Source organism: Kitasatospora sp. NPDC058444 (genome assembly GCF_042721415.1).
Classification (GTDB): domain Bacteria; phylum Actinomycetota; class Actinomycetes; order Streptomycetales; family Streptomycetaceae; genus Kitasatospora.
Map to the genome: position 1 here is coordinate 1 of NZ_JBHXLL010000038.1, position 57542 is coordinate 57542.

At 73.7% G+C, this 57542-nt stretch carries 47 protein-coding genes, 2 tRNA genes and 1 pseudogene (1 of these 50 running past the window's edge); 38 read left to right on the top strand and 12 right to left on the bottom strand.

Features of this window, described 5'->3' with window-relative positions; translation table 11 throughout:
* The 5 genes and pseudogenes from ACFWP2_RS30075 to ACFWP2_RS30095 form a co-directional block, all read left to right on the top strand.
* Positions 1–738 (top strand): annotated as a pseudogene (locus tag ACFWP2_RS30075) (hypothetical protein); the annotation flags it as partial.
* A complete protein-coding gene (locus tag ACFWP2_RS30080; RefSeq protein ID WP_380457217.1) occupies positions 726–1493 on the top strand; it encodes an ABC transporter ATP-binding protein in 768 nt (255 codons plus the stop codon). The pseudogene ACFWP2_RS30075 and the gene ACFWP2_RS30080, both read left to right, overlap by 13 nt.
* Entirely contained in the window at positions 1480–2346 is an 867-nt protein-coding gene (locus ACFWP2_RS30085) for an ABC transporter permease (RefSeq protein WP_380457219.1), read from the top strand. The genes ACFWP2_RS30080 and ACFWP2_RS30085 overlap by 14 nt, the downstream gene beginning before the upstream one ends.
* 347 nt (positions 2347–2693) lie before the next feature.
* Positions 2694–3887, top strand: coding sequence for a glycosyltransferase 87 family protein (locus tag ACFWP2_RS30090; protein WP_380457221.1), 1194 nt, complete (start codon positions 2694–2696; stop codon positions 3885–3887).
* Between the two features lie 44 nt (positions 3888–3931).
* Positions 3932–5551: a DUF2079 domain-containing protein gene (locus tag ACFWP2_RS30095; protein ID WP_380457223.1), complete on the top strand. Its 1620-nt coding sequence runs from the start codon at positions 3932–3934 to the stop codon at positions 5549–5551.
* A gap of 98 nt (positions 5552–5649) precedes the next feature.
* On the opposite strand, the gene ACFWP2_RS30100 is transcribed toward ACFWP2_RS30095, so the two are convergent.
* Both ACFWP2_RS30100 and ACFWP2_RS30105 read right to left on the bottom strand, forming a co-directional pair.
* A complete protein-coding gene (locus tag ACFWP2_RS30100) occupies positions 5650–6531 on the bottom strand; it encodes a peptidase (RefSeq protein ID WP_380457225.1) in 882 nt (293 codons plus the stop codon).
* A gap of 2 nt (positions 6532–6533) precedes the next feature.
* The gene (locus ACFWP2_RS30105) at positions 6534–7862 is read right to left on the bottom strand and encodes a VWA domain-containing protein (RefSeq protein ID WP_380457227.1); all 1329 of its coding nucleotides are present in this window, start codon (positions 7860–7862) and stop codon (positions 6534–6536) included.
* 163 nt (positions 7863–8025) lie between these two features.
* Between ACFWP2_RS30105 and ACFWP2_RS30110 the strand changes: the two genes are divergently transcribed.
* The 7 genes from ACFWP2_RS30110 (at position 8026) to ACFWP2_RS30140 (ending at position 16506) form a co-directional block, all read left to right on the top strand.
* Positions 8026–8874 carry an ATP-binding cassette domain-containing protein gene (locus ACFWP2_RS30110; protein WP_380457340.1) on the top strand — a complete coding sequence of 283 codons (849 nt, stop codon included), beginning with the start codon at positions 8026–8028 and terminating at the stop codon, positions 8872–8874.
* A complete protein-coding gene (locus tag ACFWP2_RS30115) occupies positions 8871–9557 on the top strand; it encodes an ABC transporter (protein ID WP_380457229.1) in 687 nt (228 codons plus the stop codon). Before ACFWP2_RS30110 ends, ACFWP2_RS30115 begins: the two co-directional genes overlap by 4 nt.
* A 170-nt stretch (positions 9558–9727) precedes the next feature.
* Positions 9728–10231: a DUF1269 domain-containing protein gene (locus tag ACFWP2_RS30120; protein WP_360351369.1), complete on the top strand. Its 504-nt coding sequence runs from the start codon at positions 9728–9730 to the stop codon at positions 10229–10231.
* Between the two features lie 114 nt (positions 10232–10345).
* Entirely contained in the window at positions 10346–11698 is a 1353-nt protein-coding gene (locus tag ACFWP2_RS30125; protein ID WP_380457232.1) for an FtsW/RodA/SpoVE family cell cycle protein, read from the top strand.
* 5 nt (positions 11699–11703) lie between these two features.
* On the top strand, positions 11704–13203 hold the full coding sequence (locus ACFWP2_RS30130; protein WP_380457342.1) for a penicillin-binding transpeptidase domain-containing protein: 1500 nt from the start codon (positions 11704–11706) through the stop codon (positions 13201–13203).
* A gap of 250 nt (positions 13204–13453) precedes the next feature.
* On the top strand, positions 13454–14944 hold the full coding sequence (locus tag ACFWP2_RS30135; RefSeq protein ID WP_380457234.1) for an amino acid permease: 1491 nt from the start codon (positions 13454–13456) through the stop codon (positions 14942–14944).
* A gap of 128 nt (positions 14945–15072) precedes the next feature.
* Complete coding sequence (locus ACFWP2_RS30140; RefSeq protein ID WP_380457236.1) at positions 15073–16506, top strand: glycosyltransferase 87 family protein; 1434 nt, start codon at positions 15073–15075, stop codon at positions 16504–16506.
* A gap of 111 nt (positions 16507–16617) precedes the next feature.
* On the opposite strand, the gene ACFWP2_RS30145 is transcribed toward ACFWP2_RS30140, so the two are convergent.
* Both ACFWP2_RS30145 and ACFWP2_RS30150 read right to left on the bottom strand, forming a co-directional pair.
* Positions 16618–18369: a penicillin-binding transpeptidase domain-containing protein gene (locus tag ACFWP2_RS30145; RefSeq protein ID WP_380457238.1), complete on the bottom strand. Its 1752-nt coding sequence runs from the start codon at positions 18367–18369 to the stop codon at positions 16618–16620.
* Between the two features lie 183 nt (positions 18370–18552).
* On the bottom strand, positions 18553–20358 hold the full coding sequence (locus tag ACFWP2_RS30150; protein ID WP_380457240.1) for a dolichyl-phosphate-mannose--protein mannosyltransferase: 1806 nt from the start codon (positions 20356–20358) through the stop codon (positions 18553–18555).
* A gap of 106 nt (positions 20359–20464) precedes the next feature.
* Here ACFWP2_RS30150 and rsmI point away from each other — a divergent pair, with 106 nt between their 5' ends.
* The 7 genes from rsmI (at position 20465) to ACFWP2_RS30185 (ending at position 28455) form a co-directional block, all read left to right on the top strand.
* A complete protein-coding gene (gene rsmI / locus ACFWP2_RS30155; protein WP_380457243.1) occupies positions 20465–21346 on the top strand; it encodes a 16S rRNA (cytidine(1402)-2'-O)-methyltransferase in 882 nt (293 codons plus the stop codon).
* A gap of 235 nt (positions 21347–21581) precedes the next feature.
* Positions 21582–22007 (top strand): hypothetical protein, encoded by a 426-nt coding sequence (locus tag ACFWP2_RS30160; protein ID WP_380457245.1) that lies wholly within the window; start codon positions 21582–21584, stop codon positions 22005–22007.
* An 85-nt stretch (positions 22008–22092) separates the two neighbouring features.
* Positions 22093–23715, top strand: a complete 1623-nt coding sequence (metG, locus tag ACFWP2_RS30165) for a methionine--tRNA ligase (RefSeq protein ID WP_380457247.1) — start codon at positions 22093–22095, stop codon at positions 23713–23715.
* 1 nt (position 23716) lies between these two features.
* Entirely contained in the window at positions 23717–24595 is an 879-nt protein-coding gene (locus tag ACFWP2_RS30170) for a TatD family hydrolase (protein ID WP_380457249.1), read from the top strand.
* 69 nt (positions 24596–24664) lie between these two features.
* The gene (gene rsmA / locus ACFWP2_RS30175) at positions 24665–25573 is read left to right on the top strand and encodes a 16S rRNA (adenine(1518)-N(6)/adenine(1519)-N(6))-dimethyltransferase RsmA (RefSeq protein ID WP_380457251.1); all 909 of its coding nucleotides are present in this window, start codon (positions 24665–24667) and stop codon (positions 25571–25573) included.
* Positions 25570–26487, top strand: a complete 918-nt coding sequence (locus tag ACFWP2_RS30180) for a 4-(cytidine 5'-diphospho)-2-C-methyl-D-erythritol kinase (protein WP_380457253.1) — start codon at positions 25570–25572, stop codon at positions 26485–26487. The genes rsmA and ACFWP2_RS30180 overlap by 4 nt, the downstream gene beginning before the upstream one ends.
* A 120-nt stretch (positions 26488–26607) precedes the next feature.
* Entirely contained in the window at positions 26608–28455 is a 1848-nt protein-coding gene (locus tag ACFWP2_RS30185; protein ID WP_380457255.1) for an ABC-F family ATP-binding cassette domain-containing protein, read from the top strand.
* A gap of 85 nt (positions 28456–28540) precedes the next feature.
* On the opposite strand, the gene ACFWP2_RS30190 is transcribed toward ACFWP2_RS30185, so the two are convergent.
* Positions 28541–30523, bottom strand: a complete 1983-nt coding sequence (locus ACFWP2_RS30190) for an FUSC family protein (protein WP_380457257.1) — start codon at positions 30521–30523, stop codon at positions 28541–28543.
* A 566-nt stretch (positions 30524–31089) separates the two neighbouring features.
* Between ACFWP2_RS30190 and ACFWP2_RS30195 the strand changes: the two genes are divergently transcribed.
* The 4 genes from ACFWP2_RS30195 (at position 31090) to ACFWP2_RS30210 (ending at position 36326) form a co-directional block, all read left to right on the top strand.
* Positions 31090–31614: a hypothetical protein gene (locus tag ACFWP2_RS30195; RefSeq protein ID WP_380457259.1), complete on the top strand. Its 525-nt coding sequence runs from the start codon at positions 31090–31092 to the stop codon at positions 31612–31614.
* Positions 31615–31657: 43 nt separating this feature from the next.
* Positions 31658–33295 (top strand): hypothetical protein, encoded by a 1638-nt coding sequence (locus ACFWP2_RS30200; protein WP_380457261.1) that lies wholly within the window; start codon positions 31658–31660, stop codon positions 33293–33295.
* Positions 33296–33426: 131 nt separating this feature from the next.
* Positions 33427–34779: a S8 family serine peptidase gene (locus ACFWP2_RS30205; RefSeq protein WP_380457263.1), complete on the top strand. Its 1353-nt coding sequence runs from the start codon at positions 33427–33429 to the stop codon at positions 34777–34779.
* Positions 34780–34931: 152 nt separating this feature from the next.
* Positions 34932–36326 (top strand): MFS transporter, encoded by a 1395-nt coding sequence (locus ACFWP2_RS30210; protein WP_380457265.1) that lies wholly within the window; start codon positions 34932–34934, stop codon positions 36324–36326.
* 40 nt (positions 36327–36366) lie between these two features.
* Here ACFWP2_RS30210 and ACFWP2_RS30215 read toward each other — a convergent pair whose 3' ends face one another.
* Positions 36367–36963: a flavodoxin family protein gene (locus ACFWP2_RS30215; protein ID WP_380457267.1), complete on the bottom strand. Its 597-nt coding sequence runs from the start codon at positions 36961–36963 to the stop codon at positions 36367–36369.
* A 174-nt stretch (positions 36964–37137) separates the two neighbouring features.
* Here ACFWP2_RS30215 and ACFWP2_RS30220 point away from each other — a divergent pair, with 174 nt between their 5' ends.
* The 5 genes from ACFWP2_RS30220 (at position 37138) to ACFWP2_RS30240 (ending at position 41271) form a co-directional block, all read left to right on the top strand.
* Positions 37138–37620: a winged helix-turn-helix transcriptional regulator gene (locus tag ACFWP2_RS30220; RefSeq protein ID WP_380457270.1), complete on the top strand. Its 483-nt coding sequence runs from the start codon at positions 37138–37140 to the stop codon at positions 37618–37620.
* A gap of 176 nt (positions 37621–37796) precedes the next feature.
* Positions 37797–37872, top strand: a tRNA-Thr gene (locus ACFWP2_RS30225).
* Between the two features lie 170 nt (positions 37873–38042).
* Positions 38043–38711: a LuxR C-terminal-related transcriptional regulator gene (locus ACFWP2_RS30230; protein ID WP_380457272.1), complete on the top strand. Its 669-nt coding sequence runs from the start codon at positions 38043–38045 to the stop codon at positions 38709–38711.
* A 137-nt stretch (positions 38712–38848) separates the two neighbouring features.
* Positions 38849–39826: a UDP-glucose 4-epimerase GalE gene (gene galE, locus ACFWP2_RS30235; protein WP_380457274.1), complete on the top strand. Its 978-nt coding sequence runs from the start codon at positions 38849–38851 to the stop codon at positions 39824–39826.
* Between the two features lie 383 nt (positions 39827–40209).
* Positions 40210–41271 (top strand): LuxR C-terminal-related transcriptional regulator, encoded by a 1062-nt coding sequence (locus tag ACFWP2_RS30240; RefSeq protein ID WP_380457276.1) that lies wholly within the window; start codon positions 40210–40212, stop codon positions 41269–41271.
* Positions 41272–41352: 81 nt separating this feature from the next.
* Here ACFWP2_RS30240 and ACFWP2_RS30245 read toward each other — a convergent pair whose 3' ends face one another.
* Positions 41353–41850 carry a MarR family transcriptional regulator gene (locus ACFWP2_RS30245; RefSeq protein ID WP_360351434.1) on the bottom strand — a complete coding sequence of 166 codons (498 nt, stop codon included), beginning with the start codon at positions 41848–41850 and terminating at the stop codon, positions 41353–41355.
* Positions 41851–41961: 111 nt separating this feature from the next.
* Here ACFWP2_RS30245 and ACFWP2_RS30250 point away from each other — a divergent pair, with 111 nt between their 5' ends.
* On the top strand, positions 41962–42759 hold the full coding sequence (locus ACFWP2_RS30250) for a methyltransferase domain-containing protein (protein WP_380457279.1): 798 nt from the start codon (positions 41962–41964) through the stop codon (positions 42757–42759).
* A 96-nt stretch (positions 42760–42855) separates the two neighbouring features.
* Here ACFWP2_RS30250 and ACFWP2_RS30255 read toward each other — a convergent pair whose 3' ends face one another.
* On the bottom strand, positions 42856–43458 hold the full coding sequence (locus ACFWP2_RS30255; RefSeq protein ID WP_063780418.1) for a TetR/AcrR family transcriptional regulator: 603 nt from the start codon (positions 43456–43458) through the stop codon (positions 42856–42858).
* A gap of 212 nt (positions 43459–43670) precedes the next feature.
* Positions 43671–44747, bottom strand: coding sequence for an acyl-CoA desaturase (locus ACFWP2_RS30260; RefSeq protein WP_380457281.1), 1077 nt, complete (start codon positions 44745–44747; stop codon positions 43671–43673).
* Between the two features lie 248 nt (positions 44748–44995).
* Here ACFWP2_RS30260 and ACFWP2_RS30265 point away from each other — a divergent pair.
* The 6 genes from ACFWP2_RS30265 (at position 44996) to ACFWP2_RS30290 (ending at position 49816) form a co-directional block, all read left to right on the top strand.
* Positions 44996–45066 (top strand) — tRNA-Gln (locus ACFWP2_RS30265).
* A gap of 143 nt (positions 45067–45209) precedes the next feature.
* Positions 45210–46664 carry a bifunctional UDP-N-acetylglucosamine diphosphorylase/glucosamine-1-phosphate N-acetyltransferase GlmU gene (glmU, locus tag ACFWP2_RS30270; RefSeq protein WP_380457283.1) on the top strand — a complete coding sequence of 485 codons (1455 nt, stop codon included), beginning with the start codon at positions 45210–45212 and terminating at the stop codon, positions 46662–46664.
* A gap of 203 nt (positions 46665–46867) precedes the next feature.
* Entirely contained in the window at positions 46868–47845 is a 978-nt protein-coding gene (locus ACFWP2_RS30275) for a ribose-phosphate diphosphokinase (protein ID WP_380457285.1), read from the top strand.
* Between the two features lie 220 nt (positions 47846–48065).
* On the top strand, positions 48066–48653 hold the full coding sequence (locus ACFWP2_RS30280) for a 50S ribosomal protein L25/general stress protein Ctc (RefSeq protein ID WP_380457287.1): 588 nt from the start codon (positions 48066–48068) through the stop codon (positions 48651–48653).
* Between the two features lie 113 nt (positions 48654–48766).
* Positions 48767–49345, top strand: coding sequence for an aminoacyl-tRNA hydrolase (pth, locus tag ACFWP2_RS30285; RefSeq protein ID WP_380457290.1), 579 nt, complete (start codon positions 48767–48769; stop codon positions 49343–49345).
* A gap of 174 nt (positions 49346–49519) precedes the next feature.
* Complete coding sequence (locus tag ACFWP2_RS30290; RefSeq protein ID WP_380457292.1) at positions 49520–49816, top strand: hypothetical protein; 297 nt, start codon at positions 49520–49522, stop codon at positions 49814–49816.
* A gap of 100 nt (positions 49817–49916) precedes the next feature.
* Here the strand turns inward: ACFWP2_RS30290 and ppc are convergent, their stop codons facing one another.
* Entirely contained in the window at positions 49917–52715 is a 2799-nt protein-coding gene (gene ppc / locus ACFWP2_RS30295; protein ID WP_380457294.1) for a phosphoenolpyruvate carboxylase, read from the bottom strand.
* A gap of 259 nt (positions 52716–52974) precedes the next feature.
* On the opposite strand from ppc, the gene ACFWP2_RS30300 reads away from it, so the two are divergent.
* Positions 52975–54243 carry a sensor histidine kinase gene (locus ACFWP2_RS30300; RefSeq protein ID WP_380457296.1) on the top strand — a complete coding sequence of 423 codons (1269 nt, stop codon included), beginning with the start codon at positions 52975–52977 and terminating at the stop codon, positions 54241–54243.
* 86 nt (positions 54244–54329) lie between these two features.
* On the opposite strand, the gene ACFWP2_RS30305 is transcribed toward ACFWP2_RS30300, so the two are convergent.
* Both ACFWP2_RS30305 and ACFWP2_RS30310 read right to left on the bottom strand, forming a co-directional pair.
* Positions 54330–54857, bottom strand: coding sequence for an SUKH-3 domain-containing protein (locus ACFWP2_RS30305; RefSeq protein WP_380457344.1), 528 nt, complete (start codon positions 54855–54857; stop codon positions 54330–54332).
* A gap of 60 nt (positions 54858–54917) precedes the next feature.
* Complete coding sequence (locus tag ACFWP2_RS30310; protein WP_380457299.1) at positions 54918–55379, bottom strand: YwqJ-related putative deaminase; 462 nt, start codon at positions 55377–55379, stop codon at positions 54918–54920.
* Between the two features lie 365 nt (positions 55380–55744).
* Between ACFWP2_RS30310 and ACFWP2_RS30315 the strand changes: the two genes are divergently transcribed.
* Positions 55745–56989, top strand: a complete 1245-nt coding sequence (locus ACFWP2_RS30315) for a Gfo/Idh/MocA family protein (RefSeq protein WP_380457301.1) — start codon at positions 55745–55747, stop codon at positions 56987–56989.
* Positions 56986–57542, top strand: partial view of a DegT/DnrJ/EryC1/StrS family aminotransferase gene (locus tag ACFWP2_RS30320; RefSeq protein ID WP_380457303.1) — the start only. 676 nt of this gene lie beyond the right edge of the window; only the first 557 of its 1233 coding nucleotides appear in the window; its start codon is at positions 56986–56988; its stop codon lies off the right edge, out of view. The genes ACFWP2_RS30315 and ACFWP2_RS30320 overlap by 4 nt, the downstream gene beginning before the upstream one ends.

Below are 57542 nucleotides of genomic sequence, written 5' to 3' on the forward strand. Positions count from 1 at the left end.
GAACCCTCCGCGCACATGGACTGGTACGGCGGCCCCACCCTCCTGGAACACCTGGAGACCGTCCCCGTCGGCACCGACCCCGGCGCCGAACCCGCCCGCTTCCCCGTCCAGTACGTCATCCGCCCCCAGACCGAGGCGCACCCCGACTACCGCGGCTACGCCGGCCAACTCGCCTCCGGCGTGCTACGCGTCGGCGACCCGGTCACCGTCCTGCCCTCCGGCCACACCACCACCGTCACCGGCCTGGACCTGCTGGGCCGGCCGGTCGGGGAGGTCCGGGCCGGGCAGTCCGCGACCGTCCTGCTCGCCGACGACCTCGACGTCTCGCGCGGCGACCTGATCGCCCCGAGCGCGGTCGCGCCCACGACCACCCGCGAGGTGACGGCCACCGTCTGCCACCTCGCCGACCGGCCGCTCACGGCCGGACAGCGCGTCCTGCTCAAGCACACCACCCGCACGGTCAAGGCGATCGTCCAGGAGCTCCCGTCCCGGCTCGGGCTGGACGACCTCGCCCAGCACCCGGCGCCGGGCCGACTGGTCGCCAACGACATCGGCCGGGTGGTGATCCGCACCGCCGAACCGCTCGCGCTCGACGCCTACGCCCACTCCCGCAGCACCGGCTCCTTCCTGCTGATCGACCCGGCCGACGGCACCACCCTGGCGGCCGGCATGGCGGGCGACGCGTTCGCCGCCGCCGCGGCCGCGCCGGAGCGGGACGACGACGGATGGGACTTCTGACCGTGGCCACCACCAGCCCTGTCATCGACCTCCGGGGGGTGACCAAGTCCTTCGGCGCCGCCGCGCCGCCCGCCGTCGAGGGGATCGACCTCCGCATCGAGGCCGGGGAGTTCGTCTGCCTCCTCGGCGCCTCCGGCTGCGGCAAGTCCAGCCTGCTGAACCTCATCGCCGGACTCGACCGCCCCACGGCGGGCCGGGTCACGGTCCCCGGACGGCGCCCCGCCGTGATGTTCCAGGACCACGCCCTCTTCCCCTGGCTGACGGCCGGCCGCAACGTCGAGCTGGCCCTGCGCCTGGCCGGGGTGCCGAAGGCCGAACGCCGGGCCGAGGCCGCCCGGCTGCTCGCCGCCGTCCGGCTCGGCGACGCGTACGAGCGGCGGGTGCACGAGCTGTCCGGCGGCATGCGGCAGCGCACCGCGCTGGCCCGGGCGCTCGCCCAGGGCGCCGACTGCCTGCTCATGGACGAGCCGTTCGCCGCCCTCGACGCCGTCACCCGGGACCTGCTCCACGAGGAGCTGATCCGGGTGTGGACCGAACACCGGCTCACCGTCGTCTTCGTGACGCACAGCGTCGAGGAGGCCGCCCGCCTGGGCAGCCGCATCGTCCTGCTGTCCGCCCACCCCGGCCGGATCGCCCACGAATGGGCCGTGGACCTCCCGTACCCGCGCCGGGCCGAGAGCCCCGGCGTCGCCTCCCTCGTCCACGGGATCACCGAGCGCCTGCGAGAAGAGGTCCGCCGCCATGCCCGCGACTGAGAACACGCTCACCGTCCTGCGCCCGCGCCCCGCGGCGCCGACGCGCCGCACCGCCCCCGCCGGGACGGCCCGCGGCCGCGACCGCCGCCGCCGTACGGCCGCCGCCGCGGGGCCGCTGTCGGCCGCCGCGCTGGTGCTCTGCCTCTGGCAGCTCGTCTGCGTCCTGCACCTGTCGGCCACCCTGCCCACGCCCGCCGCCGTCGGCCACGACCTGGCCGCCGCCTGGTCGCGCGGGGCGCTCGCCCCCGCCCTGCTCGGCAGCCTCCGGCGGTGCCTGGCCGGCTTCCTGGCCTCGATGGCGATCGGTGTGCCGCTGGGCCTGCTGCTCTCCGCCGCGCCCGTGCTGCGCACCCCGATCGCCCCCGTGCTGAGCGCGATCCAGTCCCTGCCCGCGGCCGCGCTGGTCCCGGTGGCCGTGGTGGGCCTGGGCAACTCCGAGCGTGCCGTGTACACCGTCGTCCTGCTGGGCGCCGTCCCCGCCATCGCCGCCGGGACGCTCGCCTCCCTCGACCAGGTCCCGCCGCTGCTGCGCCGGGCCGGCCGTTCGATGGGCGCCGCCGGCCCCGCCTACGTGCGGCACATCCTGCTTCCGGCCGCCCTTCCGGGCCTGCTCAGCGCCCTCGAACAGGGCTGGACCTTCGGCTGGCGCGCGCTGATGACCGCCGAGCTGATCACCGCGACCCCGCTCCCCGGCATCGGCCGCCTCCTGGACGAGGGCCGCAAGGGCGGCCACCTCAGCCAGGTGCTGGCCGCGACGGCGGTGATCCTCGCCGTCGGCGTCCTCGTCGAGTCGGCGGTGTTCGCGCCCCTCCGCCGCCGGGCCCTGCGGCAACGGGGGCTGACGGCGCCGTGAGGCGCCGCGGCCGGTGCGGGCCGGGAGCCCGGGTTCCGGGCTCCCGGCCCCGCGCGGGCCCCGATCCGCAGCCGCACCCGAGCCGATCCGGGCCCGCTGTGGGGGAGGTCACATCACCTTTCCGGGCCCGTTTCCGTTGCGGTTCGGGGCTCGGAGGGGTCGGTTATGGTGGGTGGGCCCAGACGCTGACGAGGGAACGATCTGGTCTATCTCGACGGGGTGCCATCGCGGTGCGCGAGTTCGGTCTGAAACGGTGGGGGCGGCGGTCGGGCCCGGAGCAGGCCGGCGGCGCAGCGGAAACCGGAAGACCGAATTCCTGGACGCTCCCCGCGGTCCTCGTGGCGGCGGTGTCACTGGCGCTGTTCACCTGGTTCCGGCACAGCCACGGGGCCACCATGGTCGACATGCTGGTCTACCGGGCCGAGGGCCAGGCCGTCGTCCGCGGCGAGGACCTCTACGCGATGCGGCTGCCCGGCTGGGACCTGCCGGCCACCTACCCGCCGTTCGCGGCGATGCTCTTCGTGCCGAGCACCTGGTTCGGCGTGAGCACCCTGCGCGTCCTGGTGATGCTCCTCAACTACGCGCTGCTCGCCGCGGCCGTGCACCTGTCGCTCAAGCTGGCCGGCTGGCCGAAGCAGCACCGCGGGGCCGCGGTGATCCTGGCGACCGGCCTCGGCATCTGGCTGGAGCCGGTCTTCACCACCTTCCAGTACGGCCAGGTCAACCTGGGCATCCTCTGCCTGGTCCTGTGGGACCTCACCCGCCCGGACCGCCACCGCCTCAAGGGCGTGGGCATCGGTCTGGCCACCGCCATCAAGATCACCCCGGGCCTGTTCGCCGTCTACCTCCTCCTGACCGGCCGGGTCCGGGCCGCCCTGGTCTCGGCCGGCACCTTCCTCGCGGCCGGCCTGATCGGCTGGGCCGTGCTGCCCGACGCCTCGTACGGGTTCTGGACCACCTACCTCTGGGACCCGAGCCGGGTCGGCGTGACCGTCCTGGTGGACAACCAGTCGCTGCGCGGCGCCGTCTGCAGGCTGCTCGACGTCAACGACCCGGGCCTGGTCGGGCTCATCGCCTCGGCGCTGGTCGCGACCCTCGGGCTCGGGGTGGCGGTGCTGGCCGGGCGCTCCGCGCGGGTGCTGCGCCGGGCCGACGCCTGGGGCGCGGTCTGCGCCGCGCTCACCGCGCTGCTGGTCTCGCCGATCAGCTGGACCCACCACTGGGTCTGGTGCGTCCCGCTCCTGGCCCTGCTCGCGGTGGAGGCCAGGACCAGGGGCCGGCAGGTGCTGTTCGGCCTGACCCTGCTGGTGTTCCTCTCCCACGTCATGTGGACGGTGCCGCACCGCTGGGGCCGCGGGGTCGACTGGTACTGGCAGCTGCCCGGCTCGATCTACCCGCCGATCGCGATCGCCGTCCTGGCCGTCCTGGGCGTGCGGCTGTACCGCGCCCGGCAGCAGGCCGTGGACGCGGCCGGCGGCGGGGCGCTGACCCTGCTGACCGCCAGGCTGGACCGCGATCCCGCACTGACGAACCGGACCTGACGGCCGGACCCACCGACCCAGACCCCGGACGGACCAGACCTGACGTGACCACCCAGACCGCACCCCCGCCGCCGGCCGCCGCCGTGCCCGCCGCCCGACGGCTGGCCGCGGCCGCCCTGCTCGGCCCGGTCCGGCGCACCCTGCTGCTCACCGCGCTCTGCTTCGCGGTGACCTGCGCCATCGGCCTGCAGGGCTGGACGTCCGTGTCGCTCGGCGGCTTCGACCTCGGCATCTTCGACCAGGGCGTGCGCGGCTACGCCCACCTCGGGCTGCCCGTCTCGACGCTGAAGAGCTTCCACCACGAGTTCCCGCCCGGCTTCTCGCTGCTGGGCGACCACTTCTCGCCGGTGCTGGCGCTGCTCGCGCCGCTGTACTGGATCTGGGACGACCCGCGCTCGCTGATCATCGGCCAGTCGCTGCTGTTCGCGGCCGGGGTGCCGCTGATCCGGCGGATCGCCGGGCACGCCTTCGCCGCCGCCGAGCCGCGCACCGCCCGCCGGGCCGCCGACCTGGCCGGCCTGACGTACGCGCTCGGCTGGCCGCTGCTGGTCGCCGCCCGGGTGGGCTTCCACGAGGTCGCCTTCGCGGTGCCGCTGACCCTGCTGATGCTGGAGCGCGGCCTGGCCCGCCGGTACGGCACGGTGGTGCTCGCCGCCGCACTGCTGTGCTGCACCAAGGAGGACCTCGGCCTGATGGTCGGGGCGTACGGCCTGGTGCTGCTGCTGCGCACCCGCCGCACCGGGGACCGGGCGGGCCGCCTCACCGGCCTGGGACTGCTGCTGGGCGGGCCGGTCGCCTCGGCCGCCGCGATCACCTGGCTGATCCCCGCGATGGGCGGGCAGCCCGGCTACTACTGGAACTACGGCTCGCTCGGCACGGACGGCGGCGACGCGCTGCGCAGCCTGCTGCACGACCCGTTCCTGCTGGTGCAGGCCGCCTTCGACCAGCCGCTCAAGCCGCTGCTGCTGCTCTGGCTGTTCGGCACCACGCTGCTGCTGCCGCTGCGCTCGGCCACCGTGCTGTGCGCGCTGCCGCTGCTGGCCGAGCGGATCCTGTCCAGCAATCCCAACCACTGGTCGATCGCCCGGCACTACGACGCGCTGCTGTGGCCGATCCTGCTCACCGCCGCGATCGAGGTGCTGGGCCGGCTGAGCGCCGCCGGGCGGCCGGAGCGGAGCGTGCGGCGGGCGCGCCGGCTGGGCCTCGGCGCGGCCGGGATCGCGCTGGCCGCCGCGCTGCCGATCGGGCTGCTGCCGCTGGCGCTGCCGTCCTCCTGGGCGCCCAAGACGAGCGAGGCGGCGCTGGTGCGGGCGGCCGCGCTGATCCCGGACGGGGCGTCCGTCGAGGCGGACAACCAGATCGCGCCGCGGCTGACCGCCCGGACGGACGTGGTGCTGGTCGACGGCACGCCGCGCGGGCGCGAGTACGTGCTCACCCGGGGCGACAAGCGGTCCTTCCCGTTCAAGACGGACAAGGAGCAGGCCGAGCGGATCCAGCTGCTGCTGGCGCACGGCTACCGGCAGCTGTGGGCCGAGGACGGGGTCGTGCTGCTGCACCGGGAGGGCGACGAGCCGATCCCCGGCGAGCACGTGCCGGGGCCGGGCAGCGAGCCGGTCCAGGACGAGGTCCCGTCCGACGTGGGGCACAACCTGTTCCGCGGCTGACCCGGCAGAGGGGCTGACCCGGCCGAGGCCCCGGCACCGCGTCCCGCACACGCCGGAGGGCCGGCCGGAACGACGTCCGGCCGGCCCTCCGCGGTGCCTCAGGGGCGGTTCGAGCCGGCGTAGCCGCCGCTCTGCTGGGAGCCCTGGGGCGGCACGGCCCCGTAGTGGCCGGGCCGGTGGCCGCGCGGGTGCCGGGTCAGCTTGTAGCCGATGACGCCGGCCAGCGCGGCCAGGAAGCCGCCGGCGATCGTCCAGTACCAGCGGCTGTTCCAGCCGGAGAACCAGCCGGTGTACCAGTGCTCCTCCTGGGCCACCGGCGCGGCCGCCTTGGCCGTGCTCGCGCCGCCGCCGACCGGCGGGACCAGCGGGGCCTTCAGCTCGCCGCCCTCCGGCTGGGCGTTGTCGGCGTCGCCCTTGGCGGCGACGTGCAACTGGACCGAGGAGGCCAGGCCGAGGTCCGGCTGCGGGACGTCGTTGACCGACAGCCGCACGTAGTAGGTGCCGGGCAGCGGGTCGCCGGACCACGGCTCGGCCCAGGTGCGGACCTCGCGCAGGGTGCAGTTCAGCGCCAGGGTGGCCGCGCTCTGCTCGGCGGTGGCGTTCTGGGTGCCGGCGGTGCACGACTGGCGCCGGCGCAGCCCGTCGAAGACCTCGACGGACCAGGTCTGCGGGCCGTGCCGGTCGGCCGGCGGGGCCAGGTTGACGGTCAGGTTGACCGTCGGGGTCTGGCCCTCGGAGGCGCCGAACGCCCAGTACAGGTAGTCACCGGTGGAGACGGCGACGTTGGCGTCCTGGCCGGGGGAGAGGTTGACGGCGGTCAGGAAGGAGGTGCCGGCCTTGGTCGCCGGGGCCGGGGTGCCGCTCGCACCGGCCGTGGGGGACGGCGAGGCGGCCGAGGCCGCCGGGGCACCCAGGGCGCTCAGGGCCAGGGCGGGCAGCAGGGCGAGGGCGGCGAGGGCGCCGCGGAACGTCGTACGCATGGTCAGTTCTCCCGCCAGACGGCGATCCGCCAGCGCGCGATCCAGCCGAGGACCAGACCGAAGAGCAGGCCGGCCAGGGTGAGGGTGAGCAGCAGGATCCAGCCGCGGCCGAGGCCCATCGCGGCGCCCTCCGGGGCGGGCGAGGCGGAGGCCAGGTCGACGGTCAGCTCCAGCGGCATGCCGGGGTCGGCCAGGACGCCGTTCTGCGGGGCCAGCGAGTTGCTGACGACCAGGCAGACGGTGGTCTCCGGCTTCTCCTTGGAGTCCTTCGAGGCGGTGGGGCTCGCGGTGACGTAGCCCTTGGAGTCGTCGGTGGACCAGCGCAGGCCGGTGGAGACCACGTCGGTGCGGCCGCTGCCGGCGTCGGTGCCGCGGACCAGCTCCTGGCCGGTCGCGCTGGTGGCCTGGAGCAGCACCCCGTAGTCCCGGGCCACCGGTCGGTCGAGGGCGACGCTGACCGAGGCGCGCAGCTCCTGGCCGGACTTGACCGGGACCTTGTAGACGCGGTGCTCGGAGAACTTCTCGCGGTCGGTGTAGACGCCCGGGGCGAGAACGGGGGCGTTCTCGCACTTGTCGGTGCCGGTGGTCTTGACCGGGGCCACCGTGTAGGTGTCGTTGGAGCGGTCGACCAGCTGCTTCACCTTGTCGGTGAGCTGCTCCTGGGTGCGGACGTCGGTGTAGGTGCCGCCGGTCGCGTTGGCGATGCAGAGCAGCTGCTGGCGGGTCTTGTCGTCGTGGGCCAGGCCGAGGGTGTCGACCACCAGGTGGATGCCCTGGGAGGCGAGCTCGCGGGCGACGTCACACGGGTCGGGCGGGGTGCAGGTGTCCTCGCCGTCGGTGATCAGCACCACGCGGCGGGTGGTCTCGCCCTTGCCGAGGTCCTGGGCGGCGCCGCGCAGGGCCAGGCCGATCGGGGTGAACCCGGTGGGCCGCAGGGTGGCGACGGCGGTCTTGGCCTCGACCTTGTTGGTCTTGCCGACCGGGTAGAGCTGCTTGGTGTCCTGGCAGCCCTGGGCCTTGTCGTTGCCGGGGTAGTTCGCGCCGAGGGTGCGGATGCCGAACTCGGTCTCCGCGGGCAGCGCGTCGATCACCTCGTTCAGCGACTGCTGGGCCACCGCGATGCGGCTCTTGCCCTGGATGTCCGCCTCGCGCATGGAGCCGCTGACGTCCAGGACGAGGTCGACCCGGGGGGCCTCCTTGGACGCGGGGGCGGCCCCGGCTGATGGTTCGTCGGCGTGGGCGGGCAGGCCGAGGAGCAGCGAGGCGCCCGTTATCGCCAAGGCCGCCAGCAGGCTGCCGAGCCTGGTCTGTGGTCGTCGTCCGGTAGTCACCCGGTCGATCCTAGGGATCATCAGTTCATCGTGGCGAAACGAGGCCGGATCGTGCCTCAACCAGCTCGGGCGTGAACTCCGGCGCATCCGCGCGGAATTCGCTCACGCCGGCCTTACGCGCCGTGGATAGCCTCGGTACGCGGCGGACGGGAGCGGGGGCGTGATGGAGCTGGCGGCGGTGGGCAAGCGGTACGGGCGGCGGGAGCGGTGGATCCTGCGCGGGGTCGACCTGGCGGCCGGGCCGGGCGAGCTGGTGCGGATCGCCGGGCACAACGGGAGCGGCAAGTCGACGCTGCTGCGGCTGGCCGCCGGGATCGAGCGGCCGAGCACCGGGCGGGTGGTGCGGCCCGGCCCGGCGGCGTACGTGCCCGAGCGCTTCCCGCCCGCCCTGCCCTTCGACGCCGCGTCCTACCTGCTGCGGGTGGGCCGGGTGCACGGGCTGTCGGCGGAGCGGGCGCGGCGGCGGGCGGGGGAGTGGCTGGAGCGGTTCGGCGTCGAGGACCGGGCGGGCACGCCGCTGAGCCGGCTGTCGAAGGGCACCTGCCAGAAGGTCGCGGTCGTCCAGGCGCTGCTCCCCGAGGCGCGGGTGCTGCTGCTGGACGAGGCCTGGACCGGGCTGGACCCGCAGGCCAGGGCGGTGCTGGACGAGGCGGCCGCCGAGCGGGCGGCGGCGGGCGGCACGGTGCTGTTCGTCGACCACGACCCGGCCCGGCTGGCCGGGCTGACCAGCGCCGCGTACCGGGTCGGCGCGGACGGCGCGCTGCGGCCCGTCGAGGACGGGACCCCGGAGCCACCGAGCGGGCCGGTGATGGAGGTCGAGGTGGACGTCCCGGGCGGTGCCCCGCTGGCCGCGCCGCTGCCGGGGGCGCCGGAGGTCACCGCGCTGGCCGGGACGGCGGTGCGGCTGGTGGTGCCGGCCGCCCACTCGGACGCGCTGCTGCGCCGGCTGCTGCTGGGCCGCCCGGCCGTCCGGGTGCTGGCGGTGCGGCGGCGCGAGGAGGGGGAGCGGTGACGGCGCGGATCGGGGCGCTGACCCGGTACCACCTGGAGCTGCTGGTGCGCTCGCACGCCTGGCTGCCGCCCTTCCTGACGTACGCGCTGCTGCTGGTGGTCGGGGTGGCGGCGGGCGATCCGCTGCTGGGCGGCCTGGGCTTCGGTGCGGGGGTGCTGCTGCCGGTGAGCGCCTGGTACGTGCGCGGCGTGCTGAACGCGGAGCCGCCGGCCTCGCGTGCCTGCCTGGTGGCGGCGGCGGGCCCGGTCCGGGTCCACCTGGGCGCGCTGCTGGCGGCGCTGACGGTGTCGCTGGTGCTGGCGGCCGGTCAGGTGGCGGCCGTCTGGTGGACCAGCGGGGCGGTGGCCGACCCGGGGGCACGGCGGGAGCCGGGGGCCGGGGTGGCGGTGGCGGCCGGGCTGGCGGCCTCGGTGGTCTGCGCGCTGCTGGGGGTGCTGGTCGGGGCGCTGGCGAACCGTCCGGTGCCGGTCCGCGCGCAGTACGGCATTCCGGCGGCGCTGGGGCTGGCCGCGCTGCTGCTGGTGGTGCCGGTCTCGCCGGCCAACGCGGCGGTGAGCGGGCTGGTGTCGGCGGCCAGGACCGGGCGGGTCGCGGTGCCGTGGGCGAGCCTGGCGGCCGCCGTCGTCCTGCTGGCCGCGGTCGGCGCGGGGGTGGCGGCGCTGGCGGGGCGGCGGCCGGAGTGACGGCCCGGCAGGGAGCGGCGGGTCCGGGTGATTCCGGCAGTGGCGGACACACCGCACCGAATAGTCCATAGATATGGATAACACTCGTTAGGGTGCGGAAACAGGGCGCGGCGCCACCTCGGTGGCGCCCGGCCCGGCCGGCCTGTCCGACACCCTGGAGGGACCCAGCAGTGAGCAACCTCTTCGCGATCGCCTACCCGGACCTCGCCACCGCCCAGGCGGTGCGCAACGAGGCGGTGGGGCTCCAGAAGCAGAAGCTGATCGAGCTGGAGGACGCGGTCGTCGTCGAGCGTCGAGCGGACGGCAGGATCAAGCTGCACCAGCAGGTCAGCACGACCGGGGCGGGGGCCGCGAGCGGCGCCCTGTGGGGCGGGGTCATCGGCCTGCTGTTCTTCATGCCCCTGGTGGGCGCGGCGGTCGGCGGTGCGACCGGGGCGGCGGTCGGCGCCTCCACCGACATCGGGGTGGACGACGACTTCATGCGCCAGGTCGGCGAGCACCTCCAGCCCGGCACCGCCGCGGTCTTCCTGCTGGTGCGCAAGGCGACCGCCGACAAGGTCGTCCCGGCGCTGGCCCGGTACGGCGGGCAGATCATCCAGACCTCGCTCTCGGCCGAGGCCGAGGCCGAGCTGAAGGCGACCGTCGAGGCCTCCCGCGTCCAGAGCGCCGTCTGACCCTCCCTCCGACCGCCGCTCCCGTCGGGGCGGGCCGGCCCCGCCGCCGGTCCGCCCCGGCCGGCGTCCCCCGGCCGGCGGCACCGGGCCCTTCCCGATCCCCCAGGACGGTCCGTGGCGACACCCTCCGCCGTGTCGAACTCCGCCGCCGGGCCGAGCCGGCCGGTGCCGACCAGGCGCGCCACCGAGCTCGTGCTGGTGGTCGGTGCCGTCCTGATCGCCGTGTTCGGCTACGTCGAGGTCGGCGTCAACCTGGACGGCCACGTCCCGGCCGACGCGGTCGAGTACGGCGCCGCGCTCGGGGTGCTCGCCCTGGCGGCGCACGCCGTCGTCCGGTGGCGGGCCCGGTACGCGGACCCGCTGCTGCTGCCGATCGCGGTGCTGCTGAACGGGATCGGACTGGTGGTGATCTACCGGCTCGACCGGGCCACCCCGGGGCGCGCCGCCGCCTCCACCCAGCTGCTCTGGTCGGCCCTGGGGGTGGCGCTGTTCATCGCGGTGGTGCTGCTGGTGCGCGACCACCGGCGGCTGCGGCGCTACGCCTACCTCGGGGCGCTGGTGGCCCTGGTCCTGCTGGTGCTGCCGATCTTCTTCCCGCCGGTGTACGGCTCCCGGATCTGGATCGTGATCGGGCCGCTCTCCTTCCAGCCCGGGGAGTTCGCCAAGATCCTGCTGGCCGTCTTCTTCGCCGCCTACCTGGCGGTGCACCGGGACGCGCTGGCGCTCACCGGCCGCCGGATCCGGCGCCTCCAGCTGCCGCCCGGGCGGGTGCTCGGGCCGGTGCTGCTGATCTGGGCGGCGTTCGTCGGCGTCCTGGTGCTGGAGACGGACCTCGGCACCTCGCTGCTGTTCTTCGGCCTGTTCGTGGTGATGCTCTACGTGGCCACCGCGCGGACCGGCTGGATCGCCGTCGGCGTGGGCCTGGCCGCGGTCGGGGCGGTGACGGTGGGTTGGCTCTCGCCGCACGTGCACAGCCGGGTCGCGGACTGGCTGGATCCGCTGGGCTCGATCGAGGCGGGCCGGGGCGCCAACCAGATCGCCCAGTCGCTGTTCGCCTTCGCCTGGGGCGGCGAGCTGGGCACCGGGCTCGGCAACGGGCACTCGGTGCTGATCGGCTTCGCCGCCAAGTCGGACTTCATCCTCGCGACGGTCGGCGAGGAGCTCGGGCTGACCGGGCTGACCGCGGTGTTCCTGCTGTACGCGGTGCTGGTCTCGCGGGGCTTCCGGACCGGCATCGCGCTGCGCGACCCGTTCGGGCGGCTGCTGGCGATCGGGCTGGCCGCGATCGTCGGCCTCCAGGTGTTCGTGGTGGCGGGCGGGGTGCTCGCGCTGATCCCGCTGACCGGGATGACCATGCCGTTCATCGCCCAGGGAGGGTCCTCGGTGGTCACCAACTGGATCATCGTCGCGCTGCTCGTACGGATGAGCGATACGGCCCGCGGGCCCGGGCCGGGGGAGGTCCGGTGACGCGCGTGCGGCGCGGGGGCAACGGCCCGCAGGGGCTGCCGGGCATCTCGGTCACCGGACGCCGGGCGGGCACCTTCTGCCTGCTGCTGGTCGCGGCGCTGTGCGCGCAGGCCACCCGGGTGCAGGTGTTCCAGGCGAAGGAGCTCGACCGCAACAGCGCCAACCGGCGGCTCACCATCGAGCGGTACGCCCAGCCGCGCGGCGACATCCTGGTCGGCGCGGAGCGGGTGACCGGTTCCGAGCCGACCGGCGGCCGGTACGCGTACAAGCGCGGCTACACCGACGGCCCGACCTACGCGGCGGTCACCGGCTTCGCCTCGCAGGCGTACGGCACCTCCCAGCTGGAGGGGACCGAGGACGAGCTGCTGACCGGCACCGACGGCCGGCTGGCGGGCTGGTCGCTCTGGGACGCCGTCGCCCGCCGGCGCAAGCCCGGCGGGGACGTCCACACCACGCTGAACCGGGCCGCCCAGCAGGCCGCGATGCGCGGGCTCGGCGACCAGAAGGGCGCGGTCGCCGCGATCGAGCCTGCCACCGGGCGGATCCTGGCGCTGGCCAGCACGCCCTCCTACGATCCCGGCTCCTTCGCCGGGTACGGCGCCGACGACCAGGAGGCCTGGAACCGCCTGCAGGCCGACCCGGACGAGCCGATGCTCAACCGGGCGCTGCGCCAGACGTACCCGCCGGGCTCGACCTTCAAGGTGGTCACCGCCGCGGCCGCGCTGACGAACGGGGTGGTCACCGACCCCGGCGCGCCGACCGGGGCGCCCTTCCCGTACGTGCTGCCCGGCACGACCACGCCGCTGGTCAACGACACCCCGGCCTGCGACGTCCCGGGCATGTCGCTGGCCGCCGCGATGACCCTCAGCTGCAACAGCGTGTTCGGCTACCTGGGGGTGCGGACCGGGCTGGACCGGATGGTCGCGACGGCGGAGAACTTCGGCTTCAACGACCCGGGGCTGGACGTTCCGGTGCGCGCGGCCCGGTCGAACTTCGACACCCGGATGGACGAGGCGCAGCTGGCGCTCTCCTCGATCGGGCAGTTCGACACGGCGGCCACCCCGCTGACGATGGCGATGGTCGCGGCCGGGGTCGCCAACGACGGGACGGTGATGCGTCCACAGCTTGTGGACAGGCTGACCAGGAGCGACGGCGTCACGGTGCAGCTGGTGCGGCCGTCCGTGTACAAGCGGGCGACGACCCCGGCGGTGGCCGGGCAGCTGCGCGCGATGATGACCGACGTGGTGGAGAACGGCACCGGCACCGCCGCCCGGATCGCCGGGGCGGTGGTCGGCGGCAAGACCGGGACGGCCCAGCACGGCGCGGGCAACAGCGGGACGCCGTACGCCTGGTTCATCGCCTGGGCCCGGCCGGCCGGCTCGGACGCGGTGCCGCCGGTGGCGGTGGCGGTGGTGGTCGCGGACAGTGACGCCACCGAGGTGACGGGTGGCGCCCTGGCCGCGCCGATCGCCCGGTCGGTGATGCGGGCGGTGCTCGGCGGATGACCACCGCAGGGGCGCTGAGCTGCCGCTTTATCCACCGCGAGGGAGAAGCGCCGTTTACGAAGTGTCCGGTTTGTACATCGATATGCTCCGATTCGGACAATGCGCCGGTTGGGACTGTTCGTTTGCGACACTGGTGCTTTCGCCGGGTACTGTCCCATGTTTGTTCGGTTGATCCCCGTTGACACCGAAGGGTGCCCCGGGTGAACAACCGCTAGGACACCCTCCCCCGCCTAGAAGGACGACCGCGGTTTTGGCCAGCAACACCCTCGGCGCGCGTCTGCTGCGACGCAAGCCCGTCTCGACACTGATCGCCGAGACCGAAGGCAAGAACTCCCTCCCGGCCGGTGCGCCCGAGGAGGGCGGACGCTCCGGCATCCACCTGCGCCGCTCGATCGGACTGTGGCAGCTGTCCTCGATCGGCATCGGCGCCACCATCGGCACCGGCATCTTCTTCGTGCTGAACACCGCGGTGCCCTCGGCCGGCCCGGCCGTCATCCTGTCCTTCGTGATCGCCGCGATCACCGCCGGACTCACCGCGCTCTGCTACGCCGAGATGGCCTCCGCGATCCCGGTCTCCGGCTCCTCGTACTCCTACGCCTACGCCACCCTCGGCGAGGGCGTCGCCTTCGGCGTCGGCATCTGCCTGCTGATGGAGTACGGCGTCTCCGCCTCCGCGATCGCGGTGACCTGGGCCGAGTACCTGAACAAGTTCTTCGACCTGGCCTTCGGCTTCACGATCCCCGAGCAGCTCTCCGGCGCGCCGGACAGCACCCACTGGTTCAACCTGCCGGCGCTGCTGCTGGTCGCCATGGTCTGCGTCCTGCTGATCCGCGGCGTCAGCGAGTCGGTCAAGGTCAACGCGGTGATGGTCGCGATCAAGATCCTGATCCTGCTGATGTTCATCGGCGTGGGGCTCACCGGCTTCCACTCCGGCAACCTGACCCCGTTCATGCCGCTCGGCATCGGCGGCGTCCAGGTCGCCGCGTCCAGCATCTTCTTCTCCTTCATCGGCCTGGACGCCGTGTCCACCGCCGGTGAGGAGGTCAAGAACCCGCGCCGCACCCTGCCGATGGCGATCATCATCTCGCTGGTCGTGGTGACCCTGCTCTACATCCTGGTCGCCCTCGCCGGCATCGGCGCCCAGCCGTGGCAGAAGTTCGACGGCCAGGAGGCCGGCCTCGCCCAGATCCTCCAGGACATCACCGGCCAGAGCTGGCCCGCGATGGTCTTCGCCTTCGGCGCGATCATCTCGATCTTCAGCATCACCCTCGTGGTGATCTACGGCCAGACCCGCATCCTGTACTCGATGGGCCGCGACGGCATGCTGCCCAAGCGCTTCGCCCAGCTCTCCCCGCGCACCGGCACCCCGATCTGGAACACCATCGTGGTGGGCCTCGGCGTCGGCGCGCTGGCCGCCTTCATCCCGCTGCGGGTCCTGGCCGACATCACCAGCCTGGGGACGCTCATCGCCTTCTCGGTGGTCTCGATCGGCGTGATCGTGCTGCGCCGCACCCAGCCCGACCTGCCGCGCGGCTTCAAGGTGCCCGGCTACCCGGTCGTCCCGCTGATCAGCGTCGGCTTCTGCATCTACCTGATCACCGGCCTGCACGCCGACACCTTCCGGGCCGGGGCGATCGCCCTCGCCGTCGCCCTGGTGGTCTACTTCGGCTACAGCATCAAGCACTCCAAGCTGGAGCAGGCCGAGCAGCAGTCCGTCCCCTCGGACAACTCCGCCGGCTGACCCGGAGGCCAACCCCGCGTGAAGGGCCGCCGACCGCCGAGGCGGCCGGCGGCCCTTTTCACGCCATCGCCCGTCCGGTGTCCCACGCCATGGCGACAGGGCCCGGCTCCCACCCATAACCTTCCACCATGGTGAGCACCCGCACGCCCGGCTTCTCCCGCCCGCGCGGCCGCTTCACCGGCCGCGGCAGAACGCCGGCCCAGACCTCCGCGACCGAGGCGTCGTCCCGACCCGGACAGCCTCCGCGCGGCTTCTCCGTCCGCCCCTTCCCCCGTCAGCGTGGCGAGAGCACCTTTCCACCCACGCCCGATCGGCTGAACGGCGCCCGGCTCGCCGCGCTCGCCTCGATGCGGACCGTCCAACTGCTCGGCTGCCTGGTCGCGGCCGGCTGGGCCGCCGCCTTCCCGCTCGTGTCCGACCTGGCCAACCAGCGGCTGTGGGGCCTGATCGCGGCCCCCGCCTACGCCCTGGCCGGACTGCTCTGCCTGACCCTGCCGCGCCGCCACGCGGCCCGCGCCGCCGCCTCGGTCGCCCTCGTCGGGGCCGTCCTGGTCCCGCTCGCCGTGCTCGCCCTGAACGGCCGCCACCAGTCCGAGGTCATGGTGGTCGAACGCTCGGCCCACCTGCTGCTCACCACCGGCACCGCGTACCTGCCGCACCCCGTGGTGGTCACCGACTACAACCCGTACCTGCCGGCGATGTCCCTGTTCGGGATGCCGCGCCAGCTGCTCGGCGACTCCACCGCCTTCACGAGGGTCGCCGGGGACGCCCGGATCTGGTTCGCGCTGACCTTCTTCGCCTGCCTGCTGGCCGCCTGGCGGCTGCTGCGGCCCTCCCGCCCCGACGGCGGCGACCCGCGCGCGCCGCTGCTGCCGCTGGCCGTCCTCACCGCCTCGCCGCTGATCGCGCTCGCCCTGGTGGTCGGCGGGGTGGACCTGCCGCTGATCGGGGTCTGCTGCCTCGCCATGGCGCTCGCCGAGCGGGACCGCACCGTCGGCGCCGGACTGGTGCTCGCCCTCGCCTGCACCCTGAAGTGGACGGCCTGGCCCGCGCTGCCGGTCGCCGTCCTGCTGCTCTGGCGGCTGTACGGCCGACGCCCCGCGGCCCGGACCGCGTTGATCGGGGTCGGGGCGAGCGCACTGGTGATCCTGCCCTCCGCGCTGGCCCAGCCGGACGCGCTGCGCGAACAGGTGGTGCGCTTCCCGCTCGGGATGACGGCGATCCGCACCCCGGCGGGCAGCCCGCTGCCCGGCAAGGTGCTGGCCGGCTTCGGGCCGACCGGGCACGCGATCTCGCTGGCGCTGATGACCATGGCCCTGATCGCGGTGGCGATCTGGCTGCTGGCCCGGCCGCCGGTCTCCGCGATCGCCGCGGCCGACCTGCTGGCCGCCGGGCTCGCCATCGCGTTCATGCTGGCCCCGGCCGGACGGTTCGGGTACCTGGCGCTGCCGGCGGTGCTGGTGATCTGGCCCCGGCTGGCGGCCCGCCGCTGGAGCAGCCGCCGCCCGGTCCCGCGCCGCCGGGTGCGGGAGAAGCCGCAGCCCGCACTGCCGCGAGGCTGACGAGGCCCGGTCCATGCCGCAAAGCCCCGGCCCGCCCTGCTGTACGGCAGGGCGGGCCGGGGCTTTCGCCGTTCGTCCGGGGCTGTTCGTCCGGGGCCTGGGGCCGGGGGCCTAGCGGCCGCCGGCGGCCTTCAGGATGGAGGCGACGGCCGGGCCGGCCGCGTCCACGCCGTGGCCGCCGCCCTGGACCTCGGCGGCCACCGCGAGGTTGCCGCGGTAGGCGGTGAACCAGCTGTTGGTGACGTCGACCCCGGCGACCTCGGCGGAGCCGGTCTTGGCGCCCGCGTTGTCGGTGATGCCGGCCATCACCTCCTTGGCGGTGCCGCCGGTGGCGGTGGCCGCCATCATCGCCTTCAGCTTGCCGTCCACGTCCGGGGAGAGCGGGCGGGCGGCCTTCTGCTGCGGCAGCTCGGCGACCAGGATCGGCTGCTTGAACTCGCCGCTCTGCACGGTGGCGGTGACCGAGGCGATGGCCAGCGGGTTCATCTGGACCTTGCCCTGGCCGATGTAGTTCATGGCCTGCTCGTCCTTGCTGCCCGGCGTCGCCGGCACCTTGCCGTCGGTGTTCGGCAGGCCGGTCTTCCACTCCAGGCCGATGCCGAACACGTCCTTGGCCGTGCCGGACAGCGTCTCGGGCTTCAGGCTGGCCAGGCCCTGATTGATGAAGGCGGTGTTGCAGGACATCATGAAGTCCTGCTGGAGGGTGTTGTTCGGGAAGGCGCCCGGGAACGAGTTCGGGATCGGGTGCGCGTTGCCGCTCTTCTCCGGGCAGGCCACCACGCTGTCCGGGTTGACCCCGTTCTCCAGCAGCGCCGCCGAGGTGACGATCTTCATCGTCGAGCCCGGCGCGAGCAGCCCGAGGAACGCCCGGTTCTGACCGGTGGCCGGCGAGTTGGCGAAGGCCAGCACCTGACCGGTGCTCGGCTCGATCGCGACGATGGAGCCGGGCTTGCCGGCCAGGTCGGTCATCGCCTTCTCGGCGGCGGCCTGGAGGGTGTTGTCGATGGTCAGCTTGAACGGCTTGCCGGGCTTCGGCTCGACGATGGTGAACAGCTTGTCCTGGGCGCCCTTGCCGGCCGGGTCGGAGATCACCACCGCGCTGCCCGCGTCCTGGTCCCTGGCGGGGTCCGGCGGCAGCAGCTTGGTGGCGTTCTCCTGGAGGGTGGTCATCAGCGTCTGGGTGAGCGAGGCGCCCTGGACCGGCTTGCCGTTGCGGTCCACCACCGTGGACGGCGGGGCGAAGACCGGCTGGACGGCGATGGTCTCGTTGCCGGACAGGTGGGGGTGGATCACCGACGGCGTCCAGTGCACGGCCGGGGTGTTGTCGCTCATCTTCACGACGCCCAGGAAGCCCTGGTAGTCCCAGACCCGGCTGGTGCCCGCGAACTCGGCGCGCGCCTTGTAGGACATCAGGGTGCCGGTGGGCCCCGGCGTGGCGGTGGCGGACGGCGTGTCGGTCGCACCCGGCGTCGCGGAGGCCCCGGCGGTCGGCTTGGCGGCCGGGGCGGGGGTGCCGGTGGCGGCGGAGAAGACCTGCTGGGTGGTCGGGCCGAACGGGGTGAGGGTCAGCGCGCTCGGCTTGACCTGGTCGCGGAAGGCGGTCAGGGCGGCGGTGGCCGCGGCCGGGTCGTCGGTCAGCGAGGCCGCCTTGGCGATGTCGCCGGCCTGCCAGGCCGCCAGGAAGTCCTTCGTACCGGCGGTCGCCTGTTCGGCCGAGGGCGGTTCGGCGACCACGGTGCGCGGCTTCTTGCCTCCGGAGCCGCCGTCCGAGCCGTTCATCAGGCTGTACGCGCCGTAGCCGCCGCCCGCGAGGACGGCGATGGACACGCCGGTGATGATGCCGATCTTCGCGCCACTGCGCATGGTGCAGGTCCCCCAGGGGTCTCGCGGCCGGGCGCAACCGGCGGGGCCGGAAACGCGGTACCCCCCCACCCTAGGCAGCACGGATCGGTGCGCCGGCGAATCGCCCGGCACTTGTGACGGATCTGGTACGTGTCGTGCACCGCATACGGACGATTCGCGGGAACCCGGTGCACGCCGGAGTGATCAGATCCAGGTGTTGAACCAGATCCGGCGGCGCCAGTCCTCCAGCGGGATGGTCTGCCCGGTGAACAGCGGGAAGAAGAAGAGGAAGTTCCAGACGATCAGCAGGACCAGCAGGCCGGCCGCCGCGGAGCCGATGATCCGGCGGTCCCGGGAGGCGCCGGGCGGCCCGATCAGCGCGCCGACCAGCATCGTCACCGCGAGCACCAGGAACGGGACGAAGACCACCGCGTAGAAGAGGAAGATCGTCCGCTGCTGGTAGGCGAACCAGGGCAGGTAGCCGGCGGCCAGGCCGCAGAGCACCGCGCCGGCCCGCCAGTCCCGCCGGGCCGCCCAGCGCCACAGGCAGTAGGCCAGCGCCGCGAGGCCCGTCCACCACAGCAGCGGGGTGCCGATGCCCAGCACCTCGCGGGCGCAGTCGGCGGCGGTGCAGCCGGCCTGGCCGTACTTGGGGGACTCGTAGTAGAAGGACACCGGCCGGCCCAGCACCAGCCAGGACCACGGGTTGGACTGGTAGGTGTGCGGGTCGCTCAGGCCGACGTGGAAGTCGTAGACCGTCGAGTGGTAGTGCCACAGGGCGCGCAGCCCCTCGGGTATCCACGGGTAGTCGGTGGAACGGCCGACCGCCCAGTCCCGGCCCCAGCCGCCCTGGCCGGGGGCGGTGCTGCTGGCGAACCAGCCCCACCAGGACGCGACGTAGACCACGGCCGAGACCACGACGACCGAGACGAAGGCCGGCAGCACGTCCCGGGCGAGCACCGCCAGGAACGGGCGCGGCGCTCCGGCCAGACGGCGGGCGCCGACGTCCCAGAGCACGGTCATCAGGCCGAAGGCCGCCGCGACGTACAGGCCGCTCCACTTGGTGGCGCAGGTCAGGCCGACGCAGACACCGGCCGCGATCCGGTACGGGCGCCAGCCCAGGTTCAGCCGCTGGGCGAGCCGCGGGTCCTCGACCCCGCCCAGCCGCGCGGCCAGCAGGGCCCGGGTGCGGTCGCGGTCCAGCAGCAGGAAGCCGAAGGCGGCGAGGGTCCAGAACATCACCACCAGGTCGAGCAGGGCGGCCCGGCTGAGCACCAGGTGCAGGCCGTCCACCGAGAGCAGCAGGCCCGCCACGCAGCCCAGCAGGGTGGAGCGGAACATCCGGCGGGCGATCCGGGCCACCATCAGCACCGACAGGGTGCCGAGCAGGGCCACCGCGAACCGCCACCCGAAGGGGTTCATGCCGAACAACTGCTCGCCCGCCCCGATGATCCACTTGCCTACCGGCGGGTGCACCACGTACGAGGGCGTCGCCCGGTACGGGACGGCCGCGCCCGGCGTCATGATCGTGGCGTTGGCGTCCTCCGGCCAGCTGATCTCGTAGCCGCCGTGCCAGAGCGCGTAGGCGTCCTTGGCGTAGTACGTCTCGTCGAAGATGATCGCGTGCGGCTGCCCGAGGTCCGTGAACCGCAGCAGGCCCGCGAAGACCGCCACCGCGACCGGGCCCAGCCAGCCGGCCCAGCGGCAGAGGAAGAACCACAGGCCCTGCGGCAGCGAGACGCCCATCCGCAGCAGCAGCGGCGACTGCGGCACGTCCCGGGGCGTCACCCGGGGGCCGTCCGGCATCGGCGGCACCAGGCGCTCGGTGAGCGTCCCCGTGGAGCGGGCGGTCCAGCCGTACCCGGCCAGGCGCTCGCGCCAGCCCGCCGGCCCGGTCTGCGGCCCGGGCCCGGGCCCGGCCTCGGGCGAGCGGGGGGACGGCAGGCCGACGCCGCCGTGCGCGGAGTGGTCCGTACCAGTGGGCGTCTGGGCCGCCGTGTCGCCGTTCATCCGCCACATCGTAGGGGCGCTCTTCGTACGCGTGTCCGCTCCCTCGGAAGCTGACCGAATCGTCACCAAAAGCCCCGGGCGCCCGGCAGCTGCGAGGATGGGGACCGTGACAGGAGTACTCGTTCTCGCAGGCACCCCCATCGGCGACGTCTCGGACGCCCCGCCCCGACTGGTCGACGAACTGGCCACGGCGGACGTGATCGCGGCCGAGGACACCCGGCGGCTGCGCCGGCTCACCCAGGCCCTGGGGGTGACCCCGGCCGGGCGGGTGGTCTCCTACTTCGAGGGCAACGAGATCGGCCGCACCCCCGAACTGGTCGAGGCGCTGCTCGGCGGCGCCCGGGTGCTGCTGGTCACCGACGCCGGCATGCCCTCGGTCTCCGACCCCGGCTACCGGCTGGTCGCCGCCGCCGTCGCCGCCGACGTCAAGGTCACCGCGGTGCCCGGGCCCTCGGCGGTGCTCACCGCGCTCGCGCTGTCCGGCCTGCCGGTCGACCGCTTCACCTTCGAGGGCTTCCTGCCGCGCAAGAGCGGCGACCGCGCCCGGCAGCTCGCCTCGATCGCCGCCGAGCCGCGCACCATGGTCTTCTTCGAGGCGCCGCACCGGATCGCCGAGGCGCTCACGGCGATGGCCGAGGCGTTCGGCCCCGAGCGGCCGGCCGCCGTCTGCCGCGAGCTCACCAAGACCTACGAGGAGGTCAAGCGCGGACCGATCGGCGAGCTCGCGGCCTGGGCGGCCGAGGGCGTCAAGGGCGAGATCACCGTGGTCGTCGCCGGCGCCCCGCCGGCCGCGCCCCAGGAGCTGACCCCGGCCGAGCTGGCCCGGCTGGTGGCCGTCCGGGAGGAGGCCGGGGAGCGCCGCAAGGAGGCCATCGCGGCCGTCGCGGCCGAACTCTCGCTGCCCAAGCGGGAGGTCTTCGACGCGGTCGTGGCGGCGAAGAAGGAAGGCCTGAAGGAAGGTCTGGAGGGGGCCCCGGGAAGAGCGTGAGTACCGGGGGTTGCGTTGCTCACGGGGAGTCGTACCGTGGAGAGAAGGCCCCGGTAAACGCCCGCTGAGCTGAAGTTTCGGTCGCGGTTCTCGGTCCTGGGGAGGCCCTGCGTATAGGGCTTCCCAACCCGCATCCAAGACTTCACAAGTGGGGCGTCGGCCGGGGCGGTCCGGGCATTTCCTGGAAGGGAAAGACCCAGCCGGACGAGCGTCCGGCGGGCGCTGGGAGACGGCTATGAGCGAGATCGTCGGTAGCCCCCGCAGTGGCAACGCGCTGAGCACGGCCGGCCTGGCCGGCCGGCCGCACACTCCCGTCGAGACCGTACGGGAGGCCTACTCCTTCGCGTGCCTGCGCTGCGCGTACGGCTGGGAGCAGGCGTACGACATCGAGCACCACGTGGCCAACGACGGGCACGTCGTGTTCGAGTACCACGCCAACGGCGTCCGGGTGCCGTCCCCGCTGCTCAAGCCGACCTGCCCGGGGTGCGGTGGCCACACCGTGCGGATCATGCGCGAGGGCCGGGTGGCCTCCGCCGACCAGCCCTGGCAGCACGCCCCCGGCTACCCGTCGCACGCCGAGCCCGCCGGGACGCCCCCGGTGGCCGAGCCCGTCCGGCCGCGCGGACGCTGGGCCCGGTTCTGGTCGCGGCTGCTGGGCTGACACCGGGGCGACGAGGAGGGACCGCCCCCGGCCGGGAGAGAACTCGGTCGAGGGCGGTCCGCGCGCCCGACTAAGCTTTCCGACCATGGCGGCCACTGCAGACCACAGCACCACCGGGGCGAGCGCCCCGGCGTACTACGTTTCCACCCCGATCTACTACGTCAACGATCGCCCGCACCTGGGCCACGCGTACACCACCGTGGCGGGCGACGTCCTCACCCGCTGGCACCGCCAGCGCGGCGAGAAGGTCTGGTACCTGACCGGTACCGACGAGCACGGCCAGAAGATCATGCGGACCGCCGAGGCGAACGGCGTCAGCCCGCAGGAGTGGTGCGACAAGCTGGTCGAAGAGGCCTGGAAGCCGCTCTGGGAGCACCTGGAGATCGCCAACGACGACTTCATCCGCACCACCGAGGAGCGGCACACCGCCCGGGTGCAGGAGTTCGTCCAGGACCTGTTCGACAAGGGCGAGATCTACAAGGGCGGCTACTCCGGCCCGTACTGCGTCGGCTGCGAGGAGTTCAAGCTCCCGTCCGAGCTGCTCGACGGCGCGACCGCCGACGAGAAGCTCTGCTCCGTGCACAAGCGGCCGGTCGAGTGGCTGGAGGAGGAGAACTACTTCTTCCGCCTCTCCGCCTACGGCCCGAAGCTGCTGGAGTTCTACGCGGCCAACCCGGACTTCATCCAGCCCGCCTCGGCCCGCAACGAGGTGCTGCGCTTCGTCGAGCAGGACCTCAAGGACCTCTCGATCTCCCGCTCCACCTTCGACTGGGGCGTCCCGCTGCCCTGGGACGAGAAGCACGTCCTCTACGTGTGGGTGGACGCGCTGCAGAACTACATCACCGCGGCCGGCTACGGCAGCGACCCGGAGCGCTTCGCCGAGCTCTGGCCCGCCTCGGTCCACCTGGTCGGCAAGGACATCCTCCGCTTCCACGCCGTCATCTGGCCCGCCATGCTGATGGCCGCCGGGCTGCCGCTGCCCAAGCGGGTCGTCGCCAACGGCTGGCTGATGGTCGGCGGCGAGAAGATGTCCAAGTCCAACCTGACCGGCATCGCGCCCACCGACCTGACCTCGCACTTCGGCGTGGACGCGTACCGCTACTACTTCCTGCGGGCGATCCCGTTCGGCACCGACGGCTCGTTCTCCTGGGAGGACTTCACCGCCCGGTACACCTCCGAGCTCGCCAACGACTTCGGCAACCTGGCCTCCCGGGTCGCCGCGATGGTCGGCAAGTACTACGACGGGGTGCTGCCCGCCGCCACCGCCGCCGGTGACGCCGAGCAGGCCGTCGCGGACGGGCTGACCAGGGCCGTCGAGACGGCCGACCGGAAGATCGGCGAGGAGCTGGACTTCGCCGGCGGCATCGCGGCGATCTTCGAGTTCGTCAAGCAGGTCAACGGGTACCTCACCGAGCAGGAGCCCTGGAAGGTCGCCAAGGACGACTCCGAGGAGGGCCGGGCCCGCCTCGCGACCATCCTCTACACCGCCGCCGAGTCGCTGCGCGCCACCGCCGTCCTGCTCAACCCGGTGATGCCGTCCACCGCCGAGAAGCTGTGGACCTCGCTGGGCGCCGAGGCCGCCGGGCTGGGCGCGCTGTCCGCGCAGACCGTCGCCACCGTGGCCGACTGGGGCCGGCTGCCCGCCGGTGCCACCGTCACCAAGGGCGAGATCCTCTTCCCGCGCCTCGAAGAGAAGCCGACCGCCTGACATGGCCGCCAAGGACGACGCCCGGTCGACCCCGCCGCCGCTGCCGGAACCCCTGGCCGTGGCGGTGGCCGACTCGCACACCCACCTCGACATGCAGTCCGGCACCCCGGCCGAGGGCCTCGCGAAGGCCGCCTCGGTCGGAGTGACCACGGTGGTCCAGGTGGGCTGCGACGTGCCCGGCTCGCGCTGGGCCGCCGAACTGGCGGGCCGGTACGAGCAGGTGCACGCGGCCGTCGCCCTGCACCCCAACGAGGCGCCGCGGATCTTCCTCGGCGACGCGGACGGCTGGTCCGGGCAGCAGCGGAAGGCCGGCGGCGCCGCCGCGCTGGACGAGGCGCTCGCCGAGATCGACCGGCTCGCCGCCCTGCCGCAGGTCGTGGCGGTCGGCGAGACCGGCCTGGACTACTTCCGCACCGGCCCGGAGGGCGTGGAGATCCAGAAGGAGTCGTTCCGCCGCCACATCGAGATGGCCAAGCGGCACGGCAAGGCCCTGGTCATCCACGACCGGGACGCCCACGAGGACGTCATCGCCGTCCTGCTGGCGGAGGGCGCCCCGGAGCGGACGGTCTTCCACTGCTACTCCGGCGACGCGGAGATGGCCAAGACCTGCGCCGAGCACGGCTGGTACCTCTCCTTCGCCGGCCCGGTCACCTTCAAGGCCAACCAGCCGCTGCGCGACGCCCTGCTCGCCACCCCGCCGGACCGGATCCTGGTCGAGACCGACGCCCCGTTCCTCACCCCGCACCCCTACCGCGGCCGCCCCAACGCCCCGTACCTCATCCCGGTCACGGTGCGCTCGATGGCCGCCACCCTGGGACTGCACGAGGACGAGCTGTCCACGGCCATCGCGGCCAACACCGCGCGGGCCTTCGGCTACTGAGCCGGTGATCGGGGCCCCGTCCGGATCGCCGCGTCCGGACGGCGCCCCCCGCGCCCGTATCCTTGGCGCGTGAGCACCACCGACCCCACCCCTGACAACCGCCCCCAGCCTCCGGCCGGGGGGACCCCCCTGCTGGGCGGCGCCGACATCCGGGAGCTGGCGGCCGCGTTCGGCGTGAAGCCGACCAAGCAGCGCGGGCAGAACTTCGTCATCGACGGCAACACCGTGCGGCGGATCGTCCGGGCCGCCGAGGTGACGGAGCAGGACGCGGTGGTGGAGGTCGGGCCCGGGCTCGGCTCGCTCACCCTGGCGCTGCTGGAGGTGGCGCGGCACGTGACCGCGGTCGAGATCGACCCGGTGCTGGCGCGGCACCTGCCGGACACCGTCGCGGCCCGGATGCCCGGCAAGGCGGACTCCTTCGACCTGGTGTTCAGCGACGCCATGGAGGTCACCGAGCTGCCCGGGCCCGCGCCCACCGCGCTGGTCGCCAACCTCCCGTACAACGTCGCCGTGCCCGTCCTGCTGCACATGCTGGCCACCTTCCCCAGCATCGAGCGCACCCTGGTGATGGTGCAGAGCGAGGTCGCCGACCGGCTCGCCGCCAAGCCCGGCAACAAGGTCTACGGCGTCCCCTCGGTCAAGGCCAACTGGTACGCCGACGTGAAGCGGGCCGGCGCCATCGGACGGAACGTGTTCTGGCCCGCCCCCAACGTCGACTCCGGGCTGGTCTCGCTGATCCGCCGCGAGCCGCCGAAGACCACGGCCAGCCGCGAGGAGGTGTTCGCGGTGGTCGACGCCGCGTTCGCCCAGCGGCGCAAGACCCTGCGCGCCGCGCTGGCCGGCTGGGCGGGCTCCGCCGCCGGAGCCGAGCAGGCGCTCGCGGCCGCCGGCATCGACCACAAGCTGCGCGGCGAGATGCTCACGGTGGAGCAGTTCGCCGCGATCGCCGAGCACAAGCCCGCCGAGGACGCCACGTGATCACCGTACGGGTACCGGCCAAGGTCAACGTCCAGCTGGGAGTCGGCGGGCTGCGCCCCGACGGCTTCCACGACCTGGCCAACGTCTTCTTCGCGGTCGCCCTCGGGGACGAGGTCACCGCCACCCCCGGAGAGGGCGTGACGCTCAGCTGCTCCGGCCCCGACGCCGCCGCCGTCCCGCTGGACGACAGCAACCTCGCCGCCCGCGCCGCCCGGCTGCTCGCCGCCCACCACGGCATCGCCGACCCGGGCGTCCACCTCCACATCGCCAAGGCCATCCCGGTGGCCGGCGGCATGGCCGGCGGCAGCGCCGACGGCGCGGCGGCGCTGGTCGCCTGCGACGCGCTCTGGCAGCTGGACACCCCGCTGCCGGTGCTGCTGGAACTGGCCGCCGAACTCGGCTCCGACGTGCCGTTCGCCCTGCTCGGCGGCGTCGCGCTGGGCCGCGGCCGGGGCGAGATCCTGGAACCGCTGGCCGCCGAGGGCACCTTCCACTGGGTCTTCGCGGTCGCCGAGGGCGGCCTGTCCACCCCCGCCGTGTTCCGCGAGTGCGACCGCCTGCGCGAGGAAGCCGGCACCGGCTCCAGCGACACCGACGTCCCCACCCCGGACGCCGACCCGGCGCTGCTCGCCGCCCTCGCCGACGGCGACGCCGTCGCCCTGGCCACCGCGCTCGCCAACGACCTCCAGCCCGCCGCGCTCTCCCTGCGCCCCGCACTCGCCGCCACCCTGCGGGCCGGCACCGAGGCGGGCGCCCTCGGGGCCCTGGTCTCCGGCTCCGGGCCGACCTGCGCCTTCCTGGTCAAGGACGCCGAGGCCGCCGCCGCGGTGGCCGAGGCGCTGCGGGCCTCCGGCACCTGCCGGACCGCGCACGCCACCCACGGACCGGTGCCGGGGGCGTCCCCGGTGCACTGACGCGGTGAGGGCGCTGCGGCGGGCCCATTAGGCTGGGGAGATCGGGGTGTCCCGAGAGGGGCGCGCGGCCGTCGAACGGCAGGCCGCCCCGCGACCGCCGAACCCAGGAGCGCAGCACACGTGGCCGTCAACCTCGCCACCATCGAGTCCGTCACGAAGGTCTACGGCACCCGCGCCCTGCTGGACGCGGTCAGCCTGGGCGTCAGCGAGGGCGACCGGATCGGCGTCGTCGGCCGCAACGGCGACGGCAAGACCACCCTGATCCGGATGCTCGCCAAGCTGGAGGAGCCCGACGGCGGGCGGATCACCCACGCCGGCGGCGTCCAGATGGCCGTCCTCACCCAGCACGACTCGCTCGACCCGAAGGCCACCATCCGGCACGAGGTGATCGCCGACCGGGCCGACCACGAATGGCTCGGCGACGCCCGCATCCGCGACATCATCGAGGGCCTGTTCGGCGGCCTCGACCTGCCCGGCTTCGCCGATGGCCTGGACACCGTCATCGGCCCGCTCTCCGGCGGCGAGCGCCGCCGGATCGCGCTCGCCAAGCTGCTGCTCGGCTCGCCCGACCTGATCGTCCTCGACGAGCCCACCAACCACCTCGACGTCGAGGGCATCAACTGGCTCGCCGAGCACCTCCAGAAGCGCCGCTCCGCACTCGTCTGCGTCACCCACGACCGCTGGTTCCTCGACCAGGTCTGCACCCGGATGTGGGACGTCCAGAACGGCGAGGTGCACGAGTACGAGGGCGGCTACTCCGACTACGTCTTCGCCCGCGCCGAGCGCTCCCGGATCGAGGCCGTCGAGGAGCAGAAGCGCCAGAACATGGCCCGCAAGGAGCTGGCCTGGCTGCGCCGCGGCGCCCCCGCCCGCACCTCCAAGCCGCGCTACCGGATCGAGGCCGCCAACGCCCTGATCGCCGACGTGCCGGAGCCGCGCGACAAGTCCGAGCTGATGAACTTCGCCAACGCGCGGCTCGGGAAGACGGTCTTCGAGCTGGAGGGCGTGACCGTCAAGGCCGGCCCCAAGCTGCTGCTGGAGAACCTCACCTGGCAGCTCGGCCCCGGCGACCGGATCGGCCTGCTCGGCGTCAACGGCGCCGGCAAGACCTCGCTGCTGCGCGCGCTGCGCGACGCGTACGCGAGCGAGGGCGACGTGCAGCCGGCGTCGGGCGTCATCAAGGTCGGCAAGACCGTGCGGCTGGCCTACCTGTCGCAGGAGGTCGCCGAGCTGGACCCGGCGACCCGGGTGCTCCAGGCCGTCGAGCAGGTCCGCTCGCGGGTCGACCTCGGCAAGGGCCGGGAGATGAGCGCCGGCCAGCTCTGCGAGCAGTTCGGCTTCGGCAAGGACAAGCAGTGGACGCCGGTCGGTGACCTGTCCGGCGGCGAGCGGCGCCGGCTCCAGCTGCTGCGGCTCCTGATGGACGAGCCCAACGTGCTGTTCCTGGACGAGCCCACCAACGACCTCGACATCGAGACGCTCAACCAGCTGGAGGACCTGCTCGACGGCTGGCCCGGTTCGATGATCGTCATCAGCCACGACCGCTTCTTCATCGAGCGCACCACGGACACCGTCCACGCGCTGCTCGGCGACAAGAAGATGCGGATGCTGCCGAACGGCGTGGACGAGTACCTGGAGCGCCGGGCCAGGATGGCCGCCGCGACCGCTGCGGCGTCCTCCGTCTCCTCCTCCGCTCCGACGGGCTCGGCGGACTCGGCCGGCTCCGGTGGTGAGGCCGGTGCCCCCGCGCTGTCCGGCGGGGACCTGCGGGCGGCGAAGAAGGAGATGCAGAAGCTGGAGCGGCAGATCGCCAAGCTGGACCAGAAGGAGTCCAAGCTGCACGCTCAACTCGCCGAGCACGCCGCCGACTTCTCCAAGGTCGCGGAGCTGGACGCGCAGCTGCGCGGCGTCCGGGACGAGAAGGAGGAGCTGGAGATGAGCTGGCTGGAGCTGGCCGAGCAGGTCTGAGCGGGGTTCCTCGGCGGGGGAGTTCGTCGGGGGTGCTCGGGGGTGCTCGGGCCGGGTCACTCGGGCCGGGGCATTCGGGGCCCGGTCACTCGCCTGGACGGTCGCGGAGGAGCGTTTCGAGCTCCTCCGCCGCACGGCCGAGCGCACTGCGCGTCGGGTCGTGCGGGGCGGTCGGACGGGCCGCCGGGGTCGTCGGCGGGCGGTGCGCCCGGGCGGCGGCGGTCAGCTCGTCCAGCGCGTGCCGCACCCGGCCCACCTCGGCCGGGTCCGGCACCCGCCCGCCGTACCGGATCTGCGCCGCGAAGGCCGCCACCGCGCCGCCCAGCCGCTCCAGCGCCGCCGTCGCCGGCAGCCACCGCTCGGCCGGCCGACCGGCGGGCGGCGGCTCCGTCAGGCCCTGCTGGACCTCCCGGCGGGCGTCCGCCAGGGACCGGTAGGCGGTGCGGCGCAGCCACACCTGGGCGTCCCCGGTGACGGTGTCCCCGGGGGCGGCTTCCTTTCCGGCCGTGCCCTTTCCGGCCGTGTCCTCGACGCCGGCGTCCTCGACGACGGCGTCGAGGTAGGCCCGCAGCGCCGTCGCCGCCTCGACCAGCCTGGGCTCGATCCGGTGCCGCGGGCGCTCCGGCCACAGCAGGTAGCCGAAGAGCAGGACGATCGCACTGGCCAGCACGGTGTCCAGGACCCGGGGCCAGAACTCGGCCGCGCCGCTCTGCCCGCCGAGCTGGAGCAGGACCAGCGCCATCGGCGTCATCACCACGGTGTTCAGCCCGTAGTGCGCCGCCGTCGCGTACGGGAGCAGGGCCACGCAGCCGGCGGCCATCGCGGTCAGCGCCCACTCGCCGGTGGCGGCCATGAGCAGCGCCGCGGTCACGGCCACCCCGAGCACCGTGCCGACCGAGCGGCTCACCGCGCGCAGGAACACCGAGCCGAGGTCCGGCTTGAGCACGAAGGCGATCGTCATCGGCACCCAGTAGCTCTTGCTGAGCGGGTAGTTGGCGGTGACCGCCGAGCCGACCGCGATGCACAGCGCGACGCGCAGCCCGTACCGGACCGAACCCCGGGACAGCAGCCGCGCCCGCAGCCGCCAGGGGTCCGGCGGCGGTGCCGGGGCGGTGCCGAGCCGGGTGTCGCGGCCGGCCACGGTGTCGGCGGCGGCGCGCAGCGCCACGTCCAGGGCCTGCCGGGAAGGGGTGTCGGGCCGCCAGTCCGGGACGGCGACCTCGCCGCCACCCCGCCGCACGGCGGCCGCCAGCCGGTTCGGCACCTCGGCCACCTCCGGCGGAACCGGACGGCGGGCCCACACCAGACCGGTCGCCGCCTCGGTGGCGGCGAGGGCGGCCTCGTACATCCGGCCGCGGCGGTCCGGCGCGCTCCGCCGGTCCGGCGCGCTCCGGTGGTTCGTGCCGAGCAGGTCCTGGAGCTGGTTCAGACGGGCCGTCAGCACCTGACGCGAGGCCCCCGCCCGCGGCCCGCCCAGGTCCGCCAGGGTGCGGCCGAGCGCTTCGTACGCGGCGGCCAGCGCCCGGTTGCGCGGATCCGCGGCGGGCCGGTTCGGCGCACCCGCCGGCAGCCCGAGCAGCACCACGAACGCCGCCCCGACCAGCAGCATCGGCGCCGCCGCCCACCACGGCCGCGGCAACGGCATCCCGCTGCCCAGCGCGGCCGACACCAGCAGCAGCATCCCGGCCGCCGAACCGCGCGGACCCGTCGCGCTCAACGCACCGGAGGCGAACGCGGTCAGCGTCAGCGCGACCCCCAGGACGAGGCCGTCCACGTCGGCGTGCTGGAGCGCGGTACCGATCAGCATCCCGACCGCCGAGGCGAGGACCGCCGTCCCGATCCGGACCGCCCGCAGCCCGCCCGGCTCGACCCGGTCGTTCATCGTCGCGTGCATCGCCCCGAGCCCGGCGAACACCCCCAGATCCAGCCGGCCCACCAGCAGCCCCACTGTCAACGGCACCGCCATGCCCACCGCCGCCCGCACCATCAGCGCCACCGGCACCGGCGGCCGCGCGGGCCGCGCGGCACGGGCCCACCAGGGCGAAGGAGAGACGTCGGAAGGGCTCACGCGGTCACGTCCGTTCTGCGGCCTTGGGTCGCTGCTGTGCGACATTGCGCGGCAGATGGGGCGTACCGGGTCAGTCTACCCAGCGCCACCGCGGCGGCCCGTACGTGTCAAGTTCGTACCGATCGCGTACGGGCGGGCCAAGGTCCCTGCCGGGCCGACAGAGGTGGTGGCTACGATGACGGAGGTGGAAACCGTCCACAGGGCGGTCGGCACGCCGACCAGGACGGTACGACCCAGAAGTTGACGGTGTGTTGCGGCACGCGGCCGCCCGGGACGCCCGGGCACGGCCGGGCCGTACGGGGGAGAGGTGAACTGCTGTGGCAGGCAATGGTGCAACGAGTTCGGGGACTCCGACTCCTTCGGTGAGTCCGTCGCCCAGTCCTTCTCCGACGCCCTCGGCGAGTCCCACGCCGAGTCCGTCGGCGAATCCTTCGCCCAGCCCTTCCGCGAGCCCGGCCCCGAGCCCTTCGGCGAGCCCGGCACCCGGTCCGTCGTCCAGCCCCGCGCCCAGCGCGTCGGGTGCCGACCCGAACGGTCAGGCGCCCGCGAACGACTCGACTCCGTACATGCTGGACCACAAGCTTCCCTGGCCACTGGGCGGGTTCAACGTCGCTCCCATCGTCAGCACCCTGCAGACGAACGGAAGCGCCGGCGACCTGGTCGCGGCGTTCGGCAAGCAGAACGTCGAGATCGAGTTGCAGACTCTGAAGACGTTCGCGGGGAAGGTCGAGGCACTTCTCGCCGCGATGGAGGGCTCGGCGGCCGCGCCGTACAAGCTTGAGGAACAGAAGGTCACCCAGGGCAGCTTCGTCAACGGCGCGGACGCCGGGAAGTTCCCGGAGGCGGTGGCTCTGAACAGCGCCTACGGCAAGGTGCACGACCAGCTCGTCAAGCTCCACAAGGACTTCGTGGCCCAGATCGAGGCGATGACGACGGCGGTCGCGAAGACGGCCAGCTCGTACGACAGCAATGAGAACCAGGCGGCGGCCGCTCAGAACGCGGTGGCGAGCTCGTACGGGGCCAATCAGAACGGGACACCGCCGGTGGGATCGAGCGGGACGGCACCGAAGTCCAAGGACTTGAACCTCTGACCGCGGTGCCGGGAGAGACCTACGGGGAGACGGGGAGCGAATCATGCCAGGAACGACAGACTTCGACAGCATCGACCATGCGGTACTCAAGGGAATGGTCGACGGCGCGAAGCCGGCAGAGGTGCTGAAGCGCGCAGGTCAGCTCCAGGACGCCGGCCGCGTCCTGTCGGAGCTCAGCAAGGCTCTTCAGGCACACCTGGGCCAGGTCAGCTGGGAAGGACCGGCGGCCGAGAACTTCAAGACCTGGGTCGGAAACCTCTACAAGTCCGCGGCGATCATCGCTCAGCACTCCACGACCGCGGGCAGTGCGATGACCCAGGCCGGTGAGGCGCTCAGCACCGCCAGGGCTGCCGTGCCGCCGCTCCCTCAGACGGAGATCGACGCGGTCGCCAAGCACAACTCGCAGACGGTGTACATCCCACCGGCCGCGGCGCAGAACATCGTCGGCCAGTCGGTCGACTCGTACATGGCTTCCGTCGACAAGAACTGGGTGACCGCGGACGCGGCCAAGCAGGCCAAGGCGAAGATCGAGAAGGAACGTCAGGAAGCCATTCTCCAGCTGGAGAAGCTGGCGCAGGCGTACAGCGCGGCGACGACGACGCTGAACGGGCTCGACGACAACGTCGCACTGCCGGGGACGCCAGGCGGCGGAAACGACCGCGACAGCAAGACGACGTATCCGGTCGGTGGCGGAAGCGGCGGCGGCCAAGGGGGCTCGGTTCGTAGTCCTCGTACGGGCGTCGGAAGCGTCGGTGGCGGCTCCAACCCGTCCGGAGACGGGAACTACGGCGGCGGAAAGGTCCTGCCCCGCGACCCGGGTGCGGGCGGCCCCGGCCCGTCCAACCCGGGCAACACCACGCCCCCGCCGCACGGTGGTGGCGGCCAGCTGCCGCCCGCGCCGCAGGACCCGGGCACCTCGATCCCGCCGTCCTACCCGTCGGACCCGGTGAACCGGCCGGGCACCGATCTCAACAGCCTGCCGCCCGCGCCGACCCTGCCCACCCAGACCGGCCCGTACGGCCCGGGCGGCGGGCAACTGCCCACGGACGGACCGACCACCCTCCCCGGCTACCCGAACGGGCCGAGTGGCCCGGGCGGCCCGGGCGGCGGCCCCGGCATCCCCAGTGGCGGCCCGGTCACGGGCTTCCCCTCGGGACCGGGCGGCGGCACCGTCCCGACCAAGGGCGGCGGCCAGATCCAGCCGCGCACCAGCACGTTCGGCGGCGGCCCGGCGCAGGGGAAGGGCAGCACCCCGGGTCTGCCCAGCGGGACGGTCTTCGGCGCCCGCGAGGCGGGGCCGGGTGGCGGCCGGGTCGGTGGGCCCGGCGGCGCGGGCGGCATGCACCCCGGTATGGGCGGTGCCCATGGTGGCGCGGTCGGCGCCGGCGGCGGTTCGCGCGGCCGGGGCCTGTCCTCGACCACCGGCGGGACGGTCGGAGGCCGCAAGGGCCCGACGGCCGGCGGGGAGTTCACGCCGGGCGGTACTGGTCTGCGCAACCGCGCGGCAGGGGCGGCCGAGGGCGGTGCCCAGTCCCGGCAGAACGGCATGATGACCCCCGGCGCGGCGGGCCACGGCGGCCGCAACGAGCGCGACCGCCGCAAGCGGGCCGACTACCTGCACGAGGACGAGGAAACCTGGACGAGCGGTACGCCGCACAGCAACCCGGACGTGATTGAGTAGACGGCAACGACTGCCCGGCCACTGGGCCTCCCCAGTGGCCGGGCAGGCTTGTTCGGGGCACGCTTCCCGGTCGACGGAGAGATTGACGAGGAGTTGTGATGGGGCGGACGAACGCGCGAGCGCGTTGGCGAGTGCTTGCCACCGCAGTCCTGGCTGCGGGGGCCCTGGTCGGGTCGGCCGCAGCGCCGGCACTTGCTGACGGTTCGATCCGTGCCAACCAATGGCATCTGGATGCCATGCACGCCCCGGACATGTGGAAGACCACGAAGGGCGAGGGCATCACCGTTGCGGTGATCGACGGAGGCTTCAAGCTCGACCATCCGGACCTGGCAGGGCAGTTCCTGCCGGGTAAGGATTTCAGCGGCAGTTCCGGTGGCGTCGGGCTCGATGTTGGCGGTCATGGGACTCAGATGGCCAGTCTCATCGCGGGGACTGGGAAGGGCCAAGGGGGAGCTGGGGCGTACGGACTGGCGCCTGGGGTGAAAATCCTGCCGCTGAAGATCGCCAACGGCTCCGAGGGCTCCTCGATCTCGGCGGACTTCCTCAGTCAGATTGGCCAGGCCGTCGACTACGCGGTGAGCCAAGGCGCCAAGGTCATCAATATCTCCCAGGGTATGGCCGCGGTGCGGACTTCTCCCGTTGATGTCGCCAAGCTGAACCAGATCCTCGCAAGTGCGAGGGCCAAGGGGGCACTGGTGGTCTCCAGCGTGGGAAATTCCGCACAAGACGGGAATCTTGTGGAGTATCCGGGCGCTCTGCCGAATGTCGTCGGCGTCGGGGCTATCAACCGGTCCGGCACCGTGACTGCGGAGTCCCAGACGGGGCCGCAGGTCGCACTGGTGGGACCGGGTGACGAAATGGTGGAGGCCTGCACCTCCGAGACCGGGTACTGCAAGAGTCACGGGACGTCCGACGCGGCTGCTCTGGTCTCCGCGTCGGCGGCATTGATCTGGTCGGTCCACAAGGACTGGACGGCGAATCAGGTCCTGCGGGTTCTCATCAATACGGCGAGCAGGCCGAACGGGGGAACGGTTCGCACGGATGACGCCGGCTGGGGTGCGGTGCGGCCGCGTATTGCGTTGACGGATCCGGGGGATCCCGGTCCGGCGAACGTGTCGCCGCTTCCGGCTGATGCGGCTGTGCCGTCGGCGGCTCCGTCGTCTTCGGCCAGTGTGTCTGCGACTGCGTCGGCGGTGCCGGTTCCGGTCGAGACCCCGACCGGGGTGGCTGCGGGTGCGCCGTCGGCGCGGCCGGAGGCGGAGTCGTCGTCGGGTTCGGGCAGCGCGTTGCCGATCGTGGCCGGTGTGGTGGCCGGGTTGGTGTTGGTGGCGGGTGTGGTGTTCGTGGTGGTGCGGCGTCGGCGGAGGCCGGACGCGCGGCCTGAGGTGGCGCCGGTACCGCAGCAGCCGATGGGGGCGGTGCCGCCGCCTCCGCCGTCGTACCAGCCGCCGGTGCCGCCGGAGGACAATCCGTACGCGAGGTAGCGGTCGTCGCGTGCGCGAGCAGGTGACAGGTGGGAGGGCGCCAGGGGGACCTGGCGCCCTCGTGCGTGTCGGGGCGCGGGGGTTGGGGGTGTGCGCCGTGGTCACTCGGGTGGCGGCTGGTGGGGTGGGGCGGGGGTGGTGAGGGTGGTGGTATGGATGCGGAGGGTGCGGGTCGGGTCGGGCAGGTGCGGCGGGCGGCGGCTGCGGCGCTGATCGGGACGGCGATCGAGTTCTACGACTTCTTCATTTACGGGACGGCGGCCGCGTTGGTGTTCGGGCCGGTGTTCTTTCCCGGCTTGGGCGCGGTGGGGGCGTTGTTGGCGGCGTTCTCGGTGTACGCGGTGGCGTTCCTGGCCCGGCCGGTGGGGGCGGTGGTGTTCGGGCACTTCGGGGACCGGGTGGGGCGGCGGGCGACGCTGGTGGTGTCGCTGCTGTTGATGGGGCTGGCGACGGCGGGGGTGGGGCTGCTGCCGGGGTTCGGGGCGTGGGGGTGGTGGGCGCCGGCGGTGCTGGTGGTGCTGCGGGTGTGTCAGGGCGTCGGGTTGGGCGGGGAGTGGGGCGGGGCGGCGCTGCTGATCGCGGAGAACGCGCCGGTGGGGCGGCGGGGGCGGTACGGGGGGTTTCTGCAGCTGGGGCCGACGATCGGGTTCGTGCTGGCGAACGGGGTGTTCCTGGTGCTGCAACTCGGCCTGGACGACGGGGCGTTCCGGGCGTGGGGGTGGCGGGTGCCGTTCCTGGCCTCGTTCGTCATGGTCGCGGTGGGGCTGTTCGTCCGGCTGCGGGTCGAGGAGTCGCCGCTGTTCCGGGCGGGGGTGCGGCGGGAGCGGCTGCCGGTGCTGGAGGTGCTGCGCGGGCACTGGCGCCCGGTGTTGGCGGGGAGCGGTGCGATCACGGTGGGGTACGCGCTGTTCTACCTGACCACGACGTACGCGCTGGCGTACGCGACCGCCGGGCTCGGGGTGGCGAGCACGCTGGTGCTGTCGATGCTGCTGGTCGGCGCGGTGGGGATGGCCGCGACGGTGTGGCTGAGCGCCTCGCGCAGTGACCGGTGGGGGCGGCGGCGGACGCTGGGGTGGGCGACGGGTCTGGCGGCGGTCTGGTCGCTGGTGCTGTTCCCGCTGTTGGAGACGGTGAGCCGGCCGCTGATGTTCGTGGCGTTGGCGGGGGCGATGGTGGTGCTGGGCGGCATGTTCGGGCCGTTGGCGGCGTTCCTGCCGGAGTTGTTCCCGACCCGGGTGCGCTACACGGGTGCGGCGCTGACGTACAACCTGGGCGGGGTGGTCGGCGGGGCGACGACGCCGCTGGTGGCGACCCGGCTGACCGGGACGTACGGGACGGCGCAGCCGGTGGGCTGGTACCTGGCGGTGCTGGGGGTGCTGGCCCTGGGGTGTCTGCGGTTGCTGCCGGAGAACACCGGTGCGGAACTCGGGGCGGAACTCGGTGCTGTGGACGGCTCGGTGGACGCGTCGGGGGGTGGGCCGGGGGAGGGGCCGGCGGACGGCGAACGCCGCCGGGCGCCCCGGTTGGGGGCGGATCCGGCGGCGTAGGCGGCGCAGGCGGGGTGCGCGGCCGCAGGGGCGCGCGGGCTCAGCCGGCCAGGGCGGCGCGGCCGGCCAGCACGACGGTGGTGTGCCGGGCGACGCGCTCGCCGAGGTGTTCGGCGGTGGCGATGTCGGCCTTGTGGACGGCCTCCGCGCCGGCGTCGGACGGGGACGAGGCGGCGGCGCCGTTGAAGAAGCCGAGCCGGTTGAGGTCGTTCTCGGAGGCGGTGGTGGCGTTCCAGCCGGGCTTGAGGCCGAGGTTGACCCAGTGCATGCCGTGCTGGGCGGCGAGGGTCTGGAAGAAGGCGAGGGTGCTCGCCTTGTCGCCGCTCTTGGACGCGGAGTTGGTGAAGCCGGCCGCGACCTTGTCCTTCCAGGCGTCGGTGAACCAGCGCTTGCTGGTGGCCTCGGCGAAGACGTGGAAGGCGCCGGAGGCGGTGCCCATGTAGGTGGGGGAGCCGAAGACGATCGCGTCGGCGGCGTCCAGCTGCGCCCACTGCTCCTCGGTGATGGTGTCGACGGCGATCTGGACGACCTCGGCACCTGCGGCGGCGGCGCCGCGGGCGACGGCCTCGGCGATCACGGCGGTGTGGCCGTAGCCGGAGTGGTAGGCGAGGGCGACGGTCGGACGGATGGCGGTCATGCGGCACTCCAGGGGCGGGCGCGGGCCGGGGTAGTCGGCGGGGGTGTGGGGACGGGACGGGGGCAGGGTGCACCGCGGTGGTCCGCGGCCCCGGCCTCGTCGGTCTCTAATATAGACCAGGTCTCTATTGGTTACCAAGGGTGGATTGGAGACCTCGGCGACTACCCTGGAGGCATGACGACGGAGGAAGCGGCCCGGGCCCGGAGCGGCGGACAGCCCGCGGAGTGCGAAGAGCCGGCAGCGCGGGGAGAGCGGGCGGAGCCGGCGGAGCGGGAAGGTAGGGGCGGGCAGGAGTACGACGTCTTCGCCCGGCTCTGTCCCAGTCGCGACGTGTTCGCGGAGCTGGCCGACAAGTGGTCGATGCTGATCCTGATGAGCCTCCTCGGCTGCGGGCCGCAGCGCTTCTCCGAACTCCAGCGCGGGATCGGCGGGGTCAGCCGCAAGATGCTCACCCAGTCCCTGCGCAACCTGGAGCGCAGCGGGCTGGTGCTTCGTACGGTCTTCCCGGAGACGCCGCCGCGGGTGGTCTACGACCTGCTGCCGCTCGGCCGCGAGCTGGCCGAGCTGCTCGCGCCGGTCGGGCGGTGGACGGAGCGGCGCGCCGGGCGGATGGTGGCGGCCCGCGAGGAGTTCGACGCGGCCCACGGCGAGGACTGAGCGGGCCCACGGCGAGGGCTGAGCGGGCCCACGGCGCGGGCCGGGCGAGGCCTGGGCGAGCCGACGTGGGGACCGGTCGGCCCGCGCGGAGGCCGATTTCCCTTCCGGGCCCGGAGCCGTGTAATGTCTTCCTTGTTCGAGCGGCCGGGAAAACGAAAAGCCCGGCAAGCGAGCAAGCCCCTATAGCTCAGTCGGTAGAGCGTCTCCATGGTAAGGAGAAGGTCTGCGGTTCGATTCCGCATGGGGGCTCCACTGAAAGACCCTCGCCTCGCGGCGGGGGTCTTTCGCGTTCCCCGGCCGGTTCCGCACCGCCGACACGCCACGGCCTAGCGGGTCGGGTACGGAATGCGCTGTGATGGTGCGTCATCGGCCGCCCGCCCGAGGGGTGCGGGCGCGAGCCGAACCCCGACCGGGAGGGCGTCATGGGTGTTCGACTCGTGGTGGTGGACGACCATCGACTGCTGGCCGAGGCGCTGGCCACCGCGCTTCAGTTGCGCGGTCACCGGGTGCTCGCGGTCGGTTCCCCGGCCGGGGTCGCCGCCGACCTGGTGGTCGGCCGGCGGCCCGAGGTCTGTCTGCTGGGGGTGGCCGCCCCGGGGGAGCCGGGGGCCTTCGACGGGCTGCGCCGGATCCACCGCGAGCGTCCCGAGGTGGCCGTGATCGTGCTCGGTCCGGTGGGCGAACTGCGCGGGGTGGCGGGGGCGTTCGCGGCCGGTGCGGCCGGGTACGTGCCCAGCGACGAGCGGATCGAGGTGGTCGAGCGGGCCATCGGGCGGGCGCGCGCGGGTGAGGCCGCCGTCGCGGTGGACATCCTGCGCGGCGCCTTCGACCAGCTGCTGCGCCCGGCGGTCGAGCCGGACGACGAGGCCGTCCGGCTGCTGCGGCTGCTGACCCGCCGTGAGGTGCAGGTGCTGGCCCGGATCGCGGACGGCGAGGACACCGCGGCGATCGCCGCCGGGATGCGGATCGCCGCCAGTACCGCCCGGACGCACGTCCAGCGGGTGCTGATGAAGCTCGGCGCGCGGACCCGACTGGAGGCGACCGCGGTGGCGGCGCGCACCGGCCTGCTGGAGCGGATGGCCGGAGGTTGAGGACTTGGTGAGAAGGCCGGATCCGGCCGCCCGGGGGTGCTGAGCACACCGGTGGCATTGGGAGAATGCCCGTCGTACGCATTCCGTCGATGGCTTCCGCCCGAACGGGCGGACCGTCGTTCGCTGGAGGTCGCAACATGAGTAAGTACCTGGTCACGGGTGGCGCCGGCTACGTCGGCAGTGTGGTCGCCGCCCACCTGCTGGAGGCGGGGCACCAGGTGACCGTCCTGGACGACCTCTCCACCGGTTTCCGCGAGGGCGTCCCGGCCGGTGCCGAGTTCGTCGAGGGGCGGATCCAGGAGGCCGACAAGGTGCTGGACGGCACCTTCGACGGCGTGCTGCACTTCGCCGCCTCCTCGCAGGTCGGCGAGTCGGTCGTGGACCCGGAGAAGTACTGGCGCAACAACGTGGCCGGTTCGCTGGAGCTGATCAGCGCGATGCGCGCGGCGGGTGTGCGCAAGCTGGTGTTCTCCTCCACCGCCGCCACCTACGGCGAGCCGGAGGCCGTGCCGATCGCCGAGACCGCCCGCACCGCGCCGACCAACACCTACGGCGCCACCAAGCTTGCCGTGGACCACCTGATCACCGGCGAGGCCGTCGCCCACGGCCTGGCCGCCGTCTCGCTGCGCTACTTCAACGTGGCCGGTGCGTACGGCAGTTCGTCCGGCGTCGCGTTCGGCGAGCGGCACGACCCCGAGTCGCACCTGATCCCGCTGGTCTTCCAGGCCGCGCTGGGGCAGCGCCCGCACATCGCGGTGTACGGCGACGACTACCCGACCCCGGACGGCACCTGCATCCGCGACTACATCCACGTCGCCGACCTGGCCGAGGCGCACCTGCTGGCGCTGGACGCGGCCGAGCCGGGCGAGCACCTGATCTGCAACCTGGGCAACGGCAGCGGCTTCTCGGTGCGCGAGGTGATCGAGTCGGTCAAGCGCGTCACCGGCCGGGAGATCCCGGTGCGGGTCGAGGGCCGTCGGGCCGGTGACCCGGCGGTGCTGGTGGCCTCGGCCGCCCGTGCCCACGAGGCGCTGGGCTGGACCCCGCGCCGCCCGAACCTGGACGAGATCGTCGCCGACGCCTGGAAGTTCACCCTGGCGAAGATCGGTCGGTGAGCGGCGGTCGGTGAGCAGGGCTCGGTGGGCGGCGGCCGGTCGGTGACGGCCGGCCAGTGACGGCCGGCCAGTGACGGCCGGCCAGTGACGGCCGGACCGGCCGCCGCGCCGTCGTGGGGCGCCGCCCCGGAACGTCCGGAAGCGGCGCCCGAAACGGTGGCCGGATGGCTCAAGTCCGGCCACTCGCGCACCTTCTGACGAAACTTCACCGAATCGCCACGAGCGCGTATCCCGCCCCGTACGCTGAGTGCGGTACCGGTGGGGGCCGGCGCCCGTTCGGTCTCACCGGCCACCGGTGGGCGGGCGGAACGGCTGATCCGGAACGCGGGCGCCGGGCCGGTCCCCGTCCCCGGGCTCGGGCGGTCTGAGCAGGGGGAGGGACAATGGGGCGGATTCGCGTCCTGGTGGTCGACGACCACCGGATCTTCGCCGAGGCACTGGCCGCGGCACTGGCCGCCGAGCCGGACGTGGAGGTGGGGGCGGCGGGCAGCGCGGCCGCCGCCGAGCGGGCCTTGGAACGCGCGGCCGGCGAGGGCCGGGCCTACGACGTGGCACTGATCGACGCCGATCTCGGCGTGGAGGCCCCGGGCAGTGGCGGCAGTGCCGCCGCCGCGGCCGGGGCGTTCGGAGCGGCCGGCCCGGCCGGATTACCCGGCGGGCCCGGAGTCACCGGCCCGCACGGACCGGGAGCGCCGGGTGCACCGGGAGCCGGCGGCGCGCACGCCCGCCGCAGGCCCGGTGTGGAGCACGGCGACGAGGCCCGGCGCGGCCGCGTCGCCCCGCCCGTGCCGCAACCGCGCCGGGTGGCCGTACCGCCGGGGGCGCCGGTTCCGCCGACGGGCGGTCTGCCGCCAGGCGCCGGCGCCCGATCCGCCGCGGACCCGCTGCGGGGCGACCAGCTCAGACCCGCCGCCCCGCCGCCCGACGGCATCACCCTGCTGGCCCGCCTCCGCCGCGCCCACCCCGGGCTGCGGGCGATCGTCCTGGCCACCGCCGACGACCCGCTCCGCGCCGCCCGCGCCCTGCACGCGGGCGCCACCGGCTGGGTGGCGAAGGAGAGTTCGCTGGCCCGGCTGCTCGCGGTGGTCCGGGGCGTGCTGCGGGACGAGACGCACCTGCCGCCCGCGCTGCTCACCGGGGTGATCCGCGAGCTCACCACCGCCCGGCGGGACCGCACCGAGAGCGAGCGGCTGGTGGACACCCTGACCCCGCGGGAGAAGCAGATCCTGCGCTGCATGGTCGCGGGCCTCGGTCGGCAGGCCGTCGCGGAGCGGCTCTACCTGTCGCCGCACACCGTCCGGACGCACATGCAGAACGTGCTGGGCAAGCTCGGGGTGCACTCCACGCTGGCGGCCGTCGCGGTCGCCCGCCGGGCCGGGGTCAGTCCGGCCGAGTCGGCGGTACCCCCGCCGCCCTCGGTGGTCGGCACCGTCGAACGGCACTGAGTCGGACCTGAGCCGGACCTGATGCGGCACTGAGCCGGGCCTGAGCCGCAGTCCCGGAGCCGTCGTCAGTCCGGTATGTCGTCAGCCCGGGATGTTGTCGAACGGGGCGACCAGCAGCCGCAGCAGCGCGGCGAGTTCGGTCTGCTGGCCGGAGGTGAGCTGGGCGAGCAGTTCGCGTTCGTGCGCCAGCAGTCCGGCGAGCGCCTGGTCGGCGCGGTCGCGGCCGTCGTCGGTGAGCCGGACCAGTACGCCGCGCCGGTCGTCCGGGTCGGGCAGGCGCTTGACCAGGCCCTTGCCGGTGAGCCGGTCGATCCGGTTGGTCATGGTGCCGGAGGTGACCAGGGTCTGGGTGAGCAGCTGGCCGGGGGAGAGCTGGTACGGGGAGCCGGCCCGCCGCAGGGCGGTCAGGACGTCGAACTCCCAGGGCTCCAGGCCGTGCTCGGCGAAGGCGGTGCGGCGGGCGCGGTCCAGGTGCCGGGCGAGCCGGCTGACCCGGCTGAGCACCTCCAGCGGCTCCACGTCGAGGTCGGGGCGCTCCCGGCGCCATGCTGCGACCAGCCTGTCGACCTCGTCCTCCATGACGATCAGTGTATCGGTGGATGTGTCGATGTGAAGTCTCTTGACATCGAGAAATGTGCCAGCAAGGCTAACGGGAGATATCTTGATGTCGAGATACCTGCGAGGTGAACCATGACCACCCCCGTCTGGGACCCGGCGCAGTACCTGCGCTTCGCCGACGAACGCACCCGCCCGCTGCGCGATCTGCTCGCCCGCGTCCCCGCCCTCCCGCACCCCGGTGCCGAGGTGATCCTGGACATCGGCTGCGGCCCCGGCAACTCCACCGCCGTGCTGCGCGAGCGCTGGCCGCGGGCCCGTCTCACCGGCGTCGACAACTCCGCCCCGATGCTGGCCACCGCGCGCAGCGAGGGCGAGCCCGACGCCGAGTACCTGCTCGCCGACGCCCGCGACTACGACCCGGCTCCGGCCGGGCCCGACCTGATCGTCTCCAACGCCACCCTCCACTGGGTGGACGGGCACCTGGCGCTGCTGCCGCGCTGGGCGGACGCCCTGCGGGCCGGCGGGACGCTCGCCTTCCAGGTGCCCGGCAACTTCGACGCCCCCAGCCACACCCTGCTCGCCGACCTGCGCCGCAGCGCCCGCTGGCGGGAGGCGCTCGGCGAGGGGACCGTCCGGGCCGGCGTCCATCCGCCCGAGCGCTACCTCGACGCCCTGGTGGCCGCCGACTGCCTCCCGGACGTCTGGGAGACCACCTATCTGATCTTGCTGCCGGGGCCGGACCCGGTTCTGGAGTGGGTCAAGGGCAGCGCGCTGCGCCCGGTCCTCACCCGGCTCACCGACCCGGCCGACCGGGCGGCCTTCCTCGCCGAGTACGGGCGGCTGCTGCGCGAGGCCTACCCGGCCGGGCCGCACGGGACGGTGTTCCCGTTCCGGCGGATCTTCGCCGTGGGGACCAGGCAGTCGGGCTGAGCCGAACGGGCGTGAGCCGGGCCGGGGGCGAGCCGAACGGGCGTGAGCCGGGACGGGGGGCGAGCCCGGGGCGGACCGGAGCCGGCCCCGCCCGGGTCAGCCCTTGCGCTCGCCGACCAGCCTCGGGTGCCGCTCCAGGCCCTCCAGCCCGTGCCAGGCGAGGTTCACCAGGTGCGCCGCCACCGTCGCCTTGTCCGGCTTGCGGACCTCCAGCCACCACTGCCCGGTCAGCGCGACCATCCCGACCAGCATCTGCGAGTACATCGGGGCCAGCCGCGCGTCGAAACCGCGGGACTTGAACTCCAGGCCCAGGATGTCCTCGACCTGCGTGGCGATGTCGCTGATCAGCGAGGCGAAGGTGCCGGTCGACTGGGCGACCGGGGAGTCCCGGACCAGGATCCGGAAGCCGTCCGTCGAGGTGTCGATGTAGTCCATCAGCGCGAAGGCGGCCTGCTCCAGCAGCTCGCGCGAGTGCCCGCCGGTCAGCGCGCCGGTCACCATGTCCAGCAGCAGCTGCATCTCGCGGTCGACGACCACCGCGTACAGCCCCTCCTTGCCGCCGAAGTGCTCGTACACCACGGGCTTCGACACCCCGGCGCGCTCGGCGATCTCCTCCACCGAGGTGCCGTCGTAGCCGCGCTCCGCGAAGACCGTCCGGCCGATCTCCAGCAGTTGCTCGCGCCGCTGCTTGCCGGTCATCCGGACCCGGCCGCCCCGGCGGCGCGGGGCCGAGGACGAGCCGCCGCCGGCGCCCCGCTCCGGACCGTCGTCTCCGGTGCCGGCCGCCGGTGCAGCGGGCCGCGGACGGGCCGGCGCCGTGGCGGGCGCCGCGTCCGTCCGCGTGCTGTGGTGACCGCCTGTGCTGTCTGCGCTGCTCCCGTTCACCCCTACATCATGCTGGAAGCGCCGACTCATGCGGCGCGGCGGGCGGCGATCCGCTGCGCGTCCGGCCAGCGGACGTCCCGGACCCAGCCGGCCAGCTCGAACCAGCGGATCAGCCGGGCCGAGGAGTCGACCTGCCCGCGCAGCACCCCGTGCCGGGCCGCGGTCGGGTCGGCGTGGTGCAGGTTGTGCCAGGACTCCCCGCAGGAGAGCACGGCGAGCCACCAGACGTTGCCGGAGCGGTCCCGGGAGCGGAACGGGCGGCGTCCGACGGCGTGGCAGATCGAGTTGATCGACCAGGTGACGTGGTGCAGCAGCGCCACCCGGACCAGCGAACCCCAGAAGAAGGCGGACAGCGCCCCCTCCCAGGACAGGCTCACCAGGCCGCCGACCAGCGCGGGCAGCAGCAGCGAGATGGTGGTCCAGAGCCAGAACAGCCGGGAGATCCGCCTTATGGCCGGGTCGCGCACCAGGTCGGGGGCGTACGTGAGCTGGGAGGTCTGCTCCTCGTCGAACATCCAGCCCATGTGGGCCCACCACAGGCCCTTCATCAGCGCGGGGACGCTGTCCCCGTAGCGCCACGGCGAGTGCGGGTCGCCGTCCTTGTCGCTGTACCGGTGGTGCTTGCGGTGGTCGGCCACCCAGCGCACCAGCGGGCCCTCGACCGCGAGGCTCCCGGCGATCGCCAGCGCCAGGCGCATCGGGCGGCCGGCCTTGAAGGCGCCGTGGGTGAAGTAGCGGTGGTAGCCGATGGTGATGCCGTGGCAGGTGAGGTAGTACATGGCGACGGTGATCGCGAGGTCCGTCCAGCCCAGCCCCCAGCCCCAGGCCACCGGGACGGCGGCCACCAGGGCGGCGAAGGGCACGAGGATGAACAGGGAGAGCGCGATCCGCTCGGCCAGACCCTGCTTCTCCCCGCCACGGGTGGCGGACAGCCGGGTGGCCGCGGCGTCGGCGTCGGTGCTCCCGACGGCGTCGGCCGAAGCGGCGGGATCGGCCGACGCGACGGGATCGGCGGGATCGACGGGAACGGCGGGTTCGGAGTCGGGAGACGGAGTGCGGGACGCGGCGTTCCCCGCGCGCGCCTCGCCGGCCTGGATGGTCATGGGCGTCCCTTTGCGGCGTCCCGGAAGCGGGAGAGAAGCGGAGCTACGTTGGCGTAACCTACGGCATCGTAGGTTGCGCTCCGTGTCCAGGGGAACACTCTGCCGCGCGGCGCTTGAGTGAATTCACCCGACTGGATGGATGAACCGCGGGCCCTGAGGGTTCGGCGGCGGGGGCGGAATCGGGCCCGTGGATCGACGCAAGTCGATACCCACGGCAGGGCCCTCTCGGGTAGGGTCTGACACGACTGTCCGCCGTGGTGTAATGGCAGCACAGGGCCCTTTGGAGGCCTTTGTCTGGGTTCGAATCCTAGCGGCGGAGCCTCTGCACGCCTCGGGTTCGGGCGTTTCCCAATGCGCCGGTATTGTCGGTGCTGCTCGGCGGACTGTGCGAATGGCGACCGGCCTGGGTCCGGGCCGGGCCTGCTCTGCCCTCTCTGTGAACCTACCGAGGAGCCTCCCCGCATGGGTGCCAATTCGCTTGCCGCCGTTGTCGTGCTCGCCGCCGGTGGCGGGACCCGGATGAAGTCGAACAAGCTGCCCAAGGTGCTGCACGAGGTGTGCGGACGCTCGCTGGTGGGGCACGCGGTCTCGGCGGCCCGCGAACTGACGCCCGGCCAGCTGGTCGTGGTGGTCGGCCACCAGCGCGAGCAGGTCGAGGCGCACCTGGCGGAGCACTACCCGGCCACGCGCACCGCGGTGCAGGAGGAGCAGAACGGCACCGGGCACGCGGTGCGCACGGCGCTGGAGTCCCTGACCGCCGACGGCGTGGCGCTGGACGGCACGGTCATCGTCACCGCCGGCGACTCGCCGCTGCTGACCGGGGAGACCCTGCGCCGGCTGGCCGACGCCCACACGGCCCAGCAGAACGGCGTCACCGTGCTGACCGCCGTCGTCCCCGAGCCCTTCGGCTACGGCCGCATCCTGCGGGACGAGGACGGCACCGTCGCCTCGATCGTCGAGGAGCGGGACGCCAGCGCCACCCAGCGCGCGATCGCCGAGATCAACTCCGGTGTCTTCGCCTTCGACGCCAAGCTGCTCGTCGCGGCGCTGGGCGAGCTCACCACGGACAACTCGCAGGGCGAGGAGTACCTGACCGACACCCTGGAGATCCTGCGCAAGGCGGGCCACCGGGTCGGCGCCGTGGTGGCCGAGGACCACCGGGACATCCTGGGCATCAACGACCGGGTCCAGCTGGCGCAGGCCCGCCGGCTGCTGAACGACCGCCTGCTGGAGCGGGCGATGCGCGCGGGCGTCACCGTGGTGGACCCGGCGACCACCTGGTTCGACGTGCAGGTCAGCTACGAGCTGGACGCCGTGGTGCTGCCGAACACCCAGCTCCAGGGCACCACGCACCTGGGCGAGGGCTGCGAGGTGGGCCCGAACTCGACCCTCAAGGACACCCTGGTCGGCGCCGGCGCCCGGGTCAGCAACACCACGGCCGACCGCGCCGAGGTGGGCGAGCTGGCCACCGCCGGTCCGTACGCCTACCTGCGGCCCGGTGCCAAGCTGGCCCGCAAGGCGAAGGTCGGCACCTACGTCGAGATCAAGAACTCCGAGCTGGGCGAGGGCGCCAAGGTGCCGCACCTGTCCTACATCGGCGACGCCACGATCGGCGAGGGCACCAACGTCGGCGCGGCCTCGGTCACCGTGAACTACGACGGCGTGAACAAGCACCGCACGGTCATCGGCGCGCACTGCCGCACGGGCTCGGACAACATGTTCATCGCCCCGGTCACCGTCGGTGACGGCGCTTACACCGCCGCCGGCTCGGTGATCACCGGCGACGTCCCGGCCGGGGCCCTCGGTGTGAGCCGGGCCACGCAGCGCAACATCGAGGGCTGGGTCGAGCGCAAGCGCCCCGGAACGGCGTCCGCGCAGGCCGCGAAGGCGGCGGAGGACGGGGCCGAGCAGGCCTGACCGAGCGGGCCGCGGTCCGGGGGGCCGGTCCCGAGGCGGACGGTTTCTGCGCGGGCGCGTAACCTTGGGGACATGCGTGCGCCACTGGGCTTACCGCCCGTGTCCAGGCGTACCGACAATTCCCCAACCCGTGCCGCGATCGGGCCCTGCCTGCCCGCCCCCGGGTCAGGGGTTCAGCGTCCGCAACGCGAGGAGACGGTGCAGTGAGCGGGATCACGACGTCGGGTGAGAAGAAGCTCAAGCTCTTCTCCGGCCGTGCCCACCCGGAGCTGGCGAGGGAGGTGGCCGCGGCGCTCGGGACCGAGCTGGTCCCCACCAAGGCCCTGGACTTCGCCAACGGCGAGATCTACGTCCGCTTCCTGGAGTCCGCGCGCGGTGCGGACTGCTTCGTGATGCAGAGCCACACGGCTCCCATCAACCAGTGGATCATGGAGCAGCTGATCATGATCGATGCTCTGAAGCGGGCCTCCGCCAAGAGCATCACCGCGATCCTGCCGTTCTACGGCTACGCCCGGCAGGACAAGAAGCACCTCGGCCGCGAGCCCATCTCGGCCCGCCTGGTCGCCGACCTGCTGCGCCAGGCCGGTGCCGACCGCCTGATGGCCGTGGACCTGCACACCGCGCAGATCCAGGGCTTCTTCGACGGCCCGGTGGACCACCTGTTCGCGCTGCCGCTGCTGGCCGACTACATCGGCGAGAAGGTCGACCGCGCCAAGCTGACCGTCGTCTCGCCGGACGCCGGCCGGGTGAAGGTCGCCGACCAGTGGTGCGACCGGCTGGACGCCCCGCTGGCGATCATCCACAAGCGCCGCGACATCACCCAGGCCAACACCATCCTGTCGGCCGACGTCGTCGGTGACGTCAAGGACCGGGTCTGCGTGCTGGTCGACGACATGATCGACACCGCCGGCACCATCTGCGCCGCCGCCGACGCGCTGTTCGACAACGGCGCCGCGGACGTCGTGGTCGCGGCCACCCACGGGGTGCTCTCCGGCCCGGCCGCGGACCGGCTGAAGAACTCGCGGGTGAGCGAGTTCGTGTTCACCAACACGCTGCCCACCCCGGCGGAGCTCCAGCTGGACAAGATCACCACGCTCTCCATCGCCCCGTCGATCGCCGCCGCGATCCGCGAGGTCTTCGAGGAGGGCTCGGTGACCAGCCTCTTCGAGGGCGTGCACTGACGAAGCCCGTGCGGTTAGACTCGTGAAACTGCTCGGCGAGGGATGCCGTGCGCCTGCTCGACGGGCGCCCGCTCCGTGATCGACGCGCTGCCGGTGCCGGATTCCCGTCCGCCCGGCAGGCCGTTGCCGCCGAGTGACCCCCGAACGTACTGAGGGTGTGGTCCCGGCGGTTTTTCGCGTTGCCTGCACCCCCGCGCCATCTTCCACGAGGAGTGCAGTCGTGTCCGAGATCCGTATTGCCGCTGAGACCCGTACCGAGTTCGGCAAGGGTGCCGCCCGTCGCGCCCGCCGCGCCGGCTTCGTCCCCGGTGTCGTCTACGGCCACGGCCACGCCCCGGTTCACCTGAACCTGCCCGGCCACGACCTGATGATGGCCCTGAAGACCCCGAACGCCCTGCTGGTCGTCCCGATCGAGGGCAAGGACGAGTACGTCCTGCCGAAGGCCGTCCAGCGCGAGGCCATCAAGCGCACCATCGAGCACGTCGACCTGCTGCTGGTCAAGCGTGGCGAGAAGGTCACCGTCGAGATTCCGGTCCACACCGAGGGCGAGCTGGCCCCGGGCGGCAACCTGCTGGAGCACGTCCTGCAGGCCCTGCCGATCGAGGCCGAGGCCACCCACCTGCCCGAGGCCGTCACCGTCTCGGTCGAGGGCCTGGAGGCCGGTGCCTCCGTCCACGCCAAGGACATCGTCCTGCCGGCCAACGTCTCGCTGGCCGTCGACGCCGACGCCGTCGTGCTCCAGGTCATCGCCGCCCAGGCCGCCCCGGCCGAGGACGAGGCCGCCGAGGCCGAGGGCGCCGAGGCCTGAGCCTCGTAGCGCTTAAGTGCTGAGACCGCTGCCCCGGTCGCTCCCGCTGGAGCGACCGGGGCAGCGGTGTGTCCGGGATGATGACGTCGAGCGCGAAGGCGAGGAGAGAAGGAATGAGCGAGGACTACGACGGCCCCTGGCTGGTGGTGGGGCTGGGCAACCCCGGGGAGCAGTACGCCCGGAACCGGCACAACATCGGCTTCATGGTGGTGGACCTGCTGGCGCAGCGGATGGGCGCCAAGTTCAAGGCGCACAAGAGCCGGGCGCAGGTGGCCGAGGGGCGACTGGCGGGCAAGCGGGTGGTGCTGGCCAAGCCGATGTCCTTCATGAACCTCTCCGGCGGGCCGGTGACGGCGCTGCGCGACTTCTACAAGGCGCCGGCCTCGGCGCTGATCGCGGTCCACGACGAGCTGGACATCGACTACGCGGCGCTGCGGCTGAAGCTGGGCGGCGGGGACAACGGCCACAACGGCCTGAAGTCGATCACCAAGTCGCTGGGCCCGGACTACCACCGGGTGCGCTGCGGGATCGGCCGTCCGCCGGGCCGGATGGAGGTCGCGGACTTCGTGCTGAAGGACTTCTCCTCGACCGAGCGCAAGGAGCTGGAGTGGTTCGTGGACCGCTCGGCGGACGCGGTGGAGGCGCTGCTGTCCGAGGGGCTGGAGCGGGCCCAGGGCACGTACAACTCCTGACGGCCGCCTGACCGTCCGTCAGGTCGCCGTGCTGGGTACGCAACAGTCGTACAACGCTTGCCCGTCCAAACCTGAATCGGTGTGAGAACCCTGTGCGGGATCGGATAGCGTCGGCCCGGTACGCGAACGAGTCCTGGGGAGTTCTCGATGCGGGGAATGCGTCCGGTCCGCCGAGTGCGGCGGAGCCGGGGGGACGAGCTGAAGCGGCTCGGACGGCGGGTCGGCACGGCCGGCGCGCTGGGGGCGGCCGGCGTGCTGCTGTCGAGCGGTGCCCTGGCGCACGCGGAGCCGGTGGCCGAGTCGGACCCGGCGGTCTCCCCGGAGCCGGCGGCGGCGCAGTTCGGCCCGGTGCTCGGCGACTCGATGGGCCCCGACGCCGGGCTGCTGGCGGTCGGCGGCGGCCTGGTGGTGGCGGCCGGCGGTGCGGCGCTGTGGCTGAAGCGCCGGCGCGCGGGCGAGGAAGCGGAGTAGGGCCCCTGCCAGGAGCGGGCGCCACGCTCGGCCGGGAACCTCATGACGAGGGCCGGCGTCCCGGACGGGACGCCGGCCCTCGGCCGTTCTCGGGCGGCCGTCAGCCGGTGTTGCGCAGGCCGGCGGCGATGCCGTTGACGGTCAGCAGCAGTGCGCGGGCGCGCAGCGGGTCGTCCTGGCGCCCGGCCGAGAGCTCCTCGCGCTGGCGGCGCAGCAGCGCGACCTGGAGGTAGGAGATCGGGTCGAGGTAGGCGTCGCGGACGGCGAAGGTCTGCTTCAACACCGGGTTGTGCTCCAGCAGTTCGTTCTCGCCGGTGAGCCGGAGCACCTCGCGCAGGGTGAGCGCGTGCTCGGCCTTGATCTCGTCGAAGACGTGGTGCAGCTCGCCGGGCACCAGCTGCTCGACGTAGTGGCGGGCGATCCGCAGGTCGGTCTTGGCCAGCGTCATGGCGACGTTGGACAGGAAGTTGCGGAAGAAGTGCCACTCGCCGTACATCTCGTTCAGCACGTCGCCGAGGCCCGCCGCGCGGGCGGCGGCGAGGCCGGAGCCGACGCCGTACCAGCCGGGGACGATCTGCCGGGACTGGGTCCAGCCGAACACCCACGGGATGGCCCGCAGGCCGTCCAGGCCGGCGCCGGAGTCCGGGCGGCGGGACGGGCGGGAGCCCAGGTGCAGCGAGGCGAGCTGGTCGACGGGGGTGGAGGCGAAGAAGTACTTCGGCAGGTCCTCCTGCTCGACCAGGCCGCGGTAGGCGGTGTGGGCGGCCTCGGAGACCCGGTCCATCGCCGCGTCCCAGCGGGCCAGCGACTCGGGGGCCTGGCGCGGGGCGGTGTGCAGCGCGGAGGCGGAGAGCGTGGCCGAGATGGTCAGCTCCAGGTTCTCCCGGGCCAGCGAGGGGAGCAGGTACTTGTCGGAGATGACCTCGCCCTGCTCGGTGACCTTGATCTCGCCCTCCAGGGTGCCCCAGGGCTGGGCCAGGATGGCCTCGTGCGAGGGGCCGCCGCCGCGGCCGACGGTGCCGCCGCGGCCGTGGAACAGGCGCAGCCGGATGCCGTAGCGGTGGGCGACGTCGCGCAGCCGGCGCTGGGCGCGGTGGATCTCCCACTGGGAGGTGGTGATGCCGCCGAACTTGGAGGAGTCGGAGTAGCCGAGCATGACCTCCTGGACGTCGCCGCGCAGCGAGACGAGCAGGCGGTAGGAGGGGTCGGAGAGCATCTCGTCGAGGATGCGGTCGGCCTGCTGGAGCTCGTCGGTGGTCTCCAGCAGCGGCACGATGCCGATCTTGGCGATGCCGGCGTGCAGGTCGATCAGACCGGCCTCGCGGGCCAGCACGGTGGCGGCGAAGACGTCGTCGGCACCCTGGCACATCGAGATGATGTAGCTCTCGACGATCTCGTCGCCGAAGCGCTCGAAGCCCTGGCGGATGGTGTTGAACACGCCGAGGGTCTTGGTGCCGGCCTCGTCCAGCGGGGCCGGGGTGGGGGCGAGCGGGCGGCGCGAGCGGAGCTCCTTGGCGAGCAGCTTCTGCCGGTACTCGCGGGGCATGTCGGCGTAGCGCCAGGCCTCCTCGCCGAGCCGGTCGAAGAGCTGGCCGAGGGCGTGGTGGTGGGCCTCGGCGTGCTCGCGCACGTCCATGGTGGCGAGCTGGAGGCCGAAGGCCTCGACGGTGCGGATGGCGCGGGCGAGGCGGCCGTCGGCGATGAGCTCGCCGCGGTGGGAGCGCAGCGAGTCCTGGATCAGCCGCAGGTCGGCGATCAGCTCGCGGGTGCCGAGGTAGTCGCGGCCCTCGACGTGCGGGGTGCCGCCGGCCAGCCGCTCGCGGGTGTTCTCCAGCTTGAGCCGGATACAGGTGGCCTTGAGCCGGTAGGGCTCCTCGGCGTTCATCCGCTTGTAGCGCGGGCTGAGTTCGGGGAGCAGGTGCAGGTCGGTGTTGAGCGAGGCGAGCAGCTCGACCGAGGCGCCGGCCAGCCGCTCGGAGGTGGAGAGGGTGTTGCGCAGGTCGTCGATCGCGGAGAGCGCGTCCTTGATGCCGTACTCGTGCTGGAGGTTGAGGACGTCCCAGGTGACCTGCGGGGTGACGTTGGGGTTGCCGTCGCGGTCGCCGCCGATCCAGGTGCCGAAGGTGAGCGGACGCACGCCCTCGGGCAGGTTCAGGCCGACCCGGGCGAGCTCCTCGTGCAGCTCCTCCAGGACCTCGGGGACGGCCTCGCGGTAGAGCTCGTCCAGGTAGTAGACGGCGTTGCGGGCCTCGTCGGTGGGCTCGGGACGGGCGATGCGCAGCTCGTCGGTCTGCCAGAGCAGGTCGATGACCTCGGCCAGGCGGCGGTCGGCGGAGCGCTTGGCGCTGCTGGTGCGGGCCTGGTCGGCGGCGGCCAGACCGGAGGTGACCTCGTCGCGGTGGATGCGGTCGAGGAGTTCGCCGATCCGGCGCAGCTTGTTGAGGACGCTGCGGCGGGCGGCCTCGGTGGGGTGCGCGGTGAAGACCGGGCGGACCGCGAGGTGGGCCAGGGTGTCCTGGAGGTGCTTGGAGTCGGCCTCGGCGAGCTGGTCGGCGGTCTGCGCGAGCAGCGAGCCCTCCCGGGCGCGGCGGGTGGCCAACTCGCGGCCGCGGTGCACCTGCTCGGTGACGTTGGCGAGGTGGAAGTAGGTGGAGAACGCCCGGACCAGCTTGGCGGCGGTGTCCAGGTCGATGTCGGAGAGGAGTTCGGCGGTGGCCTCGCCGTCGGTGCGGCTCAGCAGACGGACCTGTTCGACCAGGCCCAGCAGCTGGGGGCCCTCCTGGCGGACCAGCGTCTCGCCCAGCAGGTCGCCGAGGCGGCGGATGTCCGCACGCAGGGCGGCGTTGTCGGCGACGACGGGCGTGGGGCTGTCCGCCGGGGTGGGGACCGGAGCGGTCACGGCTGGCTCCCTGTGGTGGTGGGGTTCGGCAACGGCTCATCGTCACAGGTCCACACGCGTGTGGCGGGTGTGACGCGTGCGGACCGCGCTGTCCGACGCGACCAGCATAGGTGTCGGGGCCGGTGCTGTCCGCGAGGTGGCCGGATGGCGGACAGGGCCGCCGAAAGCCACCTGTGGTCTGGACCACTTGACGGCTTCGGCGGGTGTACCGGGAGATCCCGGTGGGGAGGGGAGGGGGTTGCCGCTTACGCTGTGGGGCATGAGCAAGTCGCCTGGGGAGCGCGTGCGGGTCCGGTCGTTCTGGTGGTGGAAGCGGCCGCGCAGCGCCTTCCTGGACATCGGGCTGGCGCTGCTCGCCGCCGTGGAGTGCGCGGCCAGCACGATCGCCTTCCTCTCCGCCCGGATACACGTCAGCGCCGCGGGAGCGGTCGGCATATCCCTGCTCGGCGCGCTGGCCGGCGGCTCGCTCGTGGTGCGCCGGCGCTGGCCGGCCGTCCCGGTGCTGGTGACGCTGCTGGTGATGCCCGGGATGCTGGGCGTGGTGCTGCTGGTGGTGGCGCTCTACACGCTGGCCTCGACCTGGGAGTGGCCCTCGCGGCGGCGCCGCGTGGTGGCGCTGTCCGCGCTGGCCTTCGCCGAGACGGCCGCCGTGATGGCGCTGTCGCTGATGACGCCCGGCGACGCGCCGGTGGACCCGCCGCCGCTGTGGGGTCAGATCCTGCTCTCGGTGCTGGTCGCGGTCGGACTGACCGTCGCCCCGGTGGTGACCGGACTGTACGTCGGCGCGCGGCGGCGGCTGATCGAGTCGCTCAAGGACCGCGCCCACGGCCTGGAGACCGAGCTGGACCTGCTGGCCGAGCAGGCGCGGGAGCGCGCCCGCCGGGCCCGGCTGGAGGAGCGCACCCGGATCGCCCGCGAGATGCACGACGTGGTGGCGCACCGGGTGTCCCTGATGGTGGTGCACGCCGGGGCGCTGGAGCGGATCGCCGGCAAGGACCCGGACAAGGCGGCGCAGAGCGCCAAGCTGATGGGCGAGGTGGGCCGGCAGGCGCTGAACGAACTGCGCGAGATCCTCGGGGTGCTGCGGATGGACGACGAGCGGCAGCCGGAGCCGGACTCGCTGGCCGGGCTGCCGCGGCTGGTGGACCAGTCCCGCGCCGCCGGGATGGCGGTGACCCTGACGGTCAGCGGCAGCCGGCAGGAGTTCACCGGCGAGGCCGAGCAGACCGCCTACCGGGTCGTCCAGGAGGGCCTGACCAACGCGCACAAGCACGCGGGCGGGGCACAGGTGTCCGTCCTGCTCTCGTACGCGCCGAACGGGGTGCGGGTGGCCGTGGTGAACGCCTGTCCGGGCGGGGAGCGGGGCGCGGCGAAGCTGCCCAGCGGGGGCAACGGGCTGGTCGGCATGCGGGAGCGGGTGATCGCGCTGGGCGGCACCTTCTCCTGCGGGCCGGAGGCGGACGGCGGGTTCCGGATCGAGGCGGTGCTGCCGTCCCGGCTGGCGGTGCGGGCCGAGCCGCTGCGCTGAGCCGCCGCGCTGAGCCGTCCTCAGGCCTCGGGTTCCGGTCCTCGGCCGTCGGCCGTCAGTCCTCAGTCCTCAGTCCTTAGTAGGCCTCAGTAGTCCTCGGCGGTGCGCAGCCGCTCCGGGACGGTGCCCAGGACCAGGGCGGAGATCGCCTGGTCGATGCCGTGGCCGAGGAACCACTCGCCGGTGTGGTCCAGGCTGTAGACCCGGCCCTCCTCGTCGACGGCCAGCAGCGCCTGCCCGTACGCCTCCTCGCCGAGCGGGGCCAGCCGGGTGCCCAGGGCCCGGCCCAGGTCGAGCAGGGTGCGCGGCTGGTGCAGCCCGCGCAGCGGGTCGATCAGGAACGGGGTGCGGGCCAGCTGGCGGCCCGGGCCGGACAGGTCGAAGGCGAGGCCGCCGAACTCGGCCCAGGCCTCCACCGCCGCCGGGAACACCGCGTGCCGTACGCCGGCGGGCGCGCCGTACCCGACCAGGGTGTCGGCCCACTCCTCGGCCTGACGGATCTGCCAGCGGCCGGGGTGCCAGCCGGCCGCCTTGAGCTCGGCGGCGACGTCGGCGGGGAAGCGCGGGCGGGTCCGGGGGCCGGCGGGGGAGAGGGTGGCCGGTGCGGACGGGATCGGCGGGTTCAGGGCGGACTCCAGGGCTGGGGGACGGGGGACGTGCCGGCGCTCGGCCGGTCAGTGCGCGGGCGGCCCGACGGCGACGCTGCGCACGGTGAAGTGCTCCAGCATCGGAGCGCAGGAGCGGCACGGCGGGGCGTGGCTGCCGTGCGCGGGGTCGCCCTCCTCGCGGATGCGCACGGTCGTCATCCGGGCGCCCTTGAGCGCCTTGCGGGCCTCCTGCAGGGTCATCGGCTTGCGGGCGGCGCGCTTGGAGCGCCGGCCGTCGACCGCGGCCAGGTGCTGGGAGAGCAGGACGGCCTCCGGGCAGCGGCCGGTGAACCGCTCGCGGGCCTCCGCCGGCAGGGTGTCCAGGAAGTCGGCGACCAGGTGGTGCAGCACCGGGCGGCGCGGGTCCTTGTCGCCCGCCAGGGTGTGCACCTCGCCGCCCTTGAGCGACAGCGCGGCGGCGACGGCGGGCAGCAGGCTGTCGCGGTGGTGGCGCAGCACGGGCGGGCCCGCCGGCTCACCGGTGGTCATCCGTCGTCCTCCTCCTCGTAACCCGGCGTCGGCCGGAGTGACCGGGCCGGTCCGGGGCAAGCCTGTCAAACGGCACTGACAACCGCACAACCGGGGTGCGGCGGCGGCCGGTGCCGCGGCGAGCCGGCCGGCGCTCACCCGATGCTCGCCGAACGTGTGCGCGTCCGTCACGACTTGTCCGCCGATTTACCGAAACGGCCCCGGGGCCCGGGGCCCGGCCGGTAGCGTTCCGGCAGCGGGCCGAAGGGGACGCGGCCGACCGTGCGGACAGCCGCGGCGGCCCGACTCCGGTGCCCGCGTCGGACGTTGAGGCCGCCGGGGAGGGCCTGTCGCCCGCCCCGGCGCCGAGCGAAGGGGCTCGTGCGATGACGTCGGAACCGCAGGACGCGCACCGGCAGGACGTGCACCGGGACGCACGCCGGGATGCGCACCGGGATGCGCACCGGCAGGACGCGACCTGGCAGGACGAGTGCTGGCAGGCCGCCAACCAGGCACCCGGCGGCCACGTGCCCGCGCCGGACGAGCCGCCCCGGCCGGTGCCCGACCACCCGGTCGGGCTGGCCGTGGTCGGGGCCGGTTACTGGGGCCCGAAGCTGGTCCGCAACGCGCAGCACACCCCGGCGCTGCGGCTGCACTGGCTGTGCGACCTGGACGAGGCCAAGGCCAGGGCGGTGCTGGGGGAGTACAGCACGGTCGGGGTGACCGACAGCTACCGGCGGGTGCTGGCGGACGAGCGGGTCGGCGCGGTCGCGGTGGCCACCCCGGCGGGCGCCCACTACGCGCTGGTGCGGGCGGCACTGGAGGCCGGCAAGCACGTGCTGGTGGAGAAGCCGATCACCACCTCCGCCGCCGAGGCCGGGGAACTGGTCGACCTGGCCGAGCGGCGCGGGCTGGTGCTGATGTGCGACCACACCTTCTGCTACACCCCGGCGGTGCGGCGGATCCGCGAACTGGTGCACGGCGGGGAGATCGGGGACGTCCAGTTCTTCGACTCGGTGCGGATCAACCTCGGCCTGGTGCAGCCGGACGTGGACGTGCTGTGGGACCTCGCCCCGCACGACCTGTCGATCCTGGACTTCGTGCTGCCGCCCGGGGTCGAGCCGGTCGGGGTGTCCGCCCAGGGCGCCGACCCGATCGGGGCCGGCCGCGCCTGCGTCGCGTACCTGACGGTCCGGCTCAGCAACGGCGCGCTGGCGCACTGCCACGTCAACTGGCTCTCCCCGACGAAGGTCCGCACCACCCTGATCGGCGGCTCGCGGCGCACCCTGGTCTGGGACGACCTCAACCCGCAGGCCCGGCTGGCCGTGCACGACCGGGGGGTCGACCTCACCCCGCCCGACCAGCTGACCGACGCGATCCGGCACCGGGCGCTGATCTCCTACCGGGTCGGCGAGATGGTCGCGCCCGCGCTGGTCGAGCAGGAGGCGCTGCGCAACGTGATGGCCGAGTTCGCCGCCGCCATCACCGAGGGCCGGGCCCCGCTCACCGACGGCCGGGCCGGGGTGCGGGTGCTGCAACTGCTGGAGGCGGCCTCGCTCAGCCTCGAACTCGGGGGCGCCACCGTCCCGGTGGGCACGGCCGTCCGGGCCGGGGCGGAGGTCGTCGGGTGAGCGGCGGTCCGGTTCAGGACGGGGGTCCGGTTCACGGCGGCACCCCGGCGCAGGACGGCACCCCGGTGCACGGCGGTGTCCCGGTTCAGGACCGCGGCCGGGCGCGTGGAGACGCGGCACCGGAGGCCGTCCCGCTGGTCGACCTGGCGGCGGCGCACGCCGAGGTCGCGGACGAGGTGCGGGCCGGCATCGACCGGGTGCTCGCCTCCGGAGCCTTCGTCAAGGGCCCCGAAGTGGCCGCCTTCGAGCGCGAGTACGCGGCCTTCGCCGGCATCCGGCACTGCGTGGGCGCCGCCAACGGCACCGACGCCCTCGAACTGGCCCTGCGCGTCCTGGACCTGCCGCCCGGCAGCGGGGTGGTGCTGCCCGCCAACACCTTCGTCGCCACCGCCGAGGCCGTGCTGCGGGCCGGGCTGCGCCCGGTGCTGGTCGACGCCGACCCGGAGTACCTGCTGATGGACCCGGAGCGGGCCGCCGCCGCGCTGCCCGGTGCGGCCGCGCTGCTGCCCGTCCACCTCTTCGGCCAACTCGCCCCGATGGGGCCGCTGCTGGC

Coding starts and splice junctions, on each gene's coding strand:
- ACFWP2_RS30080 (WP_380457217.1), top strand. CDS start 726: ATGGGACTTCTGACCGTGGCCACCACCAGCCCTGTCATCGACCTCCGG.
- ACFWP2_RS30085 (WP_380457219.1), top strand. CDS start 1,480: ATGCCCGCGACTGAGAACACGCTCACCGTCCTGCGCCCGCGCCCCGCG.
- ACFWP2_RS30100 (WP_380457225.1), bottom strand. CDS start 6,531: ATGCGTACGACGTTCCGCGGCGCCCTCGCCGCCCTCGCCCTGCTGCCC.
- ACFWP2_RS30110 (WP_380457340.1), top strand. CDS start 8,026: ATGGAGCTGGCGGCGGTGGGCAAGCGGTACGGGCGGCGGGAGCGGTGG.
- ACFWP2_RS30140 (WP_380457236.1), top strand. CDS start 15,073: ATGGTGAGCACCCGCACGCCCGGCTTCTCCCGCCCGCGCGGCCGCTTC.
- ACFWP2_RS30145 (WP_380457238.1), bottom strand. CDS start 18,369: ATGCGCAGTGGCGCGAAGATCGGCATCATCACCGGCGTGTCCATCGCC.
- ACFWP2_RS30150 (WP_380457240.1), bottom strand. CDS start 20,358: ATGAACGGCGACACGGCGGCCCAGACGCCCACTGGTACGGACCACTCC.
- ACFWP2_RS30160 (WP_380457245.1), top strand. CDS start 21,582: ATGAGCGAGATCGTCGGTAGCCCCCGCAGTGGCAACGCGCTGAGCACG.
- metG (WP_380457247.1), top strand. CDS start 22,093: ATGGCGGCCACTGCAGACCACAGCACCACCGGGGCGAGCGCCCCGGCG.
- ACFWP2_RS30170 (WP_380457249.1), top strand. CDS start 23,717: ATGGCCGCCAAGGACGACGCCCGGTCGACCCCGCCGCCGCTGCCGGAA.
- ACFWP2_RS30195 (WP_380457259.1), top strand. CDS start 31,090: ATGCTGGACCACAAGCTTCCCTGGCCACTGGGCGGGTTCAACGTCGCT.
- ACFWP2_RS30200 (WP_380457261.1), top strand. CDS start 31,658: ATGCCAGGAACGACAGACTTCGACAGCATCGACCATGCGGTACTCAAG.
- ACFWP2_RS30210 (WP_380457265.1), top strand. CDS start 34,932: ATGGATGCGGAGGGTGCGGGTCGGGTCGGGCAGGTGCGGCGGGCGGCG.
- ACFWP2_RS30215 (WP_380457267.1), bottom strand. CDS start 36,963: ATGACCGCCATCCGTCCGACCGTCGCCCTCGCCTACCACTCCGGCTAC.
- ACFWP2_RS30220 (WP_380457270.1), top strand. CDS start 37,138: ATGACGACGGAGGAAGCGGCCCGGGCCCGGAGCGGCGGACAGCCCGCG.
- ACFWP2_RS30230 (WP_380457272.1), top strand. CDS start 38,043: ATGGGTGTTCGACTCGTGGTGGTGGACGACCATCGACTGCTGGCCGAG.
- galE (WP_380457274.1), top strand. CDS start 38,849: ATGAGTAAGTACCTGGTCACGGGTGGCGCCGGCTACGTCGGCAGTGTG.
- ACFWP2_RS30240 (WP_380457276.1), top strand. CDS start 40,210: ATGGGGCGGATTCGCGTCCTGGTGGTCGACGACCACCGGATCTTCGCC.
- ACFWP2_RS30245 (WP_360351434.1), bottom strand. CDS start 41,850: ATGGAGGACGAGGTCGACAGGCTGGTCGCAGCATGGCGCCGGGAGCGC.
- ACFWP2_RS30250 (WP_380457279.1), top strand. CDS start 41,962: ATGACCACCCCCGTCTGGGACCCGGCGCAGTACCTGCGCTTCGCCGAC.
- ACFWP2_RS30255 (WP_063780418.1), bottom strand. CDS start 43,458: ATGACCGGCAAGCAGCGGCGCGAGCAACTGCTGGAGATCGGCCGGACG.
- ACFWP2_RS30260 (WP_380457281.1), bottom strand. CDS start 44,747: ATGACCATCCAGGCCGGCGAGGCGCGCGCGGGGAACGCCGCGTCCCGC.
- glmU (WP_380457283.1), top strand. CDS start 45,210: ATGGGTGCCAATTCGCTTGCCGCCGTTGTCGTGCTCGCCGCCGGTGGC.
- pth (WP_380457290.1), top strand. CDS start 48,767: ATGAGCGAGGACTACGACGGCCCCTGGCTGGTGGTGGGGCTGGGCAAC.
- ACFWP2_RS30300 (WP_380457296.1), top strand. CDS start 52,975: ATGAGCAAGTCGCCTGGGGAGCGCGTGCGGGTCCGGTCGTTCTGGTGG.
- ACFWP2_RS30310 (WP_380457299.1), bottom strand. CDS start 55,379: ATGACCACCGGTGAGCCGGCGGGCCCGCCCGTGCTGCGCCACCACCGC.
- ACFWP2_RS30315 (WP_380457301.1), top strand. CDS start 55,745: ATGACGTCGGAACCGCAGGACGCGCACCGGCAGGACGTGCACCGGGAC.